The following is a 55,403-nucleotide window of genomic DNA, read 5'->3' on the forward strand; positions in this document are numbered from 1 at the left end:
CCCCCAACCACCTGGAGTACTTCCCCATGCGTATCGAGTTCATCGGCAAAACCAAGGCCACCATCACCGCGATCGACATCCAATCCCTGAAGATGGGCCAGACCGACGTCAAGCCGGCCGTGTGCATCCATTTCAGGATCACCCAGGCCAACAGCACCCTGTCGATGTTCGACAAGAACCTGCTGCGCTTCCTGTTCGAGAAGGGCAACGGCGCGTCCACCCAGCAGGCACTCGAAGGCATCCCGGTGGTGTCCGAGTTCGCGCAACTGACCGAGATCGCGCAGAAGCTCGGCGCCTTCAACTGGGACGGCGAGCAGACCGGCAGCACCCTGAAGATCTATCAGGGCGTCAGCGGCCATGAAGACATCAAGCTGAGCGACTGCACGGTGCGCAAGCCGAAGATCACGCCCATGGAAGGCGGCGGCGTTGACTACGATTTCCAGGTGTACACGTCCGACGTGGACCAGGAGACGATCGGCGCGCTCGGCGTGCTCAAGTCCCTGACGCGCGACATCGAACTGGAAGCCGCCCAGCCGGTGAGCAACAAGCAGCGCACGATCGACGACGGCAAGGACGAGAAGAAGCTGACGCCGGCTCAAGCGCTGGCCAAGTCGGTGAAGACCGGCGCGGCCACGGTGTAAGCATGTGGCTCTACACACCATCGAATTCTGTGCCGGCGTCGGAATGCTTGGTGAGGGACTGCGAGCCGGGCTCGAGTTCCTGGGCATCCCGCATCGCACTGTCTGCTACGTTGAGCGGGAAGCTCACGCAGCCGCAGTCCTGGTCGCGCGCATGGAAGAAGGCTCCCTGGATGCAGCGCCTGTCTGGTCCGACCTTCTCACCTTCGACGCTCGACGCTGGCGTGGATGCCTGGATCTCGTCGTTGCGGGATTCCCGTGCCAAGACCTCAGCGTCGCCGGCCGCCGGGTTGGCCTCGATGGCGCGCGCTCCGGCCTCTTCTTCGACATCCTGGACCACGCCGACGCTTGCGGTGCGACAGGACTCTTTCTGGAGAACGTCGGCGGCATCTCTTCTGCCACCGCCTCCGTTGTGGACGAAGCCGAAGGCGATCTCGAAGAGCGCGCGGCCGCCCGAGTCCTGGGAGAACTGGCCGACCGCGGGTGGCATGCGGAATGGCTCACTCTTTCAGCGTCCGACGTGGGCGCCAGCCATGGACGCCTGCGATGGTTCTGCCTGGCATGGAGACCTCCTGTGGCAGACGCCGAGGGCCTCCGAGGAAGAGAGTGGCAGCGGCATGAACGGCAGAGGGGAGCCGAAGCTGAAGGGCCAAGCACTGATGTGGCTGACGCCGGCGGGGATGGCGGGGCTGGACCACACGGGGAAAGCGGGAGCGGGTGGCGAGTTCGCGCAACAGGCAACACGATGGCCAACGCCGATGGTGGGTATGGGCGACAACTCGCACGGCCAAATCAGCGGGGACTTCCGCCGCAACATGGACTCGATCCTGTCGGAGAACTGGCCGACACCCAACGCGGCGGTGTTCGAGCCGAAAGCGACTCCACCGGTGATGGAGCACCGCAAGGCGACCGACCCACAGATTGGGCTGGCCGACGTGGCGGTGCACTGCTTCCAGATGAACAGCCCGGGGTTGGCCAGGCCAACCCCGGCGAGCCGCGATCACAAGGGCCAGGATCTGCCATCGAGGAACGGCGGCGCGAGCTTGAGCCACGCGACGGAAACGGGCGTTTTCTCCCACTCTTCGCACCAGGCCCAGCAGATCCCAGGTGGCCCGGAGTCCTCGCCAGTCACCCCCACCTTGCCCCGGCGCTTGAACCCGCTTTTCGTGGAGTGGTTGATGGGCTGGCCTTTGCAATGGACGAATGCCGTGCCCCACGCCTCAAGTGCGGCGGCAACGGAGTCGTGGCGCTCTGCGCTGCAACAGCATTTGTCGTGCTTGCTCGACGAGCAGGCCTCACCGGTTGAAAGGCTCGCAGCATGAAGACCGCCCACCGTCGCGCCTCGCACGCCAAGCGCGAGCTGCCCAAGTTCTGGCAACCGACCATCACCGCCGACCAGGTGGCCACGTGCCAGCTGGCGCATTGGGATCTGATCGACCGCTTCACCGGTGGCCGGGCCACGCAGGGCGACCTGCTGGACTGGATCGAGACGGGCCTGACCTACAGCGAGCTGATGCGCCTGCTGGAGGCCGACGGCACGCCCTTCACCGAAGAGGCCAAAGCCGCGATCGCCGAGCAGCTGGAGTGCTACGAGGCGGTGCTGCAGCGGTTCCACACCAGCGGCCGGGTGGGCTTCAACGGTGCCCAGCTCCTGACCGCGCGCGCCGCTGCCGAGGTGATGGACCAACTCATTGAAATGGATCGCTTCGGCTTCGCGGTACGCGCGGCGGAGTGGTCGAACGCGCAGATGGCGCGCCTCCAACTCTCGAAAGGAACGACGTGACTGTCAACGCATTCCCCCTCTCATGGCCCGCGCAGTTCCCGCGTGCGAAGTTCCGCGAAGGCGGCAAGTTCAAGACCGCGCTGCCGGCCGCCATCAAGAATGTGCAGACCAGCCTGGCCGGCTTCGCGCGCGACTCTGGCAAGAAGCTCGAAGGCCTCGTGATCTCCAGCAACGTCTCGCTGGGCGACAACGCACCGGCGGATCCAGGTGTGTCGGTGTGGTTCACCTGGGACGGCCTGCAGGTGTGTATCCCAGTAGACCGGTACCACTCGGTGGCGTCGAATCTGCAGGCGATCCACCACATCCTCGAAGCGCGCCGCGTGGAACTGCGCCACGGCACTCTGGCCCTGGTGCGCGCGACCTTCACCGGCTTCAAGGCGCTGCCCGCGCCGGCCGGCAAATCGTGGTGGGAGGTGCTGAAGGTGCCACGCGATGCGAAGCGCGAGGACGTGAAGGCGGCATACCGGCGCATGGCCAGCGCTGCACACCCAGACAAGGGCGGCACCGAGCAAGCCATGGCCGAGCTCAACGTCGCCCAGGAACAGGCCCTCAAGGAATGCACCTCATGAGCGACCATGTTCCAGATCACGAATTGCCGGACGAACTGCCGGAGATCTTCAAAGGCCGAAAGGTGATGGCGGTCCACTACAACTACGGCCGCGACGGAGGCGGCGGCATCTACCGGTGGCACGGCGCGGACGGACGCGCTTGGCCCATTCAGGAGCAGTACGACACCCGAAGGCCAAAGCCGGCCAAGGGTAAGCAGCCCGCCTTCGAACCGTCGAAGACCGGCGCCGTGATCATCGACATCAGCCAGCCGGATGGCTTCTACGGCGAGGTGGTGCCCGGCTACCGCGAGCTTCGCGACGTCTGGAAAAAATGGCGCGCCGAGAAGAAGGCCGTCCAGCTTCAAGAGGAAAACGGCAATGGCTAAGCCCAAGCACATCGACACGCGCGCCCCGAAGGGCGAGTACATCATCGCCTTCGACACCGACGCGGTGAAGGCCACGGGGATCATCACCGGGGTCAAGGTGACGTTGGAGCCAGCGACCCTCGGCCCGGACGAGTCGGCCCGTGTCGACCTCACGGAGCACCCGCTGTACCCGCACCTGCGGCAGTACGTGCTTTCCAACCTGAGGAACACGCGATGAAAGAGCGCCCAATATTGTTTCAGGGCGCGATGGTGCGCGCCATCCTGGACGGGTCGAAGACCCAGACGCGGCGCATCGTGAAGCCGCAGCCTGACAGCCGGCCCGGTATGAACTGCACGCGGCTGATCTTCAAGGACCGCAAGGGCGCGCCGCTGCTCGATGAAGCGCTTGAGGCCCCTGAGCCACGTGTCTATCGTTCGCTCTGTCCCTACGGCGTGCCAGGCGATCAACTTTGGGTGAGGGAATCCCATTGGTGGTTCAAGGATGAGCCCGACCATGAGACCGGCTACTACCCGCCAAAGCTGACCGCCGAGGACGTGGTGTACCGCGCTGACGGCGACGATGGCCGCAAGGTGTGGAGGCCGTCAATCCACATGCCGCGCTGGGCCTGCCGCCTGGTGCTGGAGATCACCGGCGTGCGCGTCGAGCGCCTGCAGGACATCAGCGAGGCCGATGCGCAGGCCGAGGGAACCCCGTGCTACGTGTGCGGCGAGCCCATGACCGGGCTCAGCGAGGACGATTGCCACTGCTTCCACCGCAAGGCCATGCCCAGCGACTACCGCGCGCTGTGGCAATCCATCAACGGCGCCAGCTCATGGGATGCGAACCCATGGGTGTGGGTGGTTTCGTTTCGGAGGGTCGATGGCCAACCTTGAAGCCCGCGCGCGCTGGCACCTGGCGATCGGCTACCCGCCGCCCGGCGAGGAAGAGCCAGCGCTGGACGATGACGACTACGAAGGCGAGTACCTGGGCAGCATCACATGCTGGAGTTGCGGCGGCGAGGGCACCCGCGTCGACTGCATGGATGACCTGTGCCACGGACAAGGCTTCTGCATGCACGGCGACAACCGCATGTGCGGGGTTTGCTACGGGGAGGGCATGCTTTGACCACCAACACACAACCACAAGAGAGATCAACATGAACTTCACACAACCGAAAACCGTGAACCTTGGCGCTCGCTCTGTCGTCGCATGCTCAGATCGCGACGGCCAGGCCAAGTACCAGCTCTGGCTTGGGCTCGATGGCCAGCCCGATGGGTTCGGGACTTTCAAGCTCGTCGAGGGCCAAGAGCCCGAGCGACTTGCTGATGACCATCCGGCGGCCTTGTGGCTGCAGGGCGGCGTGAAACCTCAGGAGAGCCAGCCATGAACATTTCCACGTCCCCGCCCCTGCTCTACCGGATCAACGTCGCCGAGGCAAAGCTGGGCGTCTCACGATCGACCATCTACCGGTTGATCGAGGCAGGCACGCTGAACCGCGTGAAAATCGGGAAACGGGCCTGTGGCGTTACAGCCGCAAGCGTCCATGCCATGATCTCGGACAAGCCGGCCAGCGATTCGATTTCGGGTAGCCAGCCGGGTAGCCAGCCCGCCAAAACCACCCGACTGACCGTCGTAAGTAGTTGATTAAAAACAGATTTCCATACACATGAAACTTGCCACCTGGAACATCAACTCCCTCTCCGTGCGCCTGCCCCAGGTGCTCGACTGGCTCGCCGCCAACCCCGTCGATGCGCTGGGTTTGCAGGAGCTCAAGCTGGTCGACGAGAAATTCCCGTACGACGCCTTGAAGGAAGCCGGGTATCACGCGGCCGTCTTCGGCCAGAAAACCTACAACGGCGTCGCCATCCTGAGCCGCACACCCGTGACCGACGTGGTGCGCAACATCCCGACGCACGCCGACGACCAGTCGCGCGTGATCGCGGGCACGCTAGACACGCCCGAAGGTCCGCTGCGCTTGGTGAACTGCTATTTCGTGAACGGGCAGGCACCGGGCACGGACAAGTTCGCCTACAAGATGCGCTGGCTGGAAGCGCTGCATCGCTGGCTCGGCGAGGAGCTGAAAGTGCATTCGCGCCTGGTGCTGTTGGGCGACTTCAACGTCGCGCCGGAGGACCGGGATTCGTTCGACCCCGTCGGCTTGAAGGACACCATCCATCACACCGTGGAAGAGCGCGCGCACTTTCAGGAACTGATCAAGCTGGGCCTCACCGATGCCTACCGCATGTTCGAGCAGCCCGAGAAAAGCTACTCGTGGTGGGACTACCGCATGCTCGGTTTTCAGAAGAATCGCGGGCTGCGCATCGACCACATTCTCGTGAGCGAAGCGCTGCGCGGCACGGTGACAGCGTGCCAGATCGACCGCCTGCCGCGCAAGAACCCACAGCCCAGCGACCACGCGCCGGTGGTGGTCACGCTGGGGTAACCGATCCAGCGCTGGGCGGCCCCAAGCCGGATCAGCCCCCCGAGGGCAGCGACCCGCATCAGCGGCGGAGCGTGGGGGCCATTCCCTACTCCAGGTTCAGTTCCTGAATCTTGCGGGTGATGGTGTTGCGCCCGATGCCGAGCTTGTGCGCGGCCTCGATGCGGCGACCGCGCGTGTTGGCCAGCGCGGTCTGGATCAGGCGGGTTTCGAAGCGGCGGGTCAACACATCCCACACATCGGTCCGGCCTTCTTCGAGCAACCCCAGGGCCTCGGCCTGCAAGCCGGTTTCCCATGCTGGCGCCGTGGCCCCCTCCAATTCGGGAAACGCCGCGACCGCTTCGACATGGGGCGCAGGTTCCGGCATGGTGGCCACCGTGGGCGGCATGCTGAAGGCGGTCGGCGATGGCGCTGCGATCGGAGCCGCCTCGGGTGCGGGCGTTCGCGCCGTCGAAAGAACTTCAGGCGGCAGGTCCTTGAGCTCGATCACCTGGGCCGGCGCCATCACGGTAAGCCAGTGGCACACGTTCTCGAGCTGCCGCACGTTGCCGGGAAAGTCGAAACTGCCCAGCAACTTCAAGGCCGCATCGGAAATGCGCTTGGGCTCCACACCCAACTGCTTGGCGCTTTGCTGCAGGAAAAAGCGCGTGAGCATGGGCACGTCTTCGCGCCGCTCGCGCAGCGCCGGCAGGCGCAGGCGGATCACGTTGAGGCGGTGGAACAAGTCCTCGCGGAACACGCCTTCCTTGACGCGCTGCTCCAGGTTCTGGTGCGTGGCCGCGATCACGCGCACGTTGGCGCGCACCGCGCTGTGCCCGCCCACGCGGTAGAAGTGGCCATCGGACAGCACGCGCAACAAGCGCGTCTGCAAGTCAAACGGCATATCGCCAATTTCGTCGAGGAACAACGTGCCGCCATCGGCCTGCTCGAAGCGGCCGCGGCGCATGGTCTGCGCGCCGGTGAAGGCTCCACGCTCGTGACCGAACAGCTCACTCTCCAGCAAGTCCTTCGGAATGGCTGCGGTGTTGATCGCCACGAACGGCCCGGCCGAACGCGGTGAGTGCTTGTGCAGCGCGCGCGCCACCAGTTCTTTGCCCGATCCTGATTCGCCGGTGATCAGCACCGTGACCTGGCTTTGGCTCAGGCGGCCGATGGCGCGGAACACGTCCTGCATGGCCGGCGCCTGGCCGAGCATTTCGGGCGCAGCGCTCATGCGCTCTTCCGCCACTTCCTCGCGCAGACTCTCGTCCACCGCACGGCGGATCAGCTCGACGGCCTTGGGCAAATCGAACGGCTTGGGCAGGTATTCGAAGGCGCCCCCCTGAAAGGCCGACACGGCGCTGTCCAGGTCGGAGAACGCGGTCATGATGATGACCGGCAAGCCGGGCAGTTTTTCCTTGACCTTCTCCAGCAGGTCCAGCCCGGAGCCACCGGGCATGCGGATGTCGCTCACCAGGATTTGCGGGCCCTCCTGGTCGGGCGTGTCGATCAAGGCTTTGAGGACATCCTGCGGATTGGTGAAACTGCGCGTGGGCAGGTTCTCGCGCAGCAGCGCCTTTTCGAGCACAAAGCGGATCGACTGATCGTCGTCCACTATCCAGATCGGCTTCATTGAGTTGTCTTCCCTTCGTGTGGCGCGGCGTTCGTGTCAGTGACTGGCTAGGGCAACGGAATCAAGATCTTGAAGTCCGTCTGGTTCGGCACGCTCTCACACTCGATCAAGCCATGGTGCTGCTGAACAAAAGTCTGTGCCAGCGTCAGCCCCAGGCCGGACCCACCATCGCGCCCCGACACCAGCGGGAAAAAGATGCGGTCCTTGATCGAGTCTGGAACGCCAGGCCCGTTGTCGATCACATGCAATTCCAGTGCCAGCCGATAGCGCTGCTTGCCAAACGTTACCTGTCGGCCAATGCGCGTGCGAAACACGATGCGCGCATCGCCCGCGGCAATGCGTTGACCCAGCGCCTGCGCCGCGTTGTGCGCGATGTTGAGCACCGCCTGAATGAGCTGCTCGCGATCGCCGCGAAACTCGGGGATGGACGTGTCGTAGTCGCGCACGACCTTCAAGCCCTTGGGGAATTCGGCCAGGATCAGCGAGCGCACACGCTCACAAACTTCATGGATGTTCACGTCACCCACCACATGCGGGCGGCGGTGCGGCGCGAGCAGTCGGTCCACCAAGGATTGAAGCCGGTCGGCCTCATGGATGATGACCTGCGTGTATTCGATCAGCTCACGCGACTCCAGGTCCATCTGCAGCAGTTGCGCCGCGCCGCGGATGCCGCCGAGCGGGTTCTTGATCTCGTGCGCCAGGTTGCGGATGAGCTCCTTGTTCGCCTGAGCCTGGTCGATCAGGCGCTCCTCGCGCTCCTGCCGCGCCTGCTGCTCCAGCGGCAACAACTCCACGATCACTTCACCCGGGTTGTCCGTCTGCGCGACCACCACGTGCACGGGCAATGTGTCGTGGTTCAGCCGCTTGAGCCAGGCGTCATAGCGCAAGGCGGCGAACTGGTTGCCGCTCGCGCCTTGCAAAGCGCTCTCCAACTGCGCGGGTTCGGTGAAGCAGGTCTGCAACATGGAGCCCGCGATGCTGCGGCGGGACATGCCCAGTGCATCCTCCAAAGCCGCATTGGCAAAGAGCACACGGCCTTGTGGATCGACGACGGCCACCAGGGTCGCCAGCAGGTCGAGCGCCTGGAACTGCGATGGCGCGAAAGATTTGCGCGTTTCGACGGGGCCGTTGGGCTGAGCAGCGGCGTGCTCGGCAGCGGAATGGGGTGAGGGAGCGTTGGGCTTTTTCAAGCCACTTATTTTGCGGTAGAACCGACCGCGTTGGCGGAACCCGGCAAGCGGCTCAGTTCGCGCTGAAGGCCTGCGACATCGCTTTCGGCGCGCGCCACGGCCGCCTTGAGTTCGGCCACGCGATCCAGGTAACGCTGGTAGTTGCGCGATTCAATGCCCTGTTTCTCGGGCTCGCCATTGGCGTACTCCTTGCGCGCCTGGGCGAGGCGCTCTTCGGCCTTGCGCATCTCGGCTTCAAGAATGGCCCGAGCGTCGCTGTCGCGCGCGCGCTGCGCAGCCGGGTCAACACGGTCGTTGCCACCGCTGCTGCGGGCGGAGGCCACAGGGGTGCTGCTGCGCGCGGCCGTGGGCTTGGTGCCCTCGATGATGGTGATGTTGCCGCCGTCCATCACCGTGCAGCCCTTGGCCTTGGCCACCGCGGGGTCGTTGGTGTACTCGTTGCCGCAGCGGTAGATACGCGCCTGGGCATGCACCTGCAAAACGCACAAGGCCAGGGCAGCAACCGCCAGTGACCGGATCGTGAGGAAAGGCATCGGGTTCAAGGTGAGATCCATCCAGGGGGCATTTCGATAGGGGTGCCAACGCTCGAAAAAGCGAATTTCAGTATGACCGAAAAGCCCCGGAAAAGTGCCATGTCGGCACCCGAACGGTGGCGATTGACCGCCCGATCAACAAAAAAGGGCCGCTTGCGCGGCCCCTTTGGGCAAGTCTGCAAAGGCAGCCCGGCCATGCCGGGCACACCATCACAGGCTGTAGTACATGTCGAATTCAACCGGGTGCGGCGCCATGCGGAAACGCGTGACTTCACCCATCTTGAGTTCGATGTAGGCGTCGAGCATGGAATCGGTGAACACACCGCCCTTGGTCAGGAAGCTTCGGTCCTTGTCGAGGTACTCCAGCGCCTGGTCAAGGCTGTGGCACACGGTCGGCACCAACTTGTCTTCTTCCGGCGGCAGGTGGTACAGATCCTTGGTGGCGGCTTCGCCAGGATGGATCTTGTTTTCCACGCCGTCCAGGCCGGCCATCATCAGCGCCGAGAAACACAGGTACGGGTTGGCCGAAGGATCGGGGAAACGCGCTTCGATGCGGCGGCCCTTGGGATTGGCCACATACGGAATGCGGATCGAGGCCGAGCGGTTGCGGGCCGAGTAGGCCAGCTTCACCGGGGCTTCGAAGCCAGGCACCAGGCGCTTGTACGAGTTCGTGCCGGGGTTGGTGATGGCGTTGAGCGCACGGGCGTGCTTGATGATGCCGCCCACGTAGTACAGCGCGAAATCGCTCAGGCCGGCATAGCCGTCGCCTGCGAAGAGGTTCTTGCCGTCTTTCCAGATCGACTGGTGCACGTGCATGCCGCTGCCGTTGTCGCCGGCGTACGGCTTGGGCATGAAGGTCGCGGTCTTGCCGTAGGCGTTGGCGACGTTCCACACCACGTACTTGAGCACCTGCGTCCAGTCGGCGCGCTCGACCAGCGTGCTGAAACGCGTGCCGATTTCGTTCTGGCCAGCACCCGCCACTTCGTGGTGGAACACTTCAACAGGAATGCCCAGCGATTCGAGGATCAGGGACATTTCGGCGCGCATGTCTTGCGTGCTGTCGACCGGGGGCACGGGGAAGTAGCCGCCCTTGACGGTGGGACGGTGGCCGCGGTTGCCGCCTTCGAGCTTGGCGCCGCTGTTCCAGGGTGCTTCGTACTCTTCAATCTCGCACATCACGCGACCGGGTTCGTTGCTCCAGCGCACGCCGTCGAAGATGAAGAATTCGGGTTCCGGTCCGAAGAAGGCGGTGTCGCCCAGGCCAGAGGCCTTCAGGTAGGCTTCGGCGCGCTTGGCGATGGAGCGCGGGTCACGGTCGTAGGCCTTGCCGTCGCCGGGTTCGATCACGTCGCACTGCAGGAACAGCGTGGTTTCTTCGAAGAAAGGATCGATGTTGGCGGTGTTCGGGTCGGGCATGAGCTGCATGTCCGAGGCTTCGATGCCCTTCCAGCCAGCCACCGAAGAACCGTCGAACGCATGGCCCGAGCTGAACTTGTCTTCGTCGAAGTGAGACACAGGCACGGTGACGTGCTGCTCCTTGCCCCGGGTGTCTGTGAAACGGAAGTCAACGAATTTCACTTCGTTGTCTTTCACCATTTGCATCACGTCTGCGACGGTCTTGGCCATCAAAAATACTCCTGTAGCTGGGTGAGTGAAAACTGAAATCGACTCGGGTGATAAGCAGAATTTGTGCCACAGGATGGTTCACGCGCCTGCAAACGGATCACCGACGAAACGGTCGGCGGCGATTATGGCGCAGGCAGCGCGCCATAAAGGTTCGGCGCAGGACTTCTTGCCCCGCGATGGCCCTTGGCAGCACGAAGTTGCCCTGTCTCAACGCCCCAATTCAGTGCGCGCCCTGGATGCACCAAATTGATGCATATTAAGGCCGCACCATTTCGGGGCCCAATCGGGCACCATATGCCGCCAGCCCCTCGAGCAACTGGGGATACGCCGCGCTCACCGCCTCGGCAGCGCCCTTGACGCCCAGTTCGATGTGGCGGCCAAACTCGGGATGGTCCACGCTGGGCAAGCTGAACACCTTGACCGGGTGATCGCGCTCGATCCGCTCCATCAGCGGCGTCAGCAGCGCTTCCATCGCGCCGAACACGATCACCGAGCGCTCCTGCCAAGTGCCTTGGCGATGGAAAGCCGCGTATTGCGTGTCCAGCACACCTTCGATCATGGGCCAGGCCATGACGGGAAACCCGGGCACGAAATGCACCTGCCCGCCACCCGCGCCATCGCACGTGAAGCCCGGTATGCGGTTGTAGGGGTTGGGGATGATGCGGGCGCCCATCGGAAACACCCCCATGTTGAAGCGGTGCACGTTGTCGGCACGCTCGGCATCGAACACCTCGCCGCGCTCGGCTGCCGTCTCGCGCATGCGGGCTTCAATCAGCAGCTTTGCTTCAGGGTGCAATGCCAGGTCCACACCCAAAGCCGCCGCAGCGCATTGGCGGGTGTGGTCGTCTGGCGTGGCGCCAATGCCACCGCAGCAAAACACGGCATCGCCTCCGGCAAAGGCTTCGCGCAGCGCAGCCGTGATGCGCTCGCGATCGTCGCCCACCAGCCGCATCCAGGACAGGGAGAGCCCCCGTTGCGCCAACATCTCGATCACTTTGGGCAAATGCTTGTCGCTGCGCTTGCCGGAAAGAATTTCATCGCCGACGATGATCAGGCCGAAGTCTGGCGTCATGGTTGCACGGGTGGCTGGTTGAGAGAGGGTCCGGCGGCGGACGGTTCAAGCGCCTCGACCACAGGTGCTGCGACCTGCGCGTCAGGGGGCGTATGCGCCCGCAGGCGCTGCAGCATCGCGAGCGTGAAGTGCGCGAACCAGAGGGACGCGAAGGCGAACACCAGGGTGTAGATCCAGATCGCCACCGGGATCAACAAGGGAGCCAAGGCGATGAACATGGCACCCGATGCCCACAGCAGGCTGGGCGCCGCACCCAGATAGCCACAGAGCACACCCATGAGCAGCAAGCTGCCGCGGTGACGCCGCACGATGGACCTGCGCTCCTCGGCGCTGGCGTGCGAAGCAAGCGCGTCGAAGGCAAACACGCGGTAGGTCAACCAACCCCAGATCAGGGGCGGCAGGATCAGCACCAGGGGTGGCACCAGCCACAAAGGCATGGACACCACCAGCGCCACGATCGCCAGCAGCGTGGAACCCAGCGGCCACAACACGCTGGCCAACAGCGTGCCGCCCCGCTTGCGTTCCAGGCTAGGGAAGCGCCGCTGCGCCACCAGGTCGACCATGAAGGGCGTCATGAACATGGCGACCAGCAGCAGGCACAACAGCACGATGACCGGCGTCGCCATCACCAGCACCAGCAGCGGTGCAAACACGGTACGAAGCGAGCCCAGACCTATCCGCTCCAGCCACCCCAGAAACGCCTGCAGCAGGTCAAACGCGTCCAGCCAGGAAGCCACAGCGGTCACCGCGCCTTCCCAGAAAAAGTAGCCCAGGCCAAACGACAGCAGGACCATCAGGATGAGCGGCAAGAAAGACAACGCGATCACGCGCGGATGCACGCAATACGCGACGGCACGCCAGAAAGAATCGAACAACTGCGACATGCCGACGAGAATACAGCAGCTAGGATGGCTTCATGAAGCGCATCGACATCGCAGGCATCGGGCTGGAAGTGGCCCATGTTCCAGGCCCCACCGACAAAACACCACTGGTTTTTCTGCACGAAGGCTTGGGCAGCGTTGCCATGTGGCAGCAACGCGGCCAACACTGGCCCACCGAACTGTGCGCGGCCACGCAACGGGCCGGCTGGATCTTCTCGCGCAGAGGCTATGGGCAGTCCGATCCCGTGGCCGATGTGCGCGGTGAACCTCGCTGGAGCGGCGAATGGCACATCGGCCGCCACGAGCCCGACTACATGCACCACGAGGCCTGGCAGGTGCTGCCCCAACTCCTGGAAAAGCTCGGCACGGCCCAACCGGTGCTCATCGGGCATTCGGACGGCGCCACCATCGCACTCCTGCATGCCAGTCGCGAACCGGTCGCGGCTTGCGTGGCCATCGCGCCGCACGCCTTCGTCGAAGATGTATCGCTGCACGCGATCGCGCGAGCCAAGACCGAGTACGAAAACCCCTCCGGTACTTTGCGCCAACGCTTGGGACGCTACCATGCCGACGTCGACAACGCGTTCTGGCAATGGAACGATGTCTGGCTCAGCCCGGCTTTTCGGGCATTTGACATCCGCGCCCAATGCCAGACCATCACAGCCCCCCTGTTGCTGGTGCAAGGCCTTGAAGATGAGTACGGCACGCTCGCGCAACTGCGGGAAATCGCTCAGGCCGCTCCTCACGCACAACGCGTTGAACTGCCCCAATGCGGCCACAGCCCGCACCGGGACCAACCCGCCGCGCTGACCACCGCCATCGTGGACTTTCTTGCAGATGTCGCTTGAATAGTCGGCTCGAGGATGGTCGGTGCGTCAGGGCTTAGGCACAATTCATACATTCATTCACACGGCACCCCGCCCTGGAATATGCATTAATTCTTTAGGATTCATGGAGCGCGCAAGCACTGCGAAATCGCGCGGAAACCCCAAGAAGTTCACGGCGCGTGTTCGGTGGAATTCCTGACGGCACCATACACTTTGATACAACTCGACGACACCGGCTTCATCACATGAACAACTGGCTCAACCCATGGCTGCTTGCCGTGCTGGCACTGGCTCTGCTGGCGCTGGGGGCATTCCTGCACGGCGTTTGGGCCGACAAGCAGGCCCGGGAACGCCGTCGCATTCCCAAACATTGGCCTCTGAGCACCCGCGCATTGGCCAATAGCGAAGAAGCACGCGTCTGGCATTGGCTAGCCCGGGCCTTTTACGACCACCACGTCATGATCAAACTGCCGGTCACTCGCTTCACGCTCCCGCGCGACCGTGAGCAAGGCATGGACTGGTACAAGCTGCTCGGGGGCGTCTATTGCACCTTCACCGTCTGCCGTGCGGATGGTCGCGTGATCGGCTGCCTGGATGTGCCGGGCAGCGCTGGGTTGCCACGCAGCACCCGTATGCTCAAGCACTCGCTGCTCACCCAATGCGGACTGCCCTACTGGGTGGTGCGTTCCAACAGCCTGCCCGCCGTGGCAGAAATTCGCGCCGAATTCCTGGGCGAATCCGCTCTGAACCATTCGATGCGCGAACGCGAAATGGAAGAGCGCGCGATCGTCGCTGCCCAAGCCAATTTGCGCACCGCCCTTACCCGCCAACGCAACAACCGCCACAGCGACTTCGGCCCACTGTCGAACTGGCCCAACAGCACCACCGGCGATCCGCGCAGCGACTTCAATTCACAGTGGCAGGAGAACTCCTTCCTCATGCCGCTGGACAGCCGCAGGGGCGATCTGCTCTGAGTCGGACCTGATCCCAGGCGCAGGGATCGCTCACATCGGCGTTGCGCCAGCTTTCTGCGTCAACGCCTGCACTTCGCCAGGCGTCAGCCAACGCCATTGACCGGGCGGTAGCTCCGGCCCCAAAACCAGGCTCCCCATGGCAGACCGGTGCAGCGACTCCACCCGGTTGCCCACCGCGGCCACCATGCGCTTGACCTGGTGGTATTTGCCCTCGGTCAGCGTCATTCGCAAATGCAGGGCGCTCGGCGCTTCACAGGACTGGGCTCGTACCGGCTTTGGGTCATCATCCAGCACGACGCCCTCCAGCAAACGGTCGAGCTGCTTCTGATCGATCGGGTGTTTGACCCCCGCCTCGTACACCTTGGGCACATGGTGACGTGGCGAAGTCATGCGGTGAATGAACTTGCCATCGTCCGACAGCAACAGCAGACCCGTGGTGTCGTGGTCCAGCCGCCCAACCGCCTGCACGCCAGCGGCTGCACCGCCACCGCGCTGACGCAAGGGCCCAGGCAACAGGGTGTAGACACTGGGGTGCGCTCCCGGCTTGTGTGAGCACTCGAAACCCGCTGGCTTGTGCAACATGAGATACGCCCGCGCGTGGTATTCCCAGCGTTCGCCCTGCACCGAAAACACCAAACCTTCTTCTTCGAACGCCTCGGTCGCATCGATACACACCGAGCTATCGTGGCCCACCGTCACCAGTCCCTGCTGCACGAGACCGCTGCATATGCGCCGGGTGCCGAAGCCCTGAGAGAAAAGTATGTCTTGCAGTTGCATCATCGTGAGGTTGGCGCTGTGGCGAGCGCGGTAAAAAGCCCGCCCGGCTATTCACCGGGCGGGCTTTGGAGGATGGTGGAGCTGGGGGGATTTGAACCCCCGTCCGCAAGCCTTCTTCGAGCAGTTCTACATGTGTAGCCGTCTGATTTGAGTCTCGCCGCCCGAGTCGCGCAGTGGCACGCTAAATGGGAAGCCAGCATCCTTGAATCTCACCCTGCGCCAAGGTGCCCGACGCAGAGCCAGCCGATGTGAATTACCTCGCAGCCGGGAGATCTTGCGACCCCCTTGCCCAGCCCATCGGCCTGCTGTTGCGAGGCTCACCGGTGTTTAAGCGGCGAGTGCGAAACGTTCGTCGTTTGCAGTTGGTTTTTTTCTGCGGATTAACGAGGTGACAGAACCTCGACATGCCCTGCTGCGCGTCCGAACCCACGTCGAAACCGGTGCAGCCCCAAGTCGTGAAGTTTAAGGCACATCCAGCAATTTCAAGACTTGCATCGGCGAAGAGACCACAGCGTCCGCACCCCACGCAGATGCATCGGCCCCAGGACCCAGGTAACCGTAGCGTGCGGCAACGGTCCGCATGCCCGCAGCTTTGCCGGCGCGGATGTCGCGCTCATCGTCACCGACATAGAGGCACGCGCTGGGCGCCAACCCCAATCGGCGGGCGGCCTCCAGCAGAGGTTCGGGGTGCGGCTTGGAATGTGCCGTCGTATCACCGCTGATGACAACCGAAGCCGTTTCGAAGAGGTCCATAGACATCGTGATCGGCGTGGTAAACCGTTGCGCCTTGTTGGTCACCACACCCCACTGCATCCCAAGCCCAACCAGCAAGGCCAGCAGGTCCGTCACTTCATCAAACGGCCGGGTGCGCTGCGTGAGGCATGCGGCGTATTCGGCAAAGAACTCCTCCTTCAGCAGGTCGTACCCATCATGTTCGGGCGTGACATCAAATGCCGCACGCAACATGCCACGCGCACCCGACCCCGTGTGCGGCCTGTAGTGCTGCAGTGGAAGCGAAGACAAGCCTCGACGCACACGCATCGCGTCTACGGCGGCACCCAGATCTGGCGCGCTGTCGATCAACGTCCCGTCCAGATCAAACAGCACACCCCGAACGCCTTGGAAGGTCTGCATCATGGCTTCCGAGTGGCAAACAGGTAGTTCACGCTGGTGTCAGCGCTCAGCCAATAGCGCCTAGTGATGGGGTTGTATTCCATGCCACGGGTCCGCTCAAGATCCAGATTTGCGGCACGGCAATAACCGGCCAGTTCGCTGGGCCGGATGAACTTCGCATACTCGTGCGTGCCCTTGGGTAGCAGCTGGAGCAGATACTCTGCCCCCAGCACGGCAAACAGGAAAGACTTCGGGTTGCGGTTCAGGGTGGAAAAAAACACCCAGCCTCCTGGCTTCACCAGCGTAGAGCAAGCCCGCACCACCGAAGCAGGGTCCGGCACATGTTCCAGCATCTCCATGCAGGTGACGACATCGAACTCGCCAGGCTGTGCCAGGGCCAGGGCTTCCGCGCTGACTTCCTCGTAACGGACGTTCGGGGTGTTTGCCTCCAGCGCGTGCAGTTGCGCCACGCGCAAGGCTTTCGTGGACAAATCGATACCCGTCACCCGCGCACCCTTGCGCGCCATCGAATCGGAAAGAATGCCGCCGCCGCAGCCCACGTCGAGAACATCTTTGCCCGACAAACCGGCCAGCCCATCGATCCAGTCCAATCGCAACGGATTGATTTCGTGCAAAGGACGGAATTCGCTCTCTGGATCCCACCAACGGTGGGCGAGGTCTGAAAACTTGGCCAATTCGGCCGGATCTGCATTGAGGGTCGGGTTCATGGATTCATTATCGTCAGCACAATAAAAAACCGCGCCGAAGCGCGGTTTTTTATGGAACTGTGTCAATCAGTTCTTGCGGGTGCCAACCACTTCAACTTCCACACGGCGGTTCTTGGCGCGACCTTCTTTGGTCTTGTTGTCCGCCACAGGCTGGGTCAGGCCCTTGCCTTCGGTGTAGATGCGGTTGCTTTCGATGCCCTTGCTCACCAGATAGGCCTTGACGGCTTCTGCACGGCGGTTCGACAGCTTCTGGTTGTAGCCAGCAGCACCGGTGGAGTCGGTGTGACCCACAGCGATCACCACTTCAAGAGCGATACCCGACACCTTGCCGGCCAGATCGTCCAGCTTTGCCTTGCCTTCAGGCTTCAGCACAGCTTTGTCGAAGTCAAAGAATGCGTCGGCAGCGTAGGTCACTTTGGAAGCAACCGGCGCGGGAGCGGGAGCCGGTGCAGGAGCTGCTGCAGCAGGAGCCGGTGCAGGTGCAGCGGCAGGAGCCGGTGCCGGAGCGGCGACTGGAACGATAGCGCCATCGCAGCCTTGAGCGGCCGTGGCAGGCGTCCAGTTGGCATCACGCCAGCACAGTTCATTGGTGCCGTTTTTCCAGACCAGTTCGCTGGTGCCATTGCGCCAGTTGTCGATCGTTTGAGCGCCAGCGGCGGTTGCCATGGCGGCGGTTGCCAACAGCATTGCCACTTTGTTGAGTTTTTTCATGGTTTTCCTCTATATAAGCCGCAGAGAGACTGCGTGACAAGAACGACGCTTCAAGTGACCACCACTAAAAACGCTGGAATTTATTGTGCCACAAGGAGGGAATGGCCAAGCGCTGGACCAAGGCCGCCTCACCGACCAAACCAGCGCCTCGCATCATTCGTTGTTCATGCACAACAAATGCACCGAAGAAGTCCAAAGGGCCCTGGCCCTAAAATCTCAGGTTGCCTTTCAGGTCCATCCACGCATATAGCCGCCGCTCATGACACAGTTTGCCAAAGAGACCCTGCCCATCAGTCTTGAAGAGGAAATGCGGCGCAGCTACCTCGACTACGCGATGAGCGTGATTGTTGGCCGCGCACTGCCCGATGCGCGTGACGGGCTCAAGCCCGTGCATCGGCGTGTGCTGTTTGCCATGCACGAGCTCAACAACGACTGGAATCGCCCCTACAAGAAGTCCGCCCGTATTGTGGGCGACGTGATTGGTAAGTATCACCCCCATGGCGACAGTGCCGTGTACGACACCATCGTTCGCATGGCGCAGGACTTCTCGCTGCGCCACATGCTGGTCGATGGCCAGGGCAACTTTGGCTCGGTCGACGGCGACAACGCGGCAGCCATGCGCTACACCGAAATCCGCCTGTCGAAGATCGCACACGAGATGTTGGGCGATATCGACAAGGAAACGGTCAACTTCGGCCCCAACTACGACGGCTCGGAGAAAGAACCCCTGGTGCTGCCTTCGAGGCTGCCCAACCTGCTGGTCAACGGTTCGGCCGGTATCGCGGTCGGTATGGCCACGAACATTCCGCCGCACAACCTCAACGAGGTGGTTGACGCGTGTCTGCACCTGCTCAAGAGTCCGGAAGCGTCGATTGACGAGCTGATGGAGATCATCCCGGCGCCCGACTTCCCCACCGCCGGCATCATCTACGGCATCAACGGCGTGAAGGATGGCTATCGCACCGGACGCGGTCGCGTGGTGATGCGCGCCAAGTGCCATTTCGAGGACATCGACCGCGGTCAGCGCCAGTCGATCATCGTCGACGAGTTGCCCTACCAGGTGAACAAGAAGACGCTGCAGGAGCGCATTGCCGAGCTGGTGCACGAAAAGAAGATCGAAGGCATCAGCCACATTCAGGACGAGTCGGACAAATCGGGCATGCGCCTGGTGATTGAACTCAAACGCGGCGAAGTGCCTGAAGTGGTGCTCAACAACCTGTACAAGCAGACGCAGCTGCAGGACACCTTTGGCATCAACATGGTGGCCCTGGTGGACGGTCAGCCCCGGCTGTGCAACCTGAAGGATCTGATCCAGGTGTTCCTGGAACACCGCCGTGAGGTGGTGACACGCCGTACGGTCTTCAACCTGCGCAAGGCGCGCGAGCGCGGTCACGTGCTGGAAGGCCTGGCAGTGGCGCTGGCCAACATCGACGACTTCATCCGCATCATCCGCGAATCGCCCACGCCGCCAGTGGCGAAGGCCGAACTCATGGCCCGCCCTTGGGACAGCCAGCTGGTGCGCGAAATGCTCACCCGTACACGCGCGGACGGTGGCGTGATCAATGCCGACGACTACCGCCCTGACGGCCTGGAAAAGGCGTTTGGCATGGGCGGCGATGGGCTGTATCGCCTCTCCGAAACCCAGGCACAGGAAATTCTGCAGATGCGTCTGCAGCGCCTCACCGGCCTGGAGCAGGACAAGATCGTCGCCGAGTACCGGGAAGTCATGGGTGAGATTGACGACCTGCTGGACATCCTGTCGAGGCCCGAGCGCGTGTCGACCATCATCGGCGACGAACTGACCGTCGTGAAACAGGAATTCGGTCAGACCAAACTGGGCGCGCGCCGCAGCGAGATCGAGCACAACGCGCAAGACCTGGCCACCGAAGACCTGATCACACCGACCGACATGGTGGTGACGCTCAGCCACAGTGGTTACATCAAGAGCCAACCATTGTCGGAATACCGTGCGCAGAAGCGCGGCGGCCGCGGCAAGCAGGCTACCGCCACCAAGGAAGACGACTGGATCGACCAGCTCTTCATCGCCAACACGCACGACTACATCCTGTGCTTCTCCAACCGCGGCCGGCTCTATTGGCTCAAGGTGTGGGAAGTGCCGGCCGGCTCGCGCGGCTCGCGCGGTCGTCCGATCGTCAACATGTTCCCCCTGCAAGAGGGCGAAAAGATCAACGTGGTCCTGCCTCTGACGGGCGAGATGCGTTCGTTCCCGGCCGACCGCTACGTGTTCATGTCCACCAGCATGGGCACGGTGAAGAAGACCGCGCTGAACGAATTCAGCAACCCGCGCAAGGCCGGCATCATTGCGGTGGACCTGGACGAAGGCGACTTCCTGATCGGCGCGGCGCTCACCGATGGTGCGCACGACGTGATGCTGTTCAGCGATGGCGGCAAAGCGGTGCGCTTCGATGAAAACGACGTGCGCCCCATGGGCCGCAATGCGCGCGGCGTGCGCGGCATGATGATCGAAGATGGCCAAAGCGTGATTGCCATGCTCGTGGCCGAAGACGAAGAACAGAGCGTGCTGACCGCGACCATCAACGGCTATGGCAAACGCACGTCGATCTCCGAATACACCCGCCACGGTCGTGGCACCAAGGGGATGATCGCGATCCAGCAGAGCGAACGCAACGGCAAGGTGGTTGCGGCCACGCTGGTGCACAACGACGACGAGATCATGCTCATCACCGACAAGGGTGTGCTGGTGCGCACCCGCGTGTCGGAGATTCGCGAAATGGGCCGGGCCACGCAAGGTGTCACCCTGATTTCCCTGGACGAAGGCGCTGAGCTTTCGGGCTTGCAGCGCATCGTGGAGAACGATGCGAACGTTCCTGAACTGGACGACGCGGGCGAGACCGACGAGCCGGGTACCGAAGCATGATGGAGCGCCCCTATAACTTCTCCGCAGGGCCGGCCGCCATGCCAGCCGAGGTGCTGCAGCAGGCTGCGGCCGAGATGCTGGACTGGAACGGCAGTGGCATGAGCGTGATGGAAATGAGCCATCGCGGTCAGGAATTCGGCAGCATCCTGGAAGCGGCTGAGCGGGATCTGCGGGAACTGCTGGTCGTGCCGGATCACTTCCGCATCCTGTTCATGCAAGGCGGCGGTCTGGCGGAAAACGCCATCGTGCCGCTGAACCTCTCGCGCGGTGAAACGGTGGACTTCGTGGTCACCGGCAGCTGGAGCCAGAAGTCACTCAAGGAGGCGAACCGCTACTGCCAGGCGCGCGCCGCGGCAAGCAATGCCGCCGACGGCCACACCACGCTTCCCGATCCTGCGACCTGGCAGCTTTCCAGCGATGCGCGGTACGTCCACCTGTGCAGCAACGAGACCATCAACGGGATCGAAGCGCACGAGTTGCCCGATCTCAAGGCGCTGGGGTCGGACGCTCCGCTGGTGATCGATTTTTCGTCCCACGTGGCCTCGCGCGCAGTGGACTGGTCGCGCGTGGGCCTGGCATTCGGCGGCGCTCAGAAAAATCTGGGGCCAGCCGGCGTCACGCTCGTCGTGGTGCGCGAAGACTTGTTGGGCCATGCCCTGAAGGCCTGCCCCAGCGCGTTCGACTACAAAACGGTGGCCGAGAACAGCTCGATGTACAACACGCCGCCAACGTTTTCGATCTACATGGCGGGCCTCACCTTCCAGTGGCTCAAGCGACAGGCCGAAGGCGGCCTTACGGGTGTGGCCGCCATGGAGGCGCGCAACATCGCCAAAGCGACGCTGCTGTATGGCTACATCGATCAATCCGCGCTCTACTTCAACAAGGTTGCCGCCAACTGCCGTTCGCGCATGAACGTGCCTTTTTTCCTGCGCGACGAATCGCGCAACCAGGCGTTCCTGACGGGCGCCAAGGCGGCAGGGCTCCTGCAACTCAAGGGCCACAAATCGGTCGGTGGCATGCGTGCAAGCATCTACAACGCCATGCCTCTGGAAGGCGTACAGGCGCTGGTGACCTACATGCGCGACTTCGAAAAAACCCAGGCTTGACCCCATGACCCCAACACAGTCCGACGCCCTCGCGGGCCTTCGCGTGCAGATCGACTCGCTCGACCAGCAGTTGCTCGCACTCCTGAACCAGCGCGCGCGCGTGGCCGAGCAAGTCGGCGACATCAAACGCGCGGAAGGCTCGCCCTTCTTCCGGCCGGACCGGGCCGCTCAAGTCATCGAGAAGATCCAGGGCGCCAATCAGGGGCCACTGCTCAACCAGCATGTGGCGTCGATCTGGCGCGAGATCATGTCCGCTTGCCTGGCACTCGAAGCACCCCAGCGCGTCGCCGTGCTCGGACCAGAAGGCACCTTCTGCGAACAGGCTGCCATCGAATTCTTTGGCAGCGCGGCCAACCTGATCTATTGCGCCAACTTCGACGAAGTCTTCCATGCCACCGCGGCGGGCACGGCACAGTTTGGCGTGGTCGGCATGGAGAACTCCACCGAAGGCGTGGTAACGCGCTCGCTCGATCTTTTCCTCCGCTCGCCGGTGCATGTGGTCGGCGAAGTCAGCCTGTTGATCCGCTTCAACCTGTTGCGCCAGCTGAACCACCTGGATGACATCGAGGTGGTGATGGCGCATCCGCAGGCACTGGCGCAGTGCCAGAACTGGCTCTCGCAACACCTGCCCAACGCCGAGCGCCGCGCCGTCTCCAGCAACGCGGAAGGCGCCCGTCTCGCGGCCACGAACCCCGCCTGGGCGGGTCTTTCAAGCGAGCGCGCCGCCGCCCAGTTTGGCCTGCACATCGTGTCCCATGCCATTCAGGACGAGGCCTACAACCGCACGCGTTTCGCCGTGATTTCCCTCCCTCAGACGCTGGCCATGCCGCCCGCGTCTGGCCGGGACTGCACCAGCCTCGTGGTCTCGGTACCCAACCGCCCCGGCGCCGTGCACGACCTGCTGGTGCCGCTCAAGAACAATGGCGTCTCGATGACGCGCTTCGAGTCGCGTCCGGCCAAATCCGGTCAGTGGGAGTACTACTTCTACATCGACATCGCCGGCCATCCCTCGCAGCCCCACGTGGCCGCCGCCTTACAAGAACTGCAGGGCCTGTGCGCCTTCTACAAGGTGCTGGGCGCATACCCGGTAAGTGAATGATGTTTGAACAGTTGGGATTGATCGGCTGCGGCTTGATGGGCGGTTCGTTCGCCCTGGCGCTCAAGCGCGCCGGGCTGGTCAAGCGCGTTGTCGGCTACAGCAAGTCGCCCTCCACCACCGAACGGGCACGCCAGCTCGGCGTGATCGATGTCGAGGCGCCTTCCGCGCTGCTCGCGGTGTCGGGCGCAGATCTGGTGCTGCTGGCCGTGCCGGTTGCCGCCACCGAAGCCACCTTCAAGGCGATACGCCACCTCGTGCGCAGCAACGTGCTGATCATGGATGTGGGTTCCACCAAACGTGAAGTGATCGACGCGGCACGCCGCGTGCTGAAAGACCAGGTCGGTGTGTTCGTTCCGGCACACCCCATCACCGGCAAGGAAGTCGCTGGCGTCGAGCACGCCGACGCCGACCTCTACCATGGCCGTCAGGTGATTCTCACGCCGATCGAACGCACGCTGACGGTGCAACTCGACAAAGCCGCGCAGCTCTGGACCGCCCTCGGGTGCCACGTCAAACAGATGTCGCCCGAAGCACACGACGCGGCCTTTGCGGCCGTCAGCCACCTGCCTCACATGGTCGCGTTCGCACTGATGAACGCCATTCAGGGCCAAGGCGACGGGGCCGATTTTCTCTCGCTGGCGGGTCCAGGCTTCCGCGACTTCACCCGCATTGCGGCCAGTGACCCCGCGATCTGGCGCGACATTCTCATGTCCAACCGCGAGGAGCTGCTGGCCCAGTCGCGGCATTTTCAGCGCGCGCTGCACACCCTGGAAACAGCCATCAACGCCGGCAACCCGGAAGCCCTTGAAGCCCTGATCGAACAGGCCAGCGGAACACGCGCACGCTGGCGCATGACCGCCGTCAAGCCCCGAAGCTGAGCGCCGCCACGAGCGCCGCTGCATTTTTCCCGCACATGTTTGCCATCCCCCATCTCGACATTCCGCCGTTGACCAGCGCGGGTGGCACCGTCCGCCTGCCAGGCTCCAAGAGCATCTCCAACCGCGTGCTGCTGCTGGCGGCCTTGAGCACGGGGCACACCGACATCGCCGACCTGCTCGACTCCGACGACACCCGTGTGATGCTGGCGGCCTTGTCCCAACTGGGCTGCCGCACCGAACCCCAGTCCGATGGCGCCCTGCGCATCCATGGCCTGGGCGGCGCCCTGCCCGTGCGGCAAGCCCAGCTGTTCCTCGGCAATGCCGGCACCGCCATGCGCCCGCTCACCGCATCGCTGGCCTTGCTGGCCGCGCGGCACGGCGGTGAATTCGAACTCAGTGGTGTCGCACGCATGCACGAACGGCCAATCGGCGATCTGGTGGATGCGCTGCGCCAGCTGGGCTGCCCGGTGACGTGTTTGGCCAACGAAGGCTATCCACCGCTGAAGCTCGGCGACGGTCAGACCCGCGCGCTGCAACTCGACCACGCCATCCGCGTGCGGGGCGACGTGTCGAGTCAGTTCCTCACCGCCTTGCTGCTCGCGCTGCCCCTGGTTGCACAAGACCGCGACGTGGTCATCGAGGTCGTTGGCGAACTCATCTCGCGCCCTTACATCGAAATCACGCTGAACCTGCTGGCGCGCTTTGGCGTGCTCGTGCGCAACGACCATTGGCAGCGCTTCACCATCCCGGCCGGCAGCAACTACCGCTCGCCGGGGTCCATCTCCGTGGAGGGCGATGCGTCCTCGGCCAGCTACTTCATCGCTCTGGGCGCGCTGGCACCTGCCACGCCCGGCACCGACGGCATCACCATCGAAGGCGTGGGCCTGGCATCGATCCAGGGTGACATCCGCTTCGTCGAGGCGGCCCGGCTCATGGGCGCCCAGATCTTCGGCGAGAACAACCGCCTGCACATCCGACGTGGCGTGTGGCCGCTCAAGGCCATCGACCTGGACTGCAACCACATTCCCGACGCTGCGATGACGCTGGCGGTGATGGCGCTGTACGCCGACGGTCCGTCCACGCTGCGCAACGTCGCCAGCTGGCGCGTGAAGGAAACCGACCGCATCGCCGCCATGGCCAACGAATGCCGCAAGCTCGGCGCCACGGTGGAAGAAGGTGCGGACTTCATTCGCATCACGCCCCCCGTCGATGCACAAGCCTGGCGCGCTGCGTCGATTCACACCTACGACGACCACCGCGTCGCCATGTGTTTTTCGTTGGCCGCATTCAATCCAGCGGGCCTGCCCGTTCGCATTGAAGACCCGAAATGCGTGGCCAAAACCTTCCCCGACTACTTTGAAACCTTGTTTGACGTGTGCGCCACGCCGCCCGCCAACATCCCCGTGATCTGCATCGATGGCCCAACGGCGTCGGGCAAAGGCACCCTGTCGGCCGAAGTGGCCACCCACCTGGGTTACCACCTGCTCGATTCGGGTGTTCTGTATCGATTGGTGGGTCTGGCCGCCGAAAAGGCCGGCCTGTCCACCCAGGAAGACGACCTCAAAGACAGCGCCCACGCCCAACGCCTGGGCGAGCTGGCCGCCGGATTGCAGGTGCGGTTCGTCGGACTGAAAACCCTGCTGGACGGGCAAGACGTGAGCGACACCGTGCGCAGCGAAGCCGCCGGCATGGCCGCGTCGCGCGTGTCGGCCGTGCCCGCCGTGCGCCAGGCCTTGCTGGACCTGCAGCACGCTTTCCGGCAGGTTCCGGGGCTGGTGGCCGATGGCCGTGACATGGGCACCGTCATCTTTCCCGACGCGCCTCTCAAGGTGTTTCTCACCGCGAGTGCCGAACAACGGGCCCAACGGCGCCATAAGCAATTGATTTCAAAGGGAATTACTGCTAACATCGACAGTCTTTTGGCGGACCTGCGGGCGCGCGACTTGAGGGACTCATCCCGCATGCACGCGCCACTCAAGCCCGCCGAAGATGCCTTGCAACTGGACAACTCCGGCATGGACATCGAGCAATCGGTGCAGCAGGTATTGAGCTGGTGGCAAGGAAAAGCGCCGTTCTCAAATAGTTGAGAGCGCGCTATTGATGGCCCTGACGGCACAGCCGGGCGTTCTCTGCCCGCATGCCCGAAGGTTCTTTTCACTTAACCCCGCGGTGTCACGCACCGCACGTCAACGCCGCCCTCCGTCGATTTCCGCGCAAAACCGGGTCTTTCTCGTGGATCGCGCCGACGCTGAGTGGTTTAGGAAATTCAATGTCTGAATCTTTTGCCGCCCTGTTTGAAGAGTCCCTGAAACGCGCTGAAATGCGCTCGGGCGAAGTCATCACCGCCGAGGTCGTGCGCATCGAGCACAGCCACGTGGTGGTCAACGCCGGCCTCAAGTCGGAAGCCTATGTTCCGCTGGCCGAATTCAAGAACGACCAGGGCGAACTCGAAGTCCAAGTGGGTGACTTCGTGTCCGTCGCCATCGATTCCGTGGAAAACGGCTTCGGTGACACCCTCCTGTCGCGCGACAAGGCCAAGCGCCTCGCCTCCTGGATGTCGCTGGAAAAAGCGCTCGAGTCCGGCGAATTCGTCACCGGCACGACCTCCAGCAAGGTCAAGGGTGGCCTCAAGGTCATGGTCAACGGCATCAGCGCCTTCCTGCCGGGCTCGCTGGTCGACAGCCGTCCGACCAAGGACCTGACCCCGTACGAAAACAAGACCCTGGAATTCAAGGTCATCAAGCTCGACCGCAAGCGCAACAACGTGGTGCTGAGCCGCCGCGCCGTTGTGGAAGCCTCCATGGGCGAAGAGCGCGCCAAGCTGATGGACACCCTGAAGGAAGGCGCCATCGTTCACGGCGTGGTCAAGAACATCACCGAATACGGTGCATTCGTGGACCTCGGCGGCATCGACGGCCTGCTGCACATCACCGACATGGCATGGCGCCGTGTTCGCCACCCGAGCGAAGTGGTCACGGCTGGTCAGGAAATCACCGCCAAGATCCTCAAGTTCGACACCGAGAAGCACCGCGTTTCGCTGGGCCTCAAGCAAATGGGCGATGACCCATGGATGGGCGTTTCGCGCCGCTACCCGCAAGGCACCCGCATGTTCGGCAAGATCACCAACATTGCCGACTACGGCGCGTTCGTGGAACTCGAGCCGGGCATCGAAGGCCTGGTGCACGTGTCCGAAATGGACTGGACCAACAAGAACGTGGCGCCGTCCAAGCTGGTGTCGCTGGGCGACGAAGTCGAAGTCATGGTGCTCGACATCGACGAAGACAAGCGCCGCATCTCGCTGGGCATGAAGCAGTGCCGTGCCAACCCCTGGCACGAGTTCGCCGAAGCCACCAAGCGCGGTGACCGCGTCAAGGGCCCGATCAAGTCGATCACCGACTTCGGCGTGTTCGTCGGCCTGGCCGCCGGCATCGACGGCCTGGTGCACCTGTCCGACCTGTCATGGAACGAAACCGGCGAAGCCGCCGTGCGCAACTACAAGAAGGGCCAGGAAGTCGAAGCCATCGTCCTGGCCATCGACGTCGAGCGCGAGCGCATCTCCCTGGGCATCAAGCAGCTCGATGGCGACCCGTTCACCACCTTCGTGTCGGTGAATGACAAGGGCTCCATCGTGACCGGCAAGGTCAAGACCGTCGACGCCAAGGGCGCCGAGATCGACCTGGGCGAAGACGTTCTGGGCTACCTGCGCGCCAGCGAAATCAGCCGCGACCGCGTGGAAGATGCGCGCAACGTGCTCAAGGAAGGCGACGAAGTCAACGCTGTGGTGGTCAACGTGGATCGCAAGACCCGCAACATCCAGCTGTCGATCAAGGCCAAGGACGCTGCCGACCAGCAAGAAGCCATGGCTTCCCTGAGCCAGCAGTCTTCCCGCGAAAACGCTGGCACCACCAGCCTGGGCGCCCTGCTGCGCGCCAAGCTGGACAACAACCAGAACTGAGCGTAGTCGCATAGGTATCTGGCGAGTTGCTGGCCCTCATGGGCGGCAACCCGTCGGATGCCGATGCCTTCAAGCCCGAATCCAGATCCGACATGACCCGTAGCGACCTCGTTGAAGCACTGGCCGGCCAGTTTGGCCAGCTGACCCACCGCGATGCAGAATTTGCCGTCAAGGCAATCCTGGACGCGATGGGCGACGCGCTCGTCAAGGGTCACCGGATCGAGATCCGGGGCTTCGGCAGCTTCTCCGTGAATCGCCGCTCTCCGCGCATCGGCCGCAATCCGCGTTCGGGCGAAAGCGTGATGATTCCGGAAAAGCGCGTGCCGCATTTCAAACCGGGCAAAGCCCTGCGCGAAGCGGTGGACAAGAAGACGGCCGAGATCCTGGGTCGCGAAACCCAGAAGCGGGCCTGACGCTCGAACCTGCTCGGTACAATCGCCCCACCACAAAAGGGGACGACATGAAATACCTGATGTGGCTGCTCAATGCAGCCATTTTTTTTGTGCTGTTCGCCTTCGCGTTGAACAACCAGGACAGCGTGACGCTGCATCTGTTCTTCGGTGCCAGCTGGCAGGCGCCGTTGGTGCTGGTGATCCTGGTTGCACTCGTGCTGGGGGTGTTCCTCGGCGTCGCCGTGATGCTGCCTCTGTGGTTGCGCGCACACCGCGCGCGCCGTCAGCATGGCGCCTCGCCGTCCGTTCTGGCCAACACCTCCTTTGATGGCGACACCTCGTTGATGCCTCCTCCCACACAAAACGGCCGCCGGCATGGACTTTGATTTCACCTGGCTGCTCTGGTGCCTGCCCCTTGCCTTCGCCCTCGGCTGGGGCGCCTCCCGCCTGGACCTGCGCCAATGGCGCATGGAAAGCCGACAAGCGCCCAAGGCTTACTTCCGCGGCCTGAACCACCTGCTCAACGAACAGCAGGACCAGGCCATCGATGCCTTCATCGAGGCCGTGCAGGGCGACCCCGACACCGCCGAGCTGCATTTCGCGCTCGGCAACCTGTTTCGCCGCCGTGGTGACTACGACCGCGCCGTGCGGGTGCACGAGCACCTGCTCTCCCGCGCGGACATCGGCCGCAAGGACCGCGATCGCGCGCAGCACGCCCTGGCGCTGGACTTCCTCAAGGCCGGTCTGCTGGACCGGGCCGAGTCGGCGTTGAACAAGCTGGAGGGCTCCGAGTTCGAAGGCGAGGCGCTGCTCGCCCTGCTGGGCATCTGCGAGCGTTCACGCGATTGGCCGAAGGCCCAACAGATCGCGCAGCGGCTCGAAGACGCGGAACAAGGCAGCTTTGCCACGCGGCTGGCGCACTACCGGTGTGAGGAAGCGGAACTCGCGCTGCGCGCCAGCGACACCCAACGCGCCTTGGGCCTGCTCGATGCCGCGGTTCGACAGGCCCCACAACTCGCGCGTGGCTGGATGGCCCTGTCGGCCCTGAAAGCGCAGAGTGGCGATGCCGCCGGTGCTTTCGATGCCCTGCTGCAGCTGAACCAGCACGCACCGCAAAGTTTGCCGCTGGCGGCCCGCGCACTGGCCGATCTCGCCCAGAAAACGGGCCGACAGACCGAGGCCATGCGCGTGCTGGAGGCCAGCCATGCGCGAGCACCCTCCATCGATGTCACCGAAGCCCTCGCCAGCCTGGACGCAGACCCCATCGCCGCACGCGCGAGGTACATGGACCACCTCGCACAAGAACCTTCCCTGGTCATTGCATCGCAGTGGATGGCCGGCGAAAAACTGTCCAGCGAAACGGCCCAGGCGCGTGTGCAAGCAACCCTGGACAACGCCAGCGCGCCGCTCAAGCGCTACCGTTGCGCGGCGTGTGGCTTCGAGGCGCGCCAGCACTTCTGGCAATGCCCCGGATGTCAGACCTGGGACAGCTACCCTGCGCGACGGGTCGAAGAACTCTAAGAAAAGAAGCCAACGCTCCGGCAAGACCGGCTCACTTCGCCGCAGAAAGCGCTGGTTGAACCGGTTGGGTGATCGCTACAGGGCCCCGTAGCCACCACCCCCCGGTGTGTGGATCTCGAAGATGTCGCCGGGCCGCATGTCCGCCTGACCGATGTGGCCGAGCTCCTCCTGCGACCCGTTCACCCGTACCACGCGGTTGATCCCCACCTGCCCGGGTTCGCCGCCGGCCATGCCGAAGGCGCCATAGAGCCGGCCATTGGAGAGGATGCTGGCCGTCATGTCCTCCAGAAAGCGCAAGCGGCGCACGCCGCCGTGTCCTCCCTGCCAGCGACCGCTGCCACCTGAGCCCTGGCGAATCTCGTAGCTCTCCAGTCGAACGGGGAAGCGGAACTCCAGCACTTCGGGATCGGTCAGGCGCGAGTTGGTCATGTGCGTCTGCACCACGCTCGTGCCGTTGAACCCTTCGCCCGCACCGCTGCCCCCCGAGATGGTTTCGTAGTACTGGTGCGCCGCATTGCCGAAGGTGAAGTTGTTCATCGTGCACTGGCTGCCCGCCATCACGCCCAGCGCGCCATAGAGCGCATTGGTGATGCAACTCGATGTCTCGACGTTGCCCGCCACCACGGAGGCCGGGGGATTGGGGTTGAGCATGGAACCCGCCGGAATGATCACGTTGAGCGGCTTGAGGCACCCCGCATTGAGCGGAATGTCGTCGTCCACCAGCGTGCGGAACACGTAGAGCACCGCCGCCATGCACACCGCGGTGGGGGCATTGAAGTTGTTGATCTGTTGGGCAGAGGTACCCGAAAAGTCGATGTCCGCACTGCGCTGCGCCGCATCCACCCGGACCGCGACCTGGATCTGCGCACCATTGTCCAAGGGCAGCGTGTACGTTCCGTTTTTCAGCCGCGTGATCACGCGGCGCACAGACTCTTCGGCGTTGTCTTGTACGTGGCGCATATAGGCTTGCACCACCTCCAGGCCGAACTGGTGAACCATCTTGCGAAGTTCCTGCACGCCCTTTTCGTTGGCCGCAATCTGCGCGCGCAGGTCGGCCATGTTCTGTTGCGGGTTGCGCGACGGAAACTCGCCACTTTGCAGCAACGCCACCATGTCCGCTTCGCGCAGCACACCGCGGTCCAGCAACTTCACGTTGTTGATCTGCACGCCCTCTTCTTCGATGCGCGTGGAGAACGGCGGCATCGAGCCGGGCGTCTTGCCGCCGATGTCGGCGTGGTGCCCACGCGAACCGACGTAGAAGGTGGGCTCGTCGCCGAGGTACACCGGTGTGATCACCGTCACGTCGGGCAGGTGCGTGCCGCCATGGTACGGATCGTTCAGCACGTACACGTCACCGCGCTGCATCGTGCCCTTGTTCTCACGGATCACCGTCTTGATGCTCTCGCCCATCGAACCCAGGTGCACCGGCATATGGGGTGCGTTCGCGATCAAATGGCCCTCGGCATCAAACAGTGCGCACGAAAAATCGAGCCGCTCCTTGATGTTCACCGAATAGGCCGTGTTCTGCAGTTGCAGCCCCATTTGTTCGGCGATGTTCATGAACAGGTTGTTGAACACTTCCAACAGAACCGGGTCCACCGTCGTGCCCACGGCATAGGTCACGTCGCGCGGCACGCGGCGGTCGAGCACCAGGTGGTCGAGTGCGGTCAGCACGGCTTCCCAGCCCGGCTCCACGACGGTCGTGGCGTTCTTCTCGGCAATGATGGCCGGTCCGGGAATCACGTCGCCAGGACGGAGATCTTCCCGCACCACCAACGCGGCATCGAGCCACTGGCCACCCGAGTACATGCGCACGGTCTCGCGCCGCGGCACTTCGCGCTTCTCGTGTGTGTCGTGGCGCGGTTCATCGGGCGCATCGCCCGCCACCACCGCTTCCACGGAAACGGCTTCCACCACCAGGTTCTTGCCCTCCATCAGGAAGGCGAAGCGCTGGCGGTACGCGGCCTCGAAGGCGGTCTTGATCGACGCGATGTCGCCGAACGGCACCACCAACGCCGAATCGCTGCCTTCATAGCGCACATGCACACGCCGATGCACCACGGCAGCCCCGCCACCCACCTGCTGCCGCACCAACTCCGTCTCTGCCGCGACAGCCAGCGCATCCAGCGTTTCTGCCACCAGGGGCATCGACGCCGTCGCCAAAGGCGTTTCGATCGCCTGTTCACGGATCACGTTCTGATCGGCCAGCCCCATGCCGTAAGCACTGAGCACACCGGCCAGCGGATGCACGAAAACGCGCGCCATACCGAGGGCGTCCGCCACCAGGCATGCGTGCTGACCGCCCGCGCCGCCGAAACACTGCAAGGTGTAACGCGTCACGTCGTACCCGCGGGCCACCGAGATCTTCTTGATCGCGTTGGCCATCTGCTGCACGGCGATGTGGATGAATCCCTCGGCCACTTCTTCGGGCAGGCGGCCCGTCTCCTGCGCCAACTCGGCGAACTTCGCCTGGACCGCTTCGCGGCTCAAAGCCTCGTCGGCCTTCGGACCGAACACCTTGGGGAAGTAGCCTGGCTGGATCTTGCCGGTCATCACGTTCGCGTCGGTCACGGCCAGCGGTCCGCCACGGCGGTAGCTGGCCGGGCCCGGATTGGCGCCGGCACTCTCGGGGCCGACGCGAAAGCGCGAGCCGTCGAACGACAGGATGGAACCACCGCCCGCGGCCACGGTATGAATGCTCATCATGGGCGCGCGCATGCGCACACCGGCCACCTGTGTTTCGAACTCGCGCTCGAACTCGCCGGCGAAATGCGACACGTCGGTGGACGTCCCCCCCATGTCGAAGCCGATCACCCGGTCGTGCCCTGCCAGACCGGCCGTGCGCGCCATGCCGACAATGCCGCCCGCCGGACCGGAAAGGATGGCGTCCTTGCCCTGGAAGGCGCGTGCATCGGTCAAACCGCCGGACGACTGCATGAAAAACAGTTTGACGCCCGGCATCTCGGCAGCCACCTGCTCGACGTAGCGGCGCAAGATCGGCGAGAGATAGGCGTCGACCACGGTCGTGTCGCCGCGGCTCACGAACTTCATCATGGGGCTCGTTTCGTGCGAGGTGCTCACTTGCGTGAACCCCACTTCGCGCGCCATACGGGCCGCGGCCTGCTCGTGCGCGGTGAACCGGTAGCCATGCATGAACACGATGGCCACGCTGCGCAGGCCTCGGCCGTGCGCGGCCTGCAGATCGGCACGCAGCGCCGCCTCATCCAGTGGCTGCACCACGTCGCCCAAGGCTGCCACGCGCTCCTGCGCCTCGACCACCTCGCTGTAGAGCAACTCGGGCAGCGCGATACGGCGGTCGAACAGACGCGGGCGGTTCTGGTAGGCGATGCGCAGCGCATCGCGAAAACCGCGCGTGGTCACCAGGAGCGTGGGCTCACCCTTGCGCTCCAGCAGTGCGTTGGTGGCCACCGTGGTGCCCATCTTCACGCACTCGACCAGCTCGGGCGTCACCGGCTCACTGGCCTTCAGGCCGAGCAGATGGCGAATACCGGCCACGGCCGCGTCGCGGTACTGCTCCGGGTTCTCCGACAGCAGTTTGTGCGTGACCAGCGTGCCATCGGGCCGTTTGGCCACGACGTCGGTGAAGGTGCCGCCGCGGTCGATCCAGAACTGCCAGCGTTGAGGGGTGGAATTCGCCATGGTGGTGTTCACAAGGATGCCGCGCTGCGCGCCGCCTGGTCGTAGATGCCGGAGAGCACGCGCAACAGGCGCGCGAGCTGGCCGATGTCGTGGTTGAGTGCGTCGTCCGCCTTGAGGGCGTCGATCAGACAGGTCTCGCGGATCTCCCGGTAGCGCGTCACATAGCCTTTGCCCGCGTCGGTGGGCGCGTAGGTGACTTCCTTGCCGTTCTTGCTCGACTCCACCATGCCCAGGGTCTGCAGCTTCTTGAGCGAGTAGTTCACGAGGTGCGTGTCTTCGACATTCATGATGAAGGCGATGTCGGCCAACCGCTTGTCGCGCGCGCGGTGCGAGACGTGGTGCAGCACCAGCACGTCCAGCGCCGTGAGGTCCTTCAGGCCGGCGGCACTCATGCAGTGCACCACCCAGCGGTGGAAGGCATTGCCGGCCACGATCAGGCCGAATTCGAACTCGCTCATCTCCGCGCTGCGCGGCGACACCAGGTGCGCGGAGGACACGATGGGAGGAGAAACCTGCGTGCCTGGCTTGGCACTTGCTCTGGAACGGGCCATGGCGGGATCTGCGTCGTTTTGGTGCGGCGAAGTCTAGGCTTTATGTTGACGATTTGCCAACAATTTATTGACGTTAAGGGAAATCACCGATCACACCACACCCACTCGCCGATAGAGTCCTCCGTGCTGCAAACCGCTGCACGATCCGCGTCCACACCACCTGGAGTCCTCAACATGAAACGTCGCCTGTTCAGCCTTTCCGTGGCCACTGCCGCCATGGCCGTGAGCCTTCCCGCACTGGCCCAGACCAAGTGGGACCTCCCGGCGGCCTACCCGGCCACGAACTTCCACACGGTCAACCTGACCGCGTTCGCCAACGACGTGGACAAGGCCACGGGCGGCAAGCTCAAGATCACGGTGCACGCCGGCGCCTCGCTGTTCAAGGCGCCTGAAATCAAGCGCGCCGTGCAAGGCGGTCAGGCCCAGATCGGCGAGATCCTGCTGGCCAACTACCAGAACGAATGGCAGATGTTCGGCGCCGACGGCCTGCCCTTCCTGGCCGACAGCTACGACGCCGCCATGAAGCTCTACAAGGCCCAGAAGCCACTGCTGGACAAGAAGTTCGCCGAGCAGGGGATGATGCTGCTCTACACCGTGGCCTGGCCGCCCCAGGGCCTGTACAGCAAGACCCCCATCAACAGCGCGGTCGATCTCAAGGGCAGCAAGTGGCGCGCCTACAGCCCGGCCACTGCGCGCATCGCCGAACTGGTGGGTGCGCAGCCCGTTACCGTGCAGGCGGCCGAACTCTCGCAGGCGCTGGCCACCGGCGTCGTCGAGACCAACATGACCTCCGGCGCCACCGGCGTGGACAGCAAGCTCTACGAACACCTGAAGTTCTACTACGACGTGCAGGCCTGGCTGCCCAAGAACGCCGTGTTCGCCAACCGCAAGGCCTTCGACGCGCTGGACAAGCCCACGCAGGACGCAGTGCTCAAGGCCGCCGCCGATGCCGAAACGCGCGGCTGGGCCGAATCGCAGAAGGTCAACACCGACACCCTCGCCACCCTCAAGGCGCGCGGCATGACCGTCACGCCGCCGTCGGCCCAGCTCAAGGCTGACCTCAAGAAGGTGGGCGACACCATGCTCAAGGAATGGCAGGAGAAAGCCGGCCCCGAAGGCAAGACCCTGATCGACAGCTTCGCCCGCTGAACACGTGATGTCCCTGGATGCACCGGCCGCCGCGCGCGGCCCCGTGAGGCGCGCGCTGGACGGTCTGTACGCACTGGGAGGCGCCCTGGCCGCCCTGTGCGTGCTGGGCATCCTGGTCTTGATGGTCTGGGCGTCCCTCGGGCGTTTGCTCGAGTGGCGCGTGTCCTGGGTCAACGACGTGGTGGCCTGGCTGTGCGCCGCCGCCGCGTTTCTGGGCATGGCCTACAGCTTTCGCAATGGCGACTTCGTGCGCGTCACGCTGCTGCTGGAGGTGGCAAGCCCGCGTGTGCGACCCTGGCTGGAGGTGTTCGCCCTCGTGGTGGCAACCGCCATGGTGAGCTACCTCGGCTACTGGGCCGCGCTCTTCACTTACGAGAGCTACGTCTTCAACGACATCGCCGGCAACATGGTCGCCATCCCGATCTGGATCCCGCAGATGAGCGTCGTGGTCGGCACCCTCATCCTGGTGATCGCGGCGCTGGACGAATGCGTCACCGTGCTGCGCGGTGGCCGCCCGAGTTATGTGGTGCGCGTCGAGGAGCGGCACGCGCGCGGTGATTTTTCCGAGGAGCTTTGAATGGGCCTGCTTGAAATCGGGGCCCTGCTGCTCTTCATCATGCTGCTGATGCTCGGTGGCGGGGTCTGGATCGCCATGACGCTGGCCATCGTCGGCTGGGTCGGCCAGGCCTTCTTCACCACCACGCTACCGGGCAAGAACCTCTTCACCGCCTTCTGGGAGACCACGGCCAGCTGGGAACTCGCGGCCCTGCCGCTGTTCATCTGGATGGGCGAGATCCTCTACCGCACCCGGCTGTCCGAGCAGATGTTCGACGGCCTCTCGCCCTGGCTCTCGCGCGTGCCTGGCCGCCTGATGCACACCACCGTGCTCGGCTGCGGCATCTTCGGCTCGGTCTCCGGCTCGTCCGCCGCCACCTGCGCCACGATCGCCAAGGTCGCCTTGCCCGAGCTGGACAAGCGCGGCTATGACCGCAACCTCGCCCTCGGCTCACTCGCCGCAGCCGGCGGCCTGGGCATCCTGATCCCGCCGTCCATCACCATGGTGGTGTACGCCGTGGCGGCCGACGCCAGCGTGATCCGCCTTTTCCTCGCCGGCTTCCTGCCGGGCTTCCTGTTGATGGGCCTGTTCTCCGGCTACATCATCTGGTGGAGCCTGCGCAACCCCGACAAGGTGCCACCGGCCGAGGCGCCCACCACCTTCGCCGAAAAAATGCGGCGCTCCGGCAGCCTCATTCCCTGCGGCCTGCTCATCGTCTTCATCGTCTGGGTGCTGGTCTCGGGCATTGCCACGGCCACCGAATGCGCGGCCTACGGCGTGGTCGGCTCGCTCGCCATCGCGGGCGTGAGCCGGCAGCTGACCTGGCGCAACTTCTGGCAGGGCCTCACCGGCGCCACGCGCGTGAGCTGCATGATCATGTTCATCCTCGCGGGCGCCGCCTTCCTCACCAAGACCATGGCGTTCACCGGCATCCCGCGCGAGCTCGCCGAACTGGTCGAGCGCCTGGACCTCTCGCCCTACGGCCTCATCTTCGTGCTGGTGATCGTCTACCTCGTGCTCGGCGCGGCGCTCGACGGCATCAGCATGATCGTGCTGACCGCCGCCGTGGTACTGCCCATGATCCAGCAAGCCGGTTTCGACCTCGTGTGGTTCGGCATCTTCATCATCATGCTGATCGAGATCGCGGAGATCACGCCGCCGGTGGGCTTCAACCTGTTCGTGTTACAGAACATGACCGGCATCGACAGCAACCGCATCGCCAAGGTCACCCTGCCCTTCTTCGCCTGCATGATCCTGGCCATCGCACTCATCACCGTCTTCCCTTCCATCGTCACCGTGCTGCCCGACCTGTTCATGGGCAAGGAACGGTAGTTGTAACAGCCGGCCCGAGTCGCATCCTCTACACTGACGCATCCCCGCCGCCACCGTGCGGCGGTTTGCTTTTTTTGAGGATTTCCCCGTGTTCAAGAATGTGACGATCTACCGCATCGCGCCCGGCTGGTCCGCGACGCTGGAAGCCATGGAAGCTGCGCTGGACGCAGCCCGTTTCGTGCCCTGCGGCGCTTCGCAGGACAAATCGGTGGGCTGGGTCGAGCCGCGCGGCGAGGCCCATGGCCCGCTGGTGGAATCGGTGGCCGGCCAACGCATCCTGAAGTTTCAGATGGAGACCAAGGGCGTGCCCGGCTCCGTGGTGCGCAAGAAGGCGCAGGAAGAAGCCGACCACATCGAGGCCACCACCGGCCGCAAGCCTGGCAAAAAGGAAACCAAGGCCTTGCGCGAAGACGCGCTGCTGGCCCTGCTGCCGCAGGCGTTCGCGCGCGAAATGAACGTCTGGGTCTGGATCGACCTGCAGAATGGCTGGCTGGTCACCGACGCGAGCAGCCAGGGCAAACTGGACGAGCTGGTGACGGCCCTCGTGCGCGCCTTCGACGGTCTGGCCATCACGCTGTTGCAAACCGCCGTGACGCCGCAGACCGCCATGACGCAATGGCTCTCGGCCACCACGCCCGACGAATGGCCGGGCGGCTTCGCGGTGGAGCGCGAGTGCGAGCTCAAGTCGGGCGACGAGGAGAAGTCGGCCGTGAAATTCACGCGCCACAACCTCGCCACCGAAGAGGTGCGCAAGCACATCACCGAAGGCAAGCTGCCCACGCGCCTGGCCATGAGCTGGGAAGGCCGCATCGGCTTCACCCTCACCGAGTCGCTGGCGGTCAAGAAGATCAACTTCCTCGAAGGCGTGTTCGACGGCCGGGCCGACGAAGGCGAGAACGGCTTTGACGCCGACGTGGCGCTGTCCACCGGTGAGCTGCAGAAGCTCATTCCCGAGCTGATCGAAGCGCTCGGTGGCGAGATGGCTTTCGGCGCAGCGGCTGCGGACGGCGAGGCGACGCCCGCACCGGCCCCTCGCGAACCCGTCACCGCCGACGCGGACGACGAAGGCCCGCCGTTCTGATCGGCATTGAGCCCCCGACAACGCCGTGCACAGCGTCATCGCCATCAGCCTCGGTGCCGTGCTCGGCGCCCTCGCGCGCTGGCGCCTGAGCCTCTGGCTCAACCAGAGCGCGGCGGTGCTGCCCTGGGGCACGCTGGCGGCGAACTGGATCGGCGCCTACGTGGTGGGCGTGGCGGTGGTGTTCTTTCAAAGCCAGACGCAACTCGACCCGGCCTGGCGGCTCGCGGTCATCACGGGTTTCCTGGGCGCGCTCACCACCTTCTCGACCTTCTCGGCCGAGGTCCTGGGCATGCTCCAGCACGGCCGCGTGCTTCTGGCCATCGGCACCACCAGCCTGCACCTGTTCGGCTCGCTGTTGCTGACCTGGCTGGGCATGCGCACAGCGGCGGTCTGGTTCACGCCGGTTTAACCCGGTCAGGTCGGCGCAACGTCCTCGTGCAGGCACAGGTAGTTGCCTTCCGGGTCCTTGAACCAGGCGGCCTTTTCCGAGCCGAGCACACACACGTGGTTGACGGTCTTGAAGTCCGGGAAATCGTAGTCCTCGAACACCACGCCCGCCTTCTTCAACACGCCAATGGTCGCGGCGATGTCGTCGACCTGGAAGCTGATCGCGGTGTGTTCGGCCTTGGTGCCTTCGGGCTTGGGAAACAGCGCCAGGGTGCTGCCACCCACCCGGTAGACGAACTTGCCATCCGGTCGCAAACCGCCGGGCACCAGCCCAAGGCGCCCTTCGTAGAACCCGCGCGCCCGATCCATGTCGATGACCGGGAGCATGGTGGTAACCGCAGCATTGGCCAGCATATGCAGTCCTTTCTCAGCGCAGTGGAACTGGCGTCGAAGAACCCATTCGGGGCTCGGTGAGCCAGCGGTCCAGTATAGGACCGGGCGGCGGATTTGTGGCTCTGTGAGCCACCGAACAGACGCCGCAAAACGCCCGCCGAATACTCACGACAAGGTCGCACCAGGCGACCCGCACGCGACGCTTCCGGGAGACACACCATGGCATCCACGCACAGCACGAACAGCCCCCAGCGCAAGGGCTCGGCCCACAGTCCGCAGTCTCACGTCGACCGGCAGAAAAAGCGGCCGTCCCGCATGGTTCGAGAGCAGCCCGACGACACACCGCGAGACCAGCGCATCCCCGGCTCACCGCTGGGCAGCCGTCAGATGGGCTGAGCATCGTCCTCCCCAGCGGCCCGCCATGCGCGGGCTCTTCTTCGTGTGGACGTGACACGCGAAGCGCGACACACTCCACCAGGAGGTGCGATATGGAAACCGCTGTTCCCGAAGTCACCACGGAATTTCTGCAGGCGTTTGCCGACGCATGGAACCGGCACGATGTGGACGCGCTCATGTCGTTCATGACCGAGGATTGCGTCTTCGAATCGTCTGCCGGCCCCGATGCCTGTGGCGCCCGCTACGTCGGAAGGGAGGCCGTGCGCGCTGCGTTCTCGGACGTCTGGGCCGTCTTCCCGGACGCCCATTGGGCAGATGCGCGCCATTGTGTCCAGGGAGACCGAGGGGTTTCGGAATGGACGTTTCGGGGCACACGGTCGGATGGCTCGCGCGTTGAAGTGCACGGTTGCGATCTGTTCACGTTTCGAGCCGGCAAGATTCTCCTGAAGAACTCCTACCGAAAAAACCGCACGCCCTCCTGAGCCGACGCCCCCACCACCTCAAGGGGACTCCCGGTCGCGCACGTACACGATCGCCTCCGCCCGTGTGTGCACACCCAGCTTGTCGAAGATGCTCGACACCTGGTTGCGCACCGTTTTCTCGCTCTTGCTCAACTGCAACGCGATGGCCGCGTTGTCCAGGCCGAGGGCCACCAGGCGCAACACGTCGCGCTCGGCGGGTGTCAGCACCGCGTTGTCATCGGCCGGCGCGCTGCCCAGAAAGTTGCGCAGTTCGAGCAGGAAGGTGGACCACGCCGGCTCGGTGTCGAGCAGCACGTGGTTGTCGCTCTCCAGCGGCACGAAACGCGCCCCCGGGATCAGCGCCGCCAGTCGCAGCCCTTCGTCGAACGGCACGCGCGCGTCGCCGCGCGCGTGCAACACCAGCGTGGGCACGCGCAATTGGCGCGCGAGTGCGGTCACGTCGACGCGGTGAAACGCGTCGAGCGTGCGCGCAGCGTTCTCGGGGCTGGCGGTCAGGCGCTCCAGTTCGTTCCACCACTGGTGCTGCGCCGGCGTGCCGCCGGGAATGAACTGGTTGGTAAACACCTGGCGGAAGGCGGCGTTGTCGCGGCCCCAGCCCAGGCGGATCAGGTTGACCAGGGTCTCTGCTTCCAGCCGCTCGGCATCGTGGGTGGCGCGCTGCAGCGCGCCGCGCGCGTACGCACCGGGCAGGACCAGGTGCGACACCTTCTCGGGATGCCGCACGGCATAGGCGATCGCCACCGCGCCGCCTTGCGACATGCCGATCAGCGGGAAGCGGCGCAGGCCCAGGCTGTCGACCACGGCCTCGAGGTCGCCCACCCAGGCGTCGAGCGAGAAGTCCGCCACCGCGCTGTCGGACAGGCCGCAACCGCGTTGGTCGTAGCGGATGTACTGGTGGTCGCGCGCGAGCTCGGCCAGCCACGGCCGCCAGACCGGGCTGTGCAGGTCGTGTTCGACATGGCTCAGCCAGTGCGCGGCACGCAGCAGCGGCGGACCCGAGCCGATCGAGGCGATGGCAATGCGCGTGCCATCGGCCGCGGTACAGAAGCGCAGGCTCTGGCGCAGGTTCGAGGGTGGGCTCGGCACGGCGGGCATGCGCCATTCTCGCGCGCCTGGGCCGCGCGTCCTATGCCTTTGCGGCTGCGCTCTACCCACTCGGGGGACGTGGGACATCCACCCCATGCGCCAGCGCGCGCACCGGTGAATCCTTCGTTCACGTCGACACGACGGACCCCACCCGAAAGGAAGCGCCATGCAAACCCACACCACCCCGCTCGACACGCCGCGTTACGCCAGGACCATCGAAGTCTCCAAACGCATCCGCTGGGACATCGACCACGACGTGATCCGTGGCCGCGGCTTCGACCTCAACCACACCTTCCTGCCCGACGGCCTGTCGCTGGCCGACGAACTGCCCTTCCTGAGCCCCGGCGAACACCGCTTCCTGAGCCAGGTACAGGGCCGCACCTACGCCAACATGTTCGGCCTGGTCGAACGCTTCATTGGCGCGAAGATGCTGGAGGTGAGCCGCGACCACTGGCTCGGTGACCAGACCGCGCTTGAAGCCATCGTGCGCTTCACCGACGAGGAATTGAAGCACCAGGAGCTGTTCCGCCGCATCGAGCAGCTGGTGGCGGTGGACATGCCCATCGGCTACCGCTTCGACATCTCCCCCAACGACGTGGCCGCGTTCGTGCTGGGCAAATCCACCTGGGCCGTGCTGGCGCTCACCTGCCACATCGAGCTGTTCTCGCAGGCGCACTACCGCGCCAGCATCGACGCCGCCACGGGCCTGTCACCGCTCTTCAAGGATGTGTTCCTGTTCCACTGGAAGGAAGAGTCGCAGCACGCGATCATCGACGAGCTGGAATGGGCGCGTGAAGACGCCAAGCTGACGTCCGACGCCCAACGCGATGCGGCGGTGGACGACCTGATCGCGCTGGTCGGCGGCGTCGACGGCATCCTGCAGGCGCAGGCCAAGGCCGACGCGGCGTACTTTCTGAACGTCAGCGGCATGGCCGGTGACCGGGAGCACGCCGAGCAGGTGAACGCCACGCTGCTCAAGGCCTACCGCTGGCAGTACATCGTCTCCGGCGCGCTGGAGCCGAGGTTCCAGAAGCTGCTGGGCGGTCTCGTCAGCGCGGCGCAGATGGCGCGCATCCAGGCCGCACTGGAACCGCTCAGTTACGCCGTGCCGGCGCGTGCGCAGTCGGTGCACTGACGCTTGCGTCTTTCAGACGTTCTCCGGTTCGAAGAAGCGCCGCGACAGACCCTTGCGTCCCGGATAGAACTTGAAATACGGCCGCGCCTGGTCCACGGTGCGCGCCACCGAAGGGCGTTCCAGCAAGCGTTCGAAGTAGGCCGCCAGGCGGTCGTGCTCCGGCGCCAACGGCACGTAGGTCACGGCATAGAACAAGGCGGGCGCGGCGGCGCAATCGGCCATGCTGAAGGCGCCGCCCGTCACCCAGTTTCGCCCCTCAAGATGTTGGTCGATCATGGCGTAGGACGACAGCAGCATGTCGCGGGCACGGGTCACGTTGAGCGGATCGCGCTCGGCTTCGGCCCGCAACAGATCCGCCGTGAAGGCCTGCATCGGCGTCATCACGTACAGGTCGAACAGGCGGTCCCACAAACGCACTTCCAGCGCTTCATTCGCATCGTGCGGGATCAGCGTGCGGCCGGGCGCGGCATGTGTGCGCTGCAGGTGCTCGATGATGATGCTCGTCTCGGGAACAACCTCTCCCTTGTCGATCAGCAAGGGCATCTTGCCGGTCGGCCACAGCGCGAGGAACGCGGCACGTTCCGCGGGATCGCCCAGGTTCAGCAGGCGCTTGTCGGCCTGGACGCCCAGCTCATCGAGCGCGATCAGCACCTTGTGGCAGTAGGAAGACAGCGGGTGGTAGTGCAGCGTCAGAGCGGTCATGTTTGTCATCCATCGTTTCCAGATGGAGAATCTTAAGTTGACGCGCCCCACCGTGCGATATCGAACAGACGCCCATCGGCGCCGCTTTCATATTGAGCAGCATGACCGACGTCCGCAAAGGCCAGGCACCCGATCCGCTGACACGCCAACAGTTCAGCGAACGGTTTCGCGCCTTCTTCGTGGACCCGGCGTTCCGCGCCGAGGACCAGAGCATCGAACGCCTCGAAGCCATCGCCTGGGACGCCTACATCGAAGGCCGCAAGGCACCGCTGACGCAGAAGGCGGGCCCGGGCTACGCCGACCCCGAGTACGAGCTGTCGTCCGAATGGGTGGCCACGAAGACCCGCATCGACGCGGCGCAGGCGCGCTGGTCCCGGCCCGAAACACCGTCGCGCGTGCTGCTGATCTGCGGCTCTGCGCGCAACGACGGCACCTGTCCTGGCGAAATGTCCAAGACCTTCCGGCTCACGAAGATCGCGCGGAAAGCGCTGGAGCAGGAAAAGATGGACGTGGACCTGCTGGACCTGAGCCTGCTCACCTCCAGCTACGCGCTGCACATCCACCCTTGCAAGGGCTGCGTGTCCACCGCCCAGCCGCTCTGCCACTGGCCCTGCAGCTGCTACCCCAACCACGCGCTGAACCAGACGCACGACTGGATGGCCGAGATCTACGAGCGCTGGACCGCCGCGCACGCGGTGCTCATCGTCACCCCGGTCTACTGGTACCAGAGCCCGAGCCCGCTCAAGCTGATGATCGACCGCCTGGTCTGCGCCGACGGCGGCAACCCCGACCCGACCTCCACCGGCGGCAAGAACCCCGCCAAGGCCAAGGCCGTCGAGGAAGCCGGCTGGGACTACCCGCAGCACCTGGCCGGGCGGGCCTACGGCGTGGTGGTGCACGGCGACGTGGCGGGCATCGAAGGCACGCGCCGCTCGCTGTGCGACTGGCTGGACTGGATGGGTTTCATCGACGCCGGCGCCCACGCCCGGCTGGACCGTTTCATCGGCTACTACGAGCCTTACTACAACAGCCACGATGCCCTGGACGAGGACACCGGCGTGCAGGAAGAAACGCGCAACGTGGCGCTGGCCGTGGCCCACGCGGTGGTGGCGTTGCGCGCCGGGCAGCTGCAGGCGGTGCAACCCAGGCTGGAGCGTCCCCGGCCCAAGTAGGCCCGCACCCCAACCGGGTTATTCTCCCGGCCAACCGACGGAGCCACGGGCTCGGGTTCCGACCCCCGCCGAACTCTGTGGCCGCGTGAGCGTCCAACCCGTCACATGAACAAGATACTCGTCTGCGCCGCCCTGCTGGTGCTGTCTGTCGGCGCTTCGGCGCAAGCGCTGTGGCGCGGCGTGCCCGCGGGCGCGACCGTGGCCCAAGTCAGCGCCCTCGTTCCCGAGGCCTTGCCCGCACCGGCGGACACGCCGGCCAGCGCCGACGGCCGCGTGCTGCTGCACATTCCCCGCGTCGAACTGGTCGATGCCGACTTCGCGGTGGACTTCGCCTTCGAGCAGGACAAGCTCACGCGCGTCGTGCTGCAGGCGCACACCGATTCGGCCACGCAGGCGCGGGCCATCGCGCAGCGGCTCACGGCCTCGCTGCGGTCGAGCTACGGGCTGGAAATCAGCACCAAGAGCCGGCAGGAACCCTTGACGCCGGGCATCGACCGCAAGTGGTCGTACCGCCGGGCCAGCGTGCACCTGCAGGTGGTCGAGGGCACGGTGGTGCGCCTGCGCTACGGCGCGGAAGCCACCCGGCCCTCCAGCCCGCTCTGACGCCACCCGCGCCGGTGCCGCGTCTCAATTTGAGAATCGTTGGAACCAGAGGCGCGATTTCAGGGTAAACCCGCAAATCACCGCCCGTCGCGCGTGCTCAACTTGTTATGCCCCACCACCACAACAAGGAGACAAACCATGCAGGTTCAACTCACGGTCAACGGCAAACCCGTGACCCTCGACGCGCCGCCCCACACGCTGCTGGTCCAGGCGATCCGCGAACACCTCAAACTCACCGGCACCCACGTGGGTTGCGACACCGCGCAATGCGGCGCCTGCACGGTGTTGCTCGACGGCATGGCGGTGAAGTCCTGCAACATGTTGTTGGCCCAGGTGGCGGGCCGTGACGTCACCACCATCGAAGGCCTGGCGGCCGCCGACGGCACCATGCACCCGATGCAGGCCGCGTTCAAGGATTGCCATGGCCTGCAGTGCGGCTTCTGCACGCCCGGCATGGTGATGAGTTCGGTGAGCCTGTGCAAGTCGAACCCCGGCGCGAGCGCGACCGAGATCCGCGAACTCCTCGAAGGCAACCTGTGCCGCTGCACCGGTTACCAGAACATCGTCAAGGCTGTGCAGCAAGGCGCTGCCAGCATGAAAGCCTGAGGAGCAAAACATCATGGGTGCATCCGACTTCTCCAAACTCCCGCACATCGGCGAATCGCTGCTGCGCAAGGAGGACTACCGCTTCCTGACCGGTGCCGGTCAGTACACCGACGACATCGTGTTGCCCAACATGCACCACGCGGTCTTCGTGCGTTCGCCGCACGCGCACGCCAACATCCGCAAGATCGACAAGAGCGCCGCGCTCAAGGCCCCGGGCGTGATCGGTGTGCTGGACGGCAACGACGTCGCGGCCGACAAGGTCAACGGCCTGCCCTGCGGCTGGCTCATCACCGATACCGCCGGCCAGCCCATGAAGGAGCCACCGCACCCCATCCTCGCCTTCGGCAAGGTGCGCTACGTGGGCGACCACGTCGCCATGGTGGTGGCCGACACGCTGGAGAACGCGAAGAACGCCGCCGAGTTGGTGGACGTGGACTACGAACCACTGGCCGCCGTGGTGGACGTGCGCGACGCGCAGAAATCGGGTGCGCCCACGCTGCACGACGCCGCCGCCGACAACCACTGCTACAAGTGGGCCATCGGTGACCAGGGGCAGGTCGACGCCGCGTTCGCCAACGCCGCGCACGTGACCAAGATCGACCTGATCAACAACCGCCTCGCGCCCAACCCGATGGAGCCGCGCGCGGCCATCGCCACCTACAACCGCGCGGGTGACGATTACACGCTCTACGTGGCCAACCAGAACCCGCACGTCGAGCGCCTGCTCATGACGGCCTTCGTGCTCGGCCTGCCCGAGCACAAGGTGCGCGTGATCGCACCCGACGTGGGCGGTGGCTTCGGCGCGAAGATCTTCCTGTACGCCGAAGACGTGTGCCTGACGTGGGCGTCGAAGAAGCTCAACTGCGCGATCAAGTGGAACTGCGACCGCTCGGAAGCCTTCCTGTGCGACGCCCACGGCCGCGACCACGTGACGCATGCCGAAATGGCGCTCGACAAGGACGGTCACTTCCTCGCCTTCAAGGTGCACACCGACGCCAACCTCGGCGCCTACCTCTCCACCTTCTCCACCGCCGTGCCGACCATCCTGTACGCCACGCTGCTCGCCGGCCAGTACAAGACGCCGCAGGTCTACGTGGAGGTGGACGCGTGGTTCACCAACACCTCGCCCGTCGACGCCTACAGGGGCGCGGGCCGACCCGAGGCCACCTACCTGCTCGAGCGCATCGTCAGCCGCGCCGCATGGGAAACCGGCCTGTCGCAAGACGAGATCCGACGCCGCAACTTCATCACCGAGTTCCCGTACCAGACGCCGGTGGCGCTGCAGTACGACACGGGTGACTTCCCGGCCTGCATGGAGAAAGCGAACGAGCTGGCCGAGATGGCCAGCTTCGAGCAGCGCAAGTCCGCCTCCAAGGCCAAGGGCTTGCTGCGCGGCGTGGGCTACAGCAGCTACATCGAGGCCTGCGGTCTCGCGCCGTCGAACGTGGCGGGTGCGCTCGGTGCGCGCGCTGGCCTGTTCGAATGCGGCGAAGTGCGCGTGCACCCCACCGGCAGCGTGACGGTGTTCACCGGCTCGCACAGCCACGGCCAGGGGCATGAGACCACCTTCGCGCAGGTGGTGGCCTCGCGCCTGGGCTTGGACCCATCGCAGGTCGACATCGTGCACGGCGACACCGGCCGCGTGCCCTTCGGCATGGGCACCTACGGCTCGCGCTCCATCTCGGTGGGCGGTGCGGCCATCATGCGCGCGCTCGACAAGATCGAAGCCAAGGCGAAGAAGATCGCGGCCCATTTGATGGAAACGGGCGATGCCGATGTGGACTTCGCCAACGGCGAGTTCACCGTGAAAGGCACCGACAAGAAGGTCACCTTCGGCCAGGTCGCGCTCACTGCCTATGTGCCGCACAACTACCCGCTGGACAAGCTGGAGCCGGGCCTGAACGAAACCGCGTTCTACGACCCGACCAACTTCACCTTCCCCGCGGGCACGCACATCTGCGAAGTGGAGGTGGACCCGAACACCGGCGTGGTGCGCATCGACCGCTTCACCGCGGTGGACGACTTCGGCACCATCATCAACCCGATGATCGTGGAAGGCCAGGTGCATGGCGGTCTCACCCAGGGCATTGGCCAGGCGCTGCTCGAGAACTGCGTGTACGACCGCGAAACCGGCCAGCTCGTGACCGGCTCGTTCATGGACTACGCCATGCCGCGCGCCGACGACGTGCCCGACTTCCGCCTGGGCCACGTGTGCACCCCCTGCACCACCAACCCGCTGGGCACCAAGGGCTGCGGCGAGGCCGGTGCCATCGGCTCGCCGCCGGCGGTGATCAACGCCGTGCTGGACGCGCTCGCGCCGCTCGGTGTGAAAGACATCGACATGCCCGCCAGCCCCGCCCGCGTGTGGGAAGCCATTCGCTCGGCCAAGCAGTAAGGAGCACACCATGTACGCATTCACACTCGAACAGCCCAAGACCCTGGCCGACGCCAAGCGCTTCAGCAGCGGTGGCGCGCAACCCCTGGCCGGTGGCCAGACCCTGATCGCCTCGATGAAGCAGCGCCTGCTGCGGCCGGAGAACCTGGTGGACCTCGGCGGCATTGCCGACCTGCGCGGCGTCAAGGTCGAGGGGCAGAACGTCGTCATCGGCGCCATGACCTGCCACCAGGACGTGGCCAACAACGCCGACGTGCGCAAACACATCCCCGCGCTGGCGGCGCTGGCCGACGGCATTGGTGACCGCCAGGTCCGCGCGCGCGGCACCATCGGTGGTTCCCTGGCCAACAACGACCCCGCCGCCTGTTACCCCAGCGCGGTGCTGGGCCTGGGCGCCACCGTCGTCACCGACAAGCGCGAGATCGCCGCCGACGATTTCTTCCAGGGCCTCTACACCACCGCGCTGGAGCCGGGCGAGCTGATCACCGCGGTCCGTTTCCCCGTCCCCACCAAGGCGGCTTACGCCAAGTTCCGCCAGCCGGCTTCGCGTTTCGCGCTGGTGGGCGTGTTCGTGGCGCAGACCGCGGGTGGCGCGCGCGTGGCCATCACCGGCACGGGCAACGGCGTGTTCCGCCACAAGGGGCTGGAAGCGGCGCTGGGCAAGAGCTTCACGCCCGACGCGGTGAAAGACGTGGCGATCGACGCCAGCGACATCAGCGGCGACCTGCACGCCAGCGCGGCCTACCGGGCGCACCTCGTCACCGTGCAGACGCAGGCCGCGGTGCGGCAGGCGAACGGTGGATGACGCGGGTGCCCGACGACACCAGCACCATCGACGGCCTCACCCATGCCCTGCAGGGTGTGGGCTACCACGCTCCCCGGCGGCTGGCCACCGCCGTGTTTCTCGCGATGCGCCTGCAGCGCCCGCTGCTGCTCGAAGGCGAGCCCGGCGTGGGCAAGACCGAGCTCGCCAAGGCCTTGGCCAAGGTGCTCGGCCGCCCGCTGCTGCGCCTGCAGTGTTACGACGGCATGGAGCAGCGCGAGGCTCTCTACGAATGGAACCACACCGCGCAGCTGCTGCACATGCGCGCGGCGCAGGCCACGTCCACGCCCGACGAGATCGAGCGCGAGGTCTACCAGGCGCGCTACCTGATCCGCCGACCCTTGTTGCAGGCGCTGCAAACGCCCGAGCCGGGCGCGGTGTTGTTGATCGACGAGGTGGACCGCGCGGACGAACCGTTCGAGGCCTTCCTGCTCGAATACCTGGGCGAATACCAGGTGAGCATTCCCGAACTCGGCACCATCAAGGCCGTGGCCGCGCCACTGACCATCCTCACCAGCAACCGCACGCGCGACCTCAACGACGCGGTGAAGCGCCGTTGCCTGTACCAGTGGCTCGACTACCCCGACCGCGAGCGTGAACTCGCCATCGTGAAGAGCCAGGTGCCCGAGGCCAGCGCGGCGCTCACCGAGCAGGTCACGCGCTTTGTCTCGCGCCTGCGCAACCAGCCGTTCGCCAACGCCTTCCAGCGCAGTCCTGGCATCGCGGAAAGTGTGGAATGGGCGAAGGCTTTGGTGGCGCTGGACACGCTCACGCTGGACCCGGAGGTGATCCAGGACACGGCCGGCATCCTCTTCAAGCAGCGCGAGGATGTGGCGGCCTTGTTGCCGATCCTCGACCAGTTGCTCGCGCCGGAACCTGTATGAATTCGGGGACCTTGCTTGCTTGTTTTGCTTCTGGTTCGAATTCGGGGTCCTTCCTTGCCTGGGTCTTCTCAGGGCCGCTGGTGCGTGTGCCCGTTCTCCGGCGCGGGCTCGCGGGCGTCTGCTCGGGTGCTCATGCACCTCTTCGTCAACACCGCGGTTGGCATGCACGCTCTGTGGCAACCGCGAATGGCGCCTGCGCCCGGACACCCACCCCATCGACCCCAGTGGCACCCAGGCACGCCACCGAAAACAGCCGCGGGCACACCCACGCGCAGCTCAACCCGGTAGCACCCAGATGAGCGCCCGCCACGGCCTTCACGCAGTGGTGCGGGGATGCCCGAGCAGACGCCCGCGAGCCCGCGCCGGAGAACGCGGACCACGCCAGCCGGCAGCGCGATGTGCTGGCATAAAAAAGCGATGTGCAGGTACAAACCAGGCAGAACAAAAATGATCCTGGGCGACGCAAGAAGCGGGAAGCTGCCCGACCACATCACCGCCTTCGGCCGCGCCTTGCGCCGTGCTGGTGTGCCGGTGGACAGCAGCCGCGTGGTGCTCGCCATCACCGCCGCTGAAATGGTGGGCGTGGCGCGCCGCGACGACCTGCGCGCCGCGCTCGAAGCCGTGATGGTCAGCCGCCCGCAGGACATCGGCGTGTTCGACGAGATGTTCGACGCCTTCTTCCGCAACCCCGAACTCGCCCAACAACTGCTCTCCCAGATGCTGCCCAAGGCCGCGAAAGCGAACCCCGTGCGGCGCAAGGCGCGCGTGCAGGAAGCCCTGAGCGTGGCCGGCCTGAAGGCGCGCACGCCCAACCAGGGCGAGACCGAACTGAAGATCGATGCGGCCATGACCGCCAGCGACCAGCAGCGCCTGCGCCACGCCGACTTTGCCGGCCTCTCCGCCAGCGAGTTTCGCCTCGTCGAACAGCTCGTGCGCGAGATCCCCCTGCCCTTGCCGCCCATCCGCTCGCGCCGCGAACGCGCCGCATCGCGCGGCCACCGCCCGAACTGGGCGCGCGCCCTGCAGGAGGCGCGCCGGCACGACGGCGAGCTGCTGCGCGTGCCCATGATGAGCCGCCGGCCACAGCCGCTGCCGTTGCTGATCCTGGTCGACATCTCCGGCTCCATGGAACGCTACGCGCGCCTGCTGCTCGCCTTCCTGCACCAGGCCACGCACGGCACGCCGCGCACGGCCTTCGCTTTCGGCACCGAGTTGACCGACCTGCGCGCCGCGTTTCGCCACAGCGACACCGACCAGATGCTCGAACTCGCCAACGACGCCATCGCCGATTTTGCGGGCGGCACGCGCCTGGGCGCGTCGCTCGCCCAACTGCGCACCCGGCACAAACGTTGCCTCGTGGGCCGGCGCACCGTGGTGCTGCTCATCACCGACGGCCTGGACACCGGCACACCCGAGCAACTCGAAGAAGAGCTGCAATGGCTCGGCCGCCACAGCCGCAAGCTGCTCTGGCTCAACCCGCTGCTGCGCTACGACGGCTATGCACCGCTGGCCACCGGCGCGAGCGTGCTGCACCGCCACGCGCACGGCATGCTCGCCGTGCACAACCTCAGCCGACTCGAAGACCTCGCGCGGTCCATGGCTGCGTTGATGCAACGCGGCTGAAATCCGCCATTTCATTCATCATCCCGACCTGACAGGAGAACCCCCATGGACATGCAAGGCAGCCGCACGCTCGCCGTCACCCAACAACAAGCCTGGGAAGCCCTCAACGACCCGGAGATGCTCAAAGCCTGCATCCCGGGTTGCGAAAAATTCGAAGCCACCGAACCCAATACCTACGCTGTCACCACCGCCATCAAGATCGGCCCCGTGGCCGCGCGCTTCAGCGGGCGCGTGCTGCTCTCCGACATCGTGCCGCCGCAGTCGTACAAGATCGGCTTCGACGCACAAGGTGGCGTGGCCGGCTTCGGCAAGGGCGAGGCCGCCGTGCAGCTCACGCCCAAAGACACCGGCTGCGAACTCGGCTACACCGTGCACTCCACCGTGGGTGGGAAAATCGCGCAATTGGGCCAACGCCTGATCGATGGCGCGGCCAAGTCGCTGGCCGAAGACTTCTTCCGCCGCTTCGACGAAGCCCTGCAGAGCCGCTACCCGAGCGCCGCGACCACCACCGCCGCCGTTGTCGCAGCCCCCGCGCCGGTGGCCAGCAAGGGCATGCCGAGCTGGGCCTGGGCCGCCATCGCGATCGTCGTGGCTGCGGTGATTTACATGACAACGAAAGGATAGAAAGAGTGGAAAACCTGGATGTCACCGTCCTGCGCACGCTGCAAGGCTGGCGCGCACAGGGACGGCGCGCCCTTCTCGCCACGGTCGTGCGCACCTGGGGCTCTTCGCCGCGACCGGTGGGCTCGGTCATGGCGCTGTGCGAAACCGGCGCGGTGGTCGGCTCGGTCTCGGGCGGCTGCATCGAAGACGACCTGATCTACCGCTACAGCCGCGCGCACGGCGCGGTGCAAGGCAGCAGCGCGCCCCCCGGCATCACGCACGAAATTCCCACCGGCCCACCCGAGCACGTGAAGTACGGTGTGAGCGCGGATGAGGCCCACCGCTTCGGCCTGCCCTGCGGTGGCACGCTGGAACTGGTGCTCGAATTCAACCCCGATGCCACCTCGCTCGCCGAGCTGGTGGGCACGCTCTCCAGCGGCAGTCTGGTGGAGCGGCGCACCGAGCTGGCCACCGGCCGCGTGGAACTGCGCGCCGCCGCCACGCCCGCGGCACTGGAAGACGAAGGGGGCTGGCTCAGCAACACCTTCGGCCCCGAGTACCGCATGCTGCTCATCGGCGCGGGCCAGCTCACCGAATACCTCGCCACCATGGCGCTGTTCAACGGCTTCGCGGTCACCGTGTGCGACCCGCGCGAGGAATACCGCGGCGCATGGGCGGTGCCCGGCGTCGAGATCGTCACCGACATGCCCGACGACGTGGTGCGCGCCTTCAACGTCGACCGCCGCAGCTGCGTGATCGCGCTCACGCACGACCCCAAGCTGGACGACCTCGCCCTGCTCGAAGCACTCGAGACCGAAGCCTTCTACGTCGGCGCGATCGGCTCGCGCCGCAACAACGAAGCGCGCCACGCACGCATGATCGAGCACTTCGACCAGACGCCCGAGAGCCTGGCGCGCCTGCGCGGCCCGATCGGCATCTACATCGGCAGCAAGACCCCGGCCGAGATCGCGGTGAGCGTGATGGCCGAGGTGCTCGCGGTGAAGAACGGCGTGCCGCTGCCACGCGACATGGAAGTGGCGAACGCGAAAAACACGCTGTCCGCTGCGGAGGCCTCTGCCCCCACCTGCTTCGTGTCGCCATGAAAACCGGCTTCGTCATCCTCGCGGCGGGCGCCGGCCGGCGCATGGGCGGCGTCGCCAAATGCCTGCTGGAACTGGAAGGCCGCAGCCTGCTGGAGCGCCTGCTCACCCACCTGCAACCGCTGCGCGGCAAAGCGCGGCACGACCTGGTGCTGGTGCTCGGCCACCACGCGCACGACGTCCAGGCCCACGTGACGCGCCTGCCCGATGCGCTTGCACCCTTGTGCGTGATCAACCCCCGGCCGGAAGACGACACCGCGTCATCGCTGCGTGCGGGCCTGCGCGCATTGGCGCACGACGTCAAGCAGGTGGTGGTGCTGCTGGCCGATCAACCGCTGATCGACGGTGCCGACGTGCAGGCCGCGCTGGATGCGTTCAGCGCGCGCGGCCCCGGCATCCGTGTGCAGGTGCCCATGGTGCACGGCCAGCCCGGGCACCCGGTGATCTTCGATGCGAGCGTGCGCGACGCCCTGATCGCCACCCCCATGCAACCCAGCCTGCGCCAGTGGCGCGCCGCGCACCCCGAGGCCGTGCGCCTGTGGGCGGTGGACAACCCGCACTACACGCGCGATCTGGACACCACGGCCGACCTGGAAGCGCTGGTGCGCGAAACGCGCTGGAGCTGGCGCTGGCCCGGAACGGGATAAATCCTGTCGGGTGGGCGGCTCTTCCTGTGCAACACCACGATCGAGAGCGCTCCAGCGGTTCCAACACAGCTTCAAAAAACGCTGCTCTAATGGCAGGGCGCTCCACGGATTCATCATCAGCCCGGCCCCGGCCCAGCCAACCCCCTGACGATCGTGACCCCACAGCCCCAGCCATCGGTTCCTCAGCAGCAGCGTCTGGCCCTGATCGAGCAGGCGCGCAAGACCGTACTGGAATCGCGCGCGCCCCTCCACCAGCCCGTGCTGGCACCCTGGATCGAACGCTCCTGGCGCCGCTGCCTGGAGATCGGACTCGAACCGCACCAGCACATCACGTTCGACACCGTCACCAGCAGTGCGGCGCGCCACGCCATCGACGCCAACCAGCCGCTGCTGCGTGCCGCGGCGCCCGTCATCCAGTCCCTCGCGCGGGCCATGGCGCACACGCGCTACTTCGCGATCCTCACCGACGCCAGCGGCGTGGTGATCGACGTCAATGGTCCGGTGGACCGGCACGACCCCCATGCCATCAGCATCGCGCGCATCGGCATCGATCTGTCGGAGCGCGCCGTGGGCACCACCGCCATCGGCACCACGCTGGCCGACCTGCAACCGGTCTGGCTGCACCGGGGCGAGCATTTCTTCGACGACACCAGCGTCTACAGCTGCGCGGGCGCGCCCATCTGGGGACCGAGCGGCCAGTGCGTGGGCATGCTCGACCTCACCGGCGTCAACGTCATCGAGCAACCCGCGCTCAAGCACCTGGTGACGCAGTCGGCGCGCAGCATCGAGAATGCCCTCACCCTGGGCCAGCCACACCGCCTGCTGCTGTGCCTGAGCTGGCCGGGCCGCATGCCGGGCGACGCCAGCGACGGCCTGGTCTGCGTGGATGCCGACGGCCAGATCGCCGCGCTCAACCGCTCGGCCGCCGACATGCTCGGCATCGCGGCTGGCCTGGCGCCAGGCCACTGCAGCGAGTTGCTGGCGGTGCCGGTGGAAACATTGTTCGACGCGGCACGCCTGCAGCGCGGCCCGCTCGAAGTGCCGCTGTGGTCCGGCCTGCGCCTGAGCGTGCTGGCCCAGCTCAACCCCGGCGGCGAACGCGGCCCGCTGCATGGCACCAGCCATGGCCTGCCGCTCAAGGATGTGGAGACCGCCATGATCCGCAAGGCGGTGGACGACGCGCGCGGCAACGTGAAGGAAGCGGCACGCGCGCTGGGCATCAGCCGTGCGACGGTGTACCGCAAGCTGGGTGCGCAGCGCGAGCGCGGCTGAGCCGCTCGGTCCTCAAGCCGGATCTTGCGCGCCCAGCTCGGCCAGTTCGGTCTCGGTGAACACGCGCGAACGCGTGTGGAACGCCTTGCCCTCGGGGCCTTCGAGCGAGAAGGTGCCGCCGTGGCCCTCGATCACGTCGATGATGAGCTGCGTGTGCCGCCAGTACGCGTACTGCGCCTTGCCGATGTAGAACGGACAGCCGCCGATGTCGCCGAGGTACACGTCGCCCGCGCCGGTGGTGATCTCGCCCAGCAGGTAGCAGTTGGCCGCGCTGTTGTCGCAGCAGCCGCCGGACTGGTGGAACATGAGGCCGGGGCCGTGCTGGCGCTTGAGCAACTCGATCAGCTCGACCGCGGCCGGGGTGGCGACGACTTTTTCAACCATGCGTGTCTCCTTGTGTGAAAGACCAACAGGGAAAGCGGTCGCCCGCCTCCCCTGTTTCACGAACAGAGCCCGTGGCCGGTCAGAAGAACCCCAGCTTGTTCTCGCTGTAGCTGACCAACAAATTCTTCGTCTGCTGGTAGTGGTCGAGCATCATCTTGTGCGTCTCGCGCCCGATGCCCGACTCCTTGTAGCCGCCGAAGGCCGCGTGCGCCGGGTAGGCGTGGTAGCAGTTGGTCCACACGCGCCCGGCCTTGATGGCGCGGCCCATGCGGTACGCCACGTTGCCGTTGCGGCTCCACACACCGGCGCCCAGGCCGTACAGCGTGTCGTTCGCGATCGCCAGCGCTTCGGCTTCGTCTTTGAAGGTGGTCACGGCCAGCACGGGGCCGAAGATTTCTTCCTGGAAGATGCGCATCTTGTTGTGGCCCTTGAACAGCGTGGGCTGCACGTAGTAACCGCCCTCGAGGTCGCCGCCCAGGTTGGCCTGTCCGCCACCGGCCAGCACCTCGGCGCCTTCCTGCTTGCCCAGGTCCAGGTACGAGAGGATCTTGGTGAGTTGTTCCTTCGAGGCCTGCGCGCCCATCATGCTGTCGGTGTCCAGCGGGTTGGCGTGCTTGATCGCGGCCACGCGCTTCAACACGCGTTCCATGAACTTGTCGTAGATGCTTTCGTGGATCAGCGCGCGCGACGGGCAGGTGCACACCTCGCCCTG

At 65.1% G+C, this 55,403-nt stretch carries 58 protein-coding genes, 1 other RNA gene and 1 pseudogene (1 of these 60 running past the window's edge); 42 read left to right on the plus strand and 18 right to left on the minus strand.

Annotation, left to right across the window (positions count from 1 at the left end; genetic code table 11):
* From FFS09_RS18790 to xth, 12 genes and pseudogenes are all read left to right on the plus strand, one after another.
* The coding region (locus FFS09_RS18790) for a hypothetical protein (protein WP_212745121.1) at positions 1-641 on the plus strand (641 nt) is incomplete at its 5' end.
* Positions 642-684: 43 nt separating this feature from the next.
* Positions 685-1,149, plus strand: a pseudogene (locus FFS09_RS31195) (DNA cytosine methyltransferase); the annotation flags it as partial.
* A 22-nt stretch (positions 1,150-1,171) separates the two neighbouring features.
* Positions 1,172-1,960 carry a hypothetical protein gene (locus FFS09_RS31200; protein WP_252374430.1) on the plus strand — a complete coding sequence of 263 codons (789 nt, stop codon included), beginning with the start codon at positions 1,172-1,174 and terminating at the stop codon, positions 1,958-1,960.
* Positions 1,957-2,421: a hypothetical protein gene (locus FFS09_RS18800; protein WP_137920432.1), complete on the plus strand. Its 465-nt coding sequence runs from the start codon at positions 1,957-1,959 to the stop codon at positions 2,419-2,421. The genes FFS09_RS31200 and FFS09_RS18800 overlap by 4 nt, the downstream gene beginning before the upstream one ends.
* A complete protein-coding gene (locus tag FFS09_RS18805) occupies positions 2,418-2,990 on the plus strand; it encodes a J domain-containing protein (protein WP_137920433.1) in 573 nt (190 codons plus the stop codon). The genes FFS09_RS18800 and FFS09_RS18805 overlap by 4 nt, the downstream gene beginning before the upstream one ends.
* Entirely contained in the window at positions 2,987-3,355 is a 369-nt protein-coding gene (locus FFS09_RS18810; protein ID WP_137920434.1) for a hypothetical protein, read from the plus strand. The genes FFS09_RS18805 and FFS09_RS18810 overlap by 4 nt, the downstream gene beginning before the upstream one ends.
* A complete protein-coding gene (locus FFS09_RS18815; RefSeq protein WP_137920435.1) occupies positions 3,348-3,572 on the plus strand; it encodes a hypothetical protein in 225 nt (74 codons plus the stop codon). The genes FFS09_RS18810 and FFS09_RS18815 overlap by 8 nt, the downstream gene beginning before the upstream one ends.
* A complete protein-coding gene (locus FFS09_RS18820; protein ID WP_137920436.1) occupies positions 3,569-4,228 on the plus strand; it encodes an ASCH domain-containing protein in 660 nt (219 codons plus the stop codon). The genes FFS09_RS18815 and FFS09_RS18820 overlap by 4 nt, the downstream gene beginning before the upstream one ends.
* Entirely contained in the window at positions 4,215-4,460 is a 246-nt protein-coding gene (locus FFS09_RS18825; RefSeq protein WP_137920437.1) for a hypothetical protein, read from the plus strand. The genes FFS09_RS18820 and FFS09_RS18825 overlap by 14 nt, the downstream gene beginning before the upstream one ends.
* Before the next feature lie 31 nt (positions 4,461-4,491).
* Positions 4,492-4,722, plus strand: coding sequence for a hypothetical protein (locus tag FFS09_RS18830; protein WP_137920438.1), 231 nt, complete (start codon positions 4,492-4,494; stop codon positions 4,720-4,722).
* Entirely contained in the window at positions 4,719-4,979 is a 261-nt protein-coding gene (locus FFS09_RS18835; RefSeq protein WP_137920439.1) for a helix-turn-helix transcriptional regulator, read from the plus strand. Before FFS09_RS18830 ends, FFS09_RS18835 begins: the two co-directional genes overlap by 4 nt.
* Positions 4,980-5,001: 22 nt before the next feature.
* A complete protein-coding gene (xth, locus tag FFS09_RS18840; RefSeq protein WP_137920440.1) occupies positions 5,002-5,778 on the plus strand; it encodes an exodeoxyribonuclease III in 777 nt (258 codons plus the stop codon).
* An 85-nt stretch (positions 5,779-5,863) separates the two neighbouring features.
* Here the strand turns inward: xth and ntrC are convergent, their stop codons facing one another.
* The 6 genes from ntrC to FFS09_RS18870 form a co-directional block, all read right to left on the minus strand.
* A complete protein-coding gene (gene ntrC / locus FFS09_RS18845; protein WP_137920441.1) occupies positions 5,864-7,387 on the minus strand; it encodes a nitrogen regulation protein NR(I) in 1,524 nt (507 codons plus the stop codon).
* A gap of 47 nt (positions 7,388-7,434) precedes the next feature.
* Positions 7,435-8,460: a nitrogen regulation protein NR(II) gene (gene glnL, locus FFS09_RS18850; RefSeq protein ID WP_252374427.1), complete on the minus strand. Its 1,026-nt coding sequence runs from the start codon at positions 8,458-8,460 to the stop codon at positions 7,435-7,437.
* Positions 8,461-8,582: 122 nt separating this feature from the next.
* Complete coding sequence (locus FFS09_RS18855; RefSeq protein WP_252374428.1) at positions 8,583-9,110, minus strand: efflux RND transporter periplasmic adaptor subunit; 528 nt, start codon at positions 9,108-9,110, stop codon at positions 8,583-8,585.
* Between the two features lie 210 nt (positions 9,111-9,320).
* Positions 9,321-10,736 (minus strand): type I glutamate--ammonia ligase, encoded by a 1,416-nt coding sequence (gene glnA / locus FFS09_RS18860; protein WP_137920443.1) that lies wholly within the window; start codon positions 10,734-10,736, stop codon positions 9,321-9,323.
* Between the two features lie 256 nt (positions 10,737-10,992).
* Entirely contained in the window at positions 10,993-11,808 is an 816-nt protein-coding gene (locus FFS09_RS18865; protein ID WP_137920444.1) for a competence/damage-inducible protein A, read from the minus strand.
* Positions 11,805-12,692: an EI24 domain-containing protein gene (locus FFS09_RS18870; RefSeq protein ID WP_137920445.1), complete on the minus strand. Its 888-nt coding sequence runs from the start codon at positions 12,690-12,692 to the stop codon at positions 11,805-11,807. Before FFS09_RS18870 ends, FFS09_RS18865 begins: the two co-directional genes overlap by 4 nt.
* A 32-nt stretch (positions 12,693-12,724) precedes the next feature.
* Between FFS09_RS18870 and FFS09_RS18875 the strand changes: the two genes are divergently transcribed.
* On the plus strand, positions 12,725-13,537 hold the full coding sequence (locus FFS09_RS18875; protein ID WP_137920446.1) for an alpha/beta fold hydrolase: 813 nt from the start codon (positions 12,725-12,727) through the stop codon (positions 13,535-13,537).
* Between the two features lie 224 nt (positions 13,538-13,761).
* On the plus strand, positions 13,762-14,490 hold the full coding sequence (locus FFS09_RS18880; RefSeq protein ID WP_137920447.1) for a hypothetical protein: 729 nt from the start codon (positions 13,762-13,764) through the stop codon (positions 14,488-14,490).
* Positions 14,491-14,520: 30 nt separating this feature from the next.
* On the opposite strand, the gene FFS09_RS18885 is transcribed toward FFS09_RS18880, so the two are convergent.
* The 5 genes from FFS09_RS18885 to ompA form a co-directional block, all read right to left on the minus strand.
* A complete protein-coding gene (locus FFS09_RS18885; RefSeq protein WP_137920497.1) occupies positions 14,521-15,267 on the minus strand; it encodes a pseudouridine synthase in 747 nt (248 codons plus the stop codon).
* A 73-nt stretch (positions 15,268-15,340) separates the two neighbouring features.
* Positions 15,341-15,717, minus strand: a transfer-messenger RNA (tmRNA) gene (gene ssrA / locus FFS09_RS18890).
* A 12-nt stretch (positions 15,718-15,729) separates the two neighbouring features.
* Positions 15,730-16,404, minus strand: coding sequence for an HAD-IA family hydrolase (locus FFS09_RS18895; RefSeq protein ID WP_137920448.1), 675 nt, complete (start codon positions 16,402-16,404; stop codon positions 15,730-15,732).
* Positions 16,401-17,108, minus strand: a complete 708-nt coding sequence (gene ubiG / locus FFS09_RS18900; protein WP_137920449.1) for a bifunctional 2-polyprenyl-6-hydroxyphenol methylase/3-demethylubiquinol 3-O-methyltransferase UbiG — start codon at positions 17,106-17,108, stop codon at positions 16,401-16,403. Before ubiG ends, FFS09_RS18895 begins: the two co-directional genes overlap by 4 nt.
* A gap of 66 nt (positions 17,109-17,174) precedes the next feature.
* On the minus strand, positions 17,175-17,819 hold the full coding sequence (gene ompA, locus FFS09_RS18905; RefSeq protein ID WP_137920450.1) for an outer membrane protein OmpA: 645 nt from the start codon (positions 17,817-17,819) through the stop codon (positions 17,175-17,177).
* 259 nt (positions 17,820-18,078) lie between these two features.
* Here ompA and gyrA point away from each other — a divergent pair, with 259 nt between their 5' ends.
* From gyrA to lapB, 9 genes are all read left to right on the plus strand, one after another.
* Positions 18,079-20,718 carry a DNA gyrase subunit A gene (gene gyrA, locus FFS09_RS18910; RefSeq protein WP_137920451.1) on the plus strand — a complete coding sequence of 880 codons (2,640 nt, stop codon included), beginning with the start codon at positions 18,079-18,081 and terminating at the stop codon, positions 20,716-20,718.
* Positions 20,718-21,824 carry a 3-phosphoserine/phosphohydroxythreonine transaminase gene (serC, locus tag FFS09_RS18915; RefSeq protein WP_137920498.1) on the plus strand — a complete coding sequence of 369 codons (1,107 nt, stop codon included), beginning with the start codon at positions 20,718-20,720 and terminating at the stop codon, positions 21,822-21,824. Before gyrA ends, serC begins: the two co-directional genes overlap by 1 nt.
* Before the next feature lie 4 nt (positions 21,825-21,828).
* Positions 21,829-22,923, plus strand: a complete 1,095-nt coding sequence (gene pheA, locus FFS09_RS18920; protein WP_137920452.1) for a prephenate dehydratase — start codon at positions 21,829-21,831, stop codon at positions 22,921-22,923.
* On the plus strand, positions 22,923-23,801 hold the full coding sequence (locus FFS09_RS18925; RefSeq protein WP_137920499.1) for a prephenate dehydrogenase: 879 nt from the start codon (positions 22,923-22,925) through the stop codon (positions 23,799-23,801). Before pheA ends, FFS09_RS18925 begins: the two co-directional genes overlap by 1 nt.
* A 35-nt stretch (positions 23,802-23,836) precedes the next feature.
* Positions 23,837-25,888, plus strand: coding sequence for a bifunctional 3-phosphoshikimate 1-carboxyvinyltransferase/cytidylate kinase (locus FFS09_RS18930; RefSeq protein ID WP_137920453.1), 2,052 nt, complete (start codon positions 23,837-23,839; stop codon positions 25,886-25,888).
* 182 nt (positions 25,889-26,070) lie between these two features.
* The gene (gene rpsA / locus FFS09_RS18935) at positions 26,071-27,756 is read left to right on the plus strand and encodes a 30S ribosomal protein S1 (RefSeq protein WP_137920454.1); all 1,686 of its coding nucleotides are present in this window, start codon (positions 26,071-26,073) and stop codon (positions 27,754-27,756) included.
* Between the two features lie 92 nt (positions 27,757-27,848).
* On the plus strand, positions 27,849-28,169 hold the full coding sequence (locus tag FFS09_RS18940) for an integration host factor subunit beta (protein ID WP_137920500.1): 321 nt from the start codon (positions 27,849-27,851) through the stop codon (positions 28,167-28,169).
* A 47-nt stretch (positions 28,170-28,216) separates the two neighbouring features.
* Positions 28,217-28,534, plus strand: coding sequence for a lipopolysaccharide assembly protein LapA domain-containing protein (locus FFS09_RS18945; RefSeq protein WP_137920455.1), 318 nt, complete (start codon positions 28,217-28,219; stop codon positions 28,532-28,534).
* Complete coding sequence (gene lapB, locus FFS09_RS18950; protein ID WP_137920456.1) at positions 28,524-29,669, plus strand: lipopolysaccharide assembly protein LapB; 1,146 nt, start codon at positions 28,524-28,526, stop codon at positions 29,667-29,669. The genes FFS09_RS18945 and lapB overlap by 11 nt, the downstream gene beginning before the upstream one ends.
* A gap of 75 nt (positions 29,670-29,744) precedes the next feature.
* Here lapB and FFS09_RS18955 read toward each other — a convergent pair whose 3' ends face one another.
* Both FFS09_RS18955 and FFS09_RS18960 read right to left on the minus strand, forming a co-directional pair.
* Positions 29,745-33,329, minus strand: a complete 3,585-nt coding sequence (locus FFS09_RS18955) for a hydantoinase B/oxoprolinase family protein (RefSeq protein WP_137920457.1) — start codon at positions 33,327-33,329, stop codon at positions 29,745-29,747.
* Positions 33,330-33,337: 8 nt separating this feature from the next.
* The gene (locus FFS09_RS18960; RefSeq protein WP_137920458.1) at positions 33,338-33,880 is read right to left on the minus strand and encodes a winged helix DNA-binding protein; all 543 of its coding nucleotides are present in this window, start codon (positions 33,878-33,880) and stop codon (positions 33,338-33,340) included.
* Between the two features lie 174 nt (positions 33,881-34,054).
* Between FFS09_RS18960 and FFS09_RS18965 the strand changes: the two genes are divergently transcribed.
* The 5 genes from FFS09_RS18965 (at position 34,055) to crcB (ending at position 38,407) form a co-directional block, all read left to right on the plus strand.
* The gene (locus FFS09_RS18965) at positions 34,055-35,029 is read left to right on the plus strand and encodes a TRAP transporter substrate-binding protein (protein WP_137920459.1); all 975 of its coding nucleotides are present in this window, start codon (positions 34,055-34,057) and stop codon (positions 35,027-35,029) included.
* A 7-nt stretch (positions 35,030-35,036) separates the two neighbouring features.
* Positions 35,037-35,606: a TRAP transporter small permease gene (locus FFS09_RS18970; protein ID WP_137920460.1), complete on the plus strand. Its 570-nt coding sequence runs from the start codon at positions 35,037-35,039 to the stop codon at positions 35,604-35,606.
* Positions 35,607-36,917 (plus strand): TRAP transporter large permease, encoded by a 1,311-nt coding sequence (locus tag FFS09_RS18975; RefSeq protein ID WP_137920461.1) that lies wholly within the window; start codon positions 35,607-35,609, stop codon positions 36,915-36,917. It begins immediately after the preceding gene.
* A gap of 88 nt (positions 36,918-37,005) precedes the next feature.
* Complete coding sequence (locus FFS09_RS18980) at positions 37,006-37,998, plus strand: recombination-associated protein RdgC (RefSeq protein ID WP_137920462.1); 993 nt, start codon at positions 37,006-37,008, stop codon at positions 37,996-37,998.
* Between the two features lie 25 nt (positions 37,999-38,023).
* Positions 38,024-38,407 (plus strand): fluoride efflux transporter CrcB, encoded by a 384-nt coding sequence (gene crcB / locus FFS09_RS18985; protein WP_137920463.1) that lies wholly within the window; start codon positions 38,024-38,026, stop codon positions 38,405-38,407.
* A gap of 5 nt (positions 38,408-38,412) precedes the next feature.
* Here the strand turns inward: crcB and FFS09_RS18990 are convergent, their stop codons facing one another.
* Positions 38,413-38,799 (minus strand): VOC family protein, encoded by a 387-nt coding sequence (locus FFS09_RS18990; RefSeq protein ID WP_137920464.1) that lies wholly within the window; start codon positions 38,797-38,799, stop codon positions 38,413-38,415.
* A 198-nt stretch (positions 38,800-38,997) separates the two neighbouring features.
* Between FFS09_RS18990 and FFS09_RS30690 the strand changes: the two genes are divergently transcribed.
* On the plus strand, positions 38,998-39,174 hold the full coding sequence (locus FFS09_RS30690; RefSeq protein WP_171020095.1) for a hypothetical protein: 177 nt from the start codon (positions 38,998-39,000) through the stop codon (positions 39,172-39,174).
* A 92-nt stretch (positions 39,175-39,266) separates the two neighbouring features.
* The gene (locus FFS09_RS18995) at positions 39,267-39,656 is read left to right on the plus strand and encodes a nuclear transport factor 2 family protein (RefSeq protein ID WP_137920465.1); all 390 of its coding nucleotides are present in this window, start codon (positions 39,267-39,269) and stop codon (positions 39,654-39,656) included.
* 18 nt (positions 39,657-39,674) lie between these two features.
* Here the strand turns inward: FFS09_RS18995 and FFS09_RS19000 are convergent, their stop codons facing one another.
* Positions 39,675-40,751, minus strand: coding sequence for an alpha/beta fold hydrolase (locus FFS09_RS19000; protein WP_137920466.1), 1,077 nt, complete (start codon positions 40,749-40,751; stop codon positions 39,675-39,677).
* A gap of 157 nt (positions 40,752-40,908) precedes the next feature.
* Here FFS09_RS19000 and FFS09_RS19005 point away from each other — a divergent pair, with 157 nt between their 5' ends.
* Positions 40,909-41,877: a hypothetical protein gene (locus tag FFS09_RS19005; RefSeq protein WP_137920467.1), complete on the plus strand. Its 969-nt coding sequence runs from the start codon at positions 40,909-40,911 to the stop codon at positions 41,875-41,877.
* Positions 41,878-41,889: 12 nt separating this feature from the next.
* On the opposite strand, the gene FFS09_RS19010 is transcribed toward FFS09_RS19005, so the two are convergent.
* Entirely contained in the window at positions 41,890-42,579 is a 690-nt protein-coding gene (locus FFS09_RS19010) for a glutathione S-transferase family protein (protein WP_137920468.1), read from the minus strand.
* 101 nt (positions 42,580-42,680) lie between these two features.
* On the opposite strand from FFS09_RS19010, the gene FFS09_RS19015 reads away from it, so the two are divergent.
* From FFS09_RS19015 to FFS09_RS19065, 11 genes are all read left to right on the plus strand, one after another.
* Positions 42,681-43,751, plus strand: coding sequence for a flavodoxin family protein (locus FFS09_RS19015; protein WP_137920469.1), 1,071 nt, complete (start codon positions 42,681-42,683; stop codon positions 43,749-43,751).
* A gap of 105 nt (positions 43,752-43,856) precedes the next feature.
* Positions 43,857-44,354, plus strand: a complete 498-nt coding sequence (locus tag FFS09_RS19020) for a hypothetical protein (RefSeq protein WP_137920470.1) — start codon at positions 43,857-43,859, stop codon at positions 44,352-44,354.
* A gap of 138 nt (positions 44,355-44,492) precedes the next feature.
* Positions 44,493-44,960, plus strand: coding sequence for a (2Fe-2S)-binding protein (locus FFS09_RS19025; RefSeq protein ID WP_137920471.1), 468 nt, complete (start codon positions 44,493-44,495; stop codon positions 44,958-44,960).
* A gap of 13 nt (positions 44,961-44,973) precedes the next feature.
* Positions 44,974-47,355: a xanthine dehydrogenase family protein molybdopterin-binding subunit gene (locus FFS09_RS19030; RefSeq protein ID WP_137920472.1), complete on the plus strand. Its 2,382-nt coding sequence runs from the start codon at positions 44,974-44,976 to the stop codon at positions 47,353-47,355.
* Positions 47,356-47,365: 10 nt separating this feature from the next.
* The gene (locus FFS09_RS19035) at positions 47,366-48,160 is read left to right on the plus strand and encodes an FAD binding domain-containing protein (RefSeq protein ID WP_137920473.1); all 795 of its coding nucleotides are present in this window, start codon (positions 47,366-47,368) and stop codon (positions 48,158-48,160) included.
* The gene (locus tag FFS09_RS19040; RefSeq protein ID WP_137920474.1) at positions 48,157-49,062 is read left to right on the plus strand and encodes an AAA family ATPase; all 906 of its coding nucleotides are present in this window, start codon (positions 48,157-48,159) and stop codon (positions 49,060-49,062) included. The genes FFS09_RS19035 and FFS09_RS19040 overlap by 4 nt, the downstream gene beginning before the upstream one ends.
* Before the next feature lie 447 nt (positions 49,063-49,509).
* Positions 49,510-50,685 (plus strand): vWA domain-containing protein, encoded by a 1,176-nt coding sequence (locus tag FFS09_RS19045; RefSeq protein ID WP_137920475.1) that lies wholly within the window; start codon positions 49,510-49,512, stop codon positions 50,683-50,685.
* 45 nt (positions 50,686-50,730) lie between these two features.
* Positions 50,731-51,309 (plus strand): SRPBCC family protein, encoded by a 579-nt coding sequence (locus FFS09_RS19050; RefSeq protein WP_137920476.1) that lies wholly within the window; start codon positions 50,731-50,733, stop codon positions 51,307-51,309.
* Positions 51,310-51,314: 5 nt separating this feature from the next.
* Positions 51,315-52,391: an XdhC family protein gene (locus FFS09_RS19055; protein WP_137920477.1), complete on the plus strand. Its 1,077-nt coding sequence runs from the start codon at positions 51,315-51,317 to the stop codon at positions 52,389-52,391.
* On the plus strand, positions 52,388-53,035 hold the full coding sequence (locus tag FFS09_RS19060) for a nucleotidyltransferase family protein (protein ID WP_137920478.1): 648 nt from the start codon (positions 52,388-52,390) through the stop codon (positions 53,033-53,035). The genes FFS09_RS19055 and FFS09_RS19060 overlap by 4 nt, the downstream gene beginning before the upstream one ends.
* A 153-nt stretch (positions 53,036-53,188) precedes the next feature.
* Positions 53,189-54,307 carry a helix-turn-helix domain-containing protein gene (locus tag FFS09_RS19065; RefSeq protein WP_252374425.1) on the plus strand — a complete coding sequence of 373 codons (1,119 nt, stop codon included), beginning with the start codon at positions 53,189-53,191 and terminating at the stop codon, positions 54,305-54,307.
* Between the two features lie 12 nt (positions 54,308-54,319).
* On the opposite strand, the gene FFS09_RS19070 is transcribed toward FFS09_RS19065, so the two are convergent.
* On the minus strand, positions 54,320-54,691 hold the full coding sequence (locus FFS09_RS19070) for a DUF779 domain-containing protein (protein ID WP_137920480.1): 372 nt from the start codon (positions 54,689-54,691) through the stop codon (positions 54,320-54,322).
* A gap of 79 nt (positions 54,692-54,770) precedes the next feature.
* Positions 54,771-55,403, minus strand: the end of a protein-coding gene (exaC, locus tag FFS09_RS19075; protein WP_137920481.1) for an acetaldehyde dehydrogenase ExaC. 888 nt of this gene lie beyond the right edge of the window; the window shows 633 of its 1,521 coding nt (coding positions 889-1,521); its start codon lies off the right edge, out of view; its stop codon occupies positions 54,771-54,773.

It is taken from the genome of Hydrogenophaga sp. 2FB (genome assembly GCF_005503365.1).
Taxonomy (GTDB): domain Bacteria; phylum Pseudomonadota; class Gammaproteobacteria; order Burkholderiales; family Burkholderiaceae_C; genus Hydrogenophaga.

Bases quoted from the DNA above. Each gene is read 5' to 3' on its own strand.
- FFS09_RS31200 (WP_252374430.1), top strand. From the start codon at position 1,172: ATGGACGCCTGCGATGGTTCTGCCTGGCATGGAGACCTCCTGTGGCAG.
- FFS09_RS18800 (WP_137920432.1), top strand. From the start codon at position 1,957: ATGAAGACCGCCCACCGTCGCGCCTCGCACGCCAAGCGCGAGCTGCCC.
- FFS09_RS18810 (WP_137920434.1), top strand. From the start codon at position 2,987: ATGAGCGACCATGTTCCAGATCACGAATTGCCGGACGAACTGCCGGAG.
- FFS09_RS18815 (WP_137920435.1), top strand. From the start codon at position 3,348: ATGGCTAAGCCCAAGCACATCGACACGCGCGCCCCGAAGGGCGAGTAC.
- FFS09_RS18820 (WP_137920436.1), top strand. From the start codon at position 3,569: ATGAAAGAGCGCCCAATATTGTTTCAGGGCGCGATGGTGCGCGCCATC.
- FFS09_RS18825 (WP_137920437.1), top strand. From the start codon at position 4,215: ATGGCCAACCTTGAAGCCCGCGCGCGCTGGCACCTGGCGATCGGCTAC.
- FFS09_RS18830 (WP_137920438.1), top strand. From the start codon at position 4,492: ATGAACTTCACACAACCGAAAACCGTGAACCTTGGCGCTCGCTCTGTC.
- FFS09_RS18835 (WP_137920439.1), top strand. From the start codon at position 4,719: ATGAACATTTCCACGTCCCCGCCCCTGCTCTACCGGATCAACGTCGCC.
- xth (WP_137920440.1), top strand. From the start codon at position 5,002: ATGAAACTTGCCACCTGGAACATCAACTCCCTCTCCGTGCGCCTGCCC.
- ntrC (WP_137920441.1), bottom strand. From the start codon at position 7,387: ATGAAGCCGATCTGGATAGTGGACGACGATCAGTCGATCCGCTTTGTG.
- FFS09_RS18855 (WP_252374428.1), bottom strand. From the start codon at position 9,110: ATGCCTTTCCTCACGATCCGGTCACTGGCGGTTGCTGCCCTGGCCTTG.
- glnA (WP_137920443.1), bottom strand. From the start codon at position 10,736: ATGGCCAAGACCGTCGCAGACGTGATGCAAATGGTGAAAGACAACGAA.
- FFS09_RS18865 (WP_137920444.1), bottom strand. From the start codon at position 11,808: ATGACGCCAGACTTCGGCCTGATCATCGTCGGCGATGAAATTCTTTCC.
- FFS09_RS18870 (WP_137920445.1), bottom strand. From the start codon at position 12,692: ATGTCGCAGTTGTTCGATTCTTTCTGGCGTGCCGTCGCGTATTGCGTG.
- FFS09_RS18875 (WP_137920446.1), top strand. From the start codon at position 12,725: ATGAAGCGCATCGACATCGCAGGCATCGGGCTGGAAGTGGCCCATGTT.
- FFS09_RS18880 (WP_137920447.1), top strand. From the start codon at position 13,762: ATGAACAACTGGCTCAACCCATGGCTGCTTGCCGTGCTGGCACTGGCT.
- FFS09_RS18885 (WP_137920497.1), bottom strand. From the start codon at position 15,267: ATGCAACTGCAAGACATACTTTTCTCTCAGGGCTTCGGCACCCGGCGC.
- FFS09_RS18895 (WP_137920448.1), bottom strand. From the start codon at position 16,404: ATGATGCAGACCTTCCAAGGCGTTCGGGGTGTGCTGTTTGATCTGGAC.
- ubiG (WP_137920449.1), bottom strand. From the start codon at position 17,108: ATGAACCCGACCCTCAATGCAGATCCGGCCGAATTGGCCAAGTTTTCA.
- ompA (WP_137920450.1), bottom strand. From the start codon at position 17,819: ATGAAAAAACTCAACAAAGTGGCAATGCTGTTGGCAACCGCCGCCATG.
- gyrA (WP_137920451.1), top strand. From the start codon at position 18,079: ATGACACAGTTTGCCAAAGAGACCCTGCCCATCAGTCTTGAAGAGGAA.
- serC (WP_137920498.1), top strand. From the start codon at position 20,718: ATGGAGCGCCCCTATAACTTCTCCGCAGGGCCGGCCGCCATGCCAGCC.
- pheA (WP_137920452.1), top strand. From the start codon at position 21,829: ATGACCCCAACACAGTCCGACGCCCTCGCGGGCCTTCGCGTGCAGATC.
- FFS09_RS18925 (WP_137920499.1), top strand. From the start codon at position 22,923: ATGTTTGAACAGTTGGGATTGATCGGCTGCGGCTTGATGGGCGGTTCG.
- FFS09_RS18930 (WP_137920453.1), top strand. From the start codon at position 23,837: ATGTTTGCCATCCCCCATCTCGACATTCCGCCGTTGACCAGCGCGGGT.
- rpsA (WP_137920454.1), top strand. From the start codon at position 26,071: ATGTCTGAATCTTTTGCCGCCCTGTTTGAAGAGTCCCTGAAACGCGCT.
- FFS09_RS18940 (WP_137920500.1), top strand. From the start codon at position 27,849: ATGACCCGTAGCGACCTCGTTGAAGCACTGGCCGGCCAGTTTGGCCAG.
- FFS09_RS18945 (WP_137920455.1), top strand. From the start codon at position 28,217: ATGAAATACCTGATGTGGCTGCTCAATGCAGCCATTTTTTTTGTGCTG.
- lapB (WP_137920456.1), top strand. From the start codon at position 28,524: ATGGACTTTGATTTCACCTGGCTGCTCTGGTGCCTGCCCCTTGCCTTC.
- FFS09_RS18955 (WP_137920457.1), bottom strand. From the start codon at position 33,329: ATGGCGAATTCCACCCCTCAACGCTGGCAGTTCTGGATCGACCGCGGC.
- FFS09_RS18960 (WP_137920458.1), bottom strand. From the start codon at position 33,880: ATGGCCCGTTCCAGAGCAAGTGCCAAGCCAGGCACGCAGGTTTCTCCT.
- FFS09_RS18965 (WP_137920459.1), top strand. From the start codon at position 34,055: ATGAAACGTCGCCTGTTCAGCCTTTCCGTGGCCACTGCCGCCATGGCC.
- FFS09_RS18970 (WP_137920460.1), top strand. From the start codon at position 35,037: ATGTCCCTGGATGCACCGGCCGCCGCGCGCGGCCCCGTGAGGCGCGCG.
- FFS09_RS18975 (WP_137920461.1), top strand. From the start codon at position 35,607: ATGGGCCTGCTTGAAATCGGGGCCCTGCTGCTCTTCATCATGCTGCTG.
- FFS09_RS18990 (WP_137920464.1), bottom strand. From the start codon at position 38,799: ATGCTGGCCAATGCTGCGGTTACCACCATGCTCCCGGTCATCGACATG.
- FFS09_RS30690 (WP_171020095.1), top strand. From the start codon at position 38,998: ATGGCATCCACGCACAGCACGAACAGCCCCCAGCGCAAGGGCTCGGCC.
- FFS09_RS18995 (WP_137920465.1), top strand. From the start codon at position 39,267: ATGGAAACCGCTGTTCCCGAAGTCACCACGGAATTTCTGCAGGCGTTT.
- FFS09_RS19000 (WP_137920466.1), bottom strand. From the start codon at position 40,751: ATGCCCGCCGTGCCGAGCCCACCCTCGAACCTGCGCCAGAGCCTGCGC.
- FFS09_RS19005 (WP_137920467.1), top strand. From the start codon at position 40,909: ATGCAAACCCACACCACCCCGCTCGACACGCCGCGTTACGCCAGGACC.
- FFS09_RS19010 (WP_137920468.1), bottom strand. From the start codon at position 42,579: ATGACCGCTCTGACGCTGCACTACCACCCGCTGTCTTCCTACTGCCAC.
- FFS09_RS19015 (WP_137920469.1), top strand. From the start codon at position 42,681: ATGACCGACGTCCGCAAAGGCCAGGCACCCGATCCGCTGACACGCCAA.
- FFS09_RS19020 (WP_137920470.1), top strand. From the start codon at position 43,857: ATGAACAAGATACTCGTCTGCGCCGCCCTGCTGGTGCTGTCTGTCGGC.
- FFS09_RS19025 (WP_137920471.1), top strand. From the start codon at position 44,493: ATGCAGGTTCAACTCACGGTCAACGGCAAACCCGTGACCCTCGACGCG.
- FFS09_RS19030 (WP_137920472.1), top strand. From the start codon at position 44,974: ATGGGTGCATCCGACTTCTCCAAACTCCCGCACATCGGCGAATCGCTG.
- FFS09_RS19035 (WP_137920473.1), top strand. From the start codon at position 47,366: ATGTACGCATTCACACTCGAACAGCCCAAGACCCTGGCCGACGCCAAG.
- FFS09_RS19040 (WP_137920474.1), top strand. From the start codon at position 48,157: ATGACGCGGGTGCCCGACGACACCAGCACCATCGACGGCCTCACCCAT.
- FFS09_RS19045 (WP_137920475.1), top strand. From the start codon at position 49,510: ATGATCCTGGGCGACGCAAGAAGCGGGAAGCTGCCCGACCACATCACC.
- FFS09_RS19050 (WP_137920476.1), top strand. From the start codon at position 50,731: ATGGACATGCAAGGCAGCCGCACGCTCGCCGTCACCCAACAACAAGCC.
- FFS09_RS19060 (WP_137920478.1), top strand. From the start codon at position 52,388: ATGAAAACCGGCTTCGTCATCCTCGCGGCGGGCGCCGGCCGGCGCATG.
- FFS09_RS19070 (WP_137920480.1), bottom strand. From the start codon at position 54,691: ATGGTTGAAAAAGTCGTCGCCACCCCGGCCGCGGTCGAGCTGATCGAG.